The sequence below is a fragment of the Vibrio sp. SCSIO 43137 genome (assembly GCF_028201475.1).
Lineage (GTDB): Bacteria > Pseudomonadota > Gammaproteobacteria > Enterobacterales > Vibrionaceae > Vibrio.
This window is the reverse complement of the sequence record NZ_CP116384.1, coordinates 346,028-403,698: the sequence shown is the minus strand read 5'-3', so window position 1 is coordinate 403,698 and position 57,671 is coordinate 346,028. Positions and strand designations below refer to the sequence as shown.

Sequence of the window (57,671 nt, the reverse complement as noted above, 5' to 3'; positions counted from 1 at the left end):
CCGTTTACATATCCCTTGGTTCTGTCATCCTGCGGATTGCTGAAGATATTGTGGGTAATATCATGTTCAACTAGCTCTCCCATCAGGAAAAATGCCGTTCTGTCTGAGATTCGTCTCGCCTGCTGCATCGAGTGGGTCACGATAACAATGGTGTAGTCTTTCTTAAGCTCTTCCATTAACTCTTCGATTTTATGAGTGGCAATGGGGTCAAGTGCCGAGGTGGGTTCATCCATCAGAATAACATCAGGTTCCATGGCAATAGTTCGTGCAATACACAGACGTTGCTGCTGACCACCAGACAGGCCAAAAGCGTGTGACTTAAGACGATCTTTTACTTCATCCCAGAGTGCTGCCCCTCTCAGTGATTTCTCTACCACTGAATCGATATGTTTTTTATCTTTAATACCCTGCGCTTTCAGGCCATAAGCGACGTTTTCGTAGATGCTCATCGGGAACGGGTTTGGCTTCTGAAACACCATGCCCACCTTGATACGAAGGTCAGCCACATCAATATTTCCGTACACATCGGTACCATCCATCTCAAGGGTGCCGTCAATCTTCACCCCTTCAATCAGGTCATTCATGCGGTTCAGGCAACGTAAAAGGGTTGATTTACCACAACCTGAAGGGCCAATCAGCGCCGTTACCTGACGGGTAGGAATTGGCATGCTAATGGATTTAAGGGCCTGATTTTCACCGTAATATAGGTCTAAATTTTCGATATTAAATTTGTTCATAATTCTTTCTCTCGCATTCTTATTGTTGTTTATCAGTATGTTGCGGTATTAAAACGTTTAGCGATTAACTTGGTCGTCATATTGATCAGCAACACAACAACAATCAGAACCGTGGCTGTTCCGTAAGCCTGATTCCATTCGTCGACAGTAAACAGTTCCGTGGTCAGCTTATACAGGTGAACCGTCAATGTCCGGCCTGAATCTAGCAATGAATCCGGAATACGGGCAACCATACCTGCGGTCAGGAATACAGGTGCAGATTCACCAATGACACGGCCGATACTCAGGATAATAGAGGTAATAATACCCGGCATGGCACTCGGCAGAATCAGACGCCAGATGGTATAAATCTTAGAAGAGCCCAAAGCGTACGAACCTTCACGGTAGGTATGTGGTACCGCCATCAGCGCTTCTTCTGTGGTTCTGATAATAACCGGAAGTATCAGAATACTCAGGGTTAACGCGCCGGAAAGAATGGAGAAACCCAACCCTAAAATAGCGACAAAGAAGGTCATACCAAACAGACCGAAGATAATTGACGGAATACCCGCCAGAGACTCGGTACAGAAGCGGATCACCTTTACAAAACGGCTACCGACCTTGGCATATTCGGTCAGATAGATAGCCGTCATGATCCCCAGCGGTGCAGCAACCGCGATGGAGGCAATCACCATATAGATGGTGGATACGATCATCGGGAAGATACCCTTCTCTTTACCCGTTGCCGTGTAGTTATCAGTGATAAAGTTCCAGTCGACAAATTTCAATCCGTTAGAAAGAATGTACCAGATAATCCAGAACAGAAAACCCACGGTCAGCCCGGCTGCCAGCCAGATAAACCCTCTCAGAACCGAATCTTTAAACTGGCGTGATTGTTTTAGTTTTACGCGATCCATTTATCTTGCCCTCTGACGGTTGAGATACAGCAGAGCTGCGTTCAGCATCATAATAAACACCAGCAGCACAACGCCTGTGGCGTAAAGTGCATTGGCGTGAACCCCACTGGCGTAGGACATTTCGATAGCAATATTGGCTGTTAATGTCCGTGCTGAATCCAGAATGCCTTGCGGCATCGCCGGAGCATTACCCATCACCATAATAATGGCCATGGTCTCACCAAGAGCGCGGCCAATTCCCAGAATCACACCTGTCATAATGCCGGAACGTGCAGCCGGAACCAGTAACTTAAAGATGGTAAAAATATGAGAGGCACCAAGGGCCAGCGAGCCCTCTTTATAAGAGCGTGGCACCGCCCTGATTGAGGTCTCAGATACGGTAATCACGGTTGGAAGAATCATCACCCCAAGCACAATAATACCCGCCAGAATGGTGTTACCCGCAGGAACATCAAACACATTCTGAATAAGGGGAACAATGATGACGAGTCCGAAAAAGCCGTAAACTACGGACGGAATACCCGCCAGAAGCTCTACCGCAGGACGGATAATATTCGCTAGTTGTTTAGGGGCAATTTCAGCAATAAAAATGGCGGTCAGAACGCCGACTGGCACACCGACCAGAACAGCACCGAAAGTAGACACTACAGAAGCCACAATCATGGTGTAAACACCATACAGTGCCGGCGGCAACCAGTCTCTGCCAAGAACAATACCGGATACACCCGCTTCTTCGAATGCCGGAATACTCTCTTTCACTATGTAGTAAGCGATGATGGACAGAGACAAAATGCCGATTACCGCACTACACAGAAACAGTCCATGAAAAATGCGCTCTTTCCAGTCAACGGTTTTTTGAGCGCGCAAACCGTTAGATTTTTCAATCCCGGTATGCTTGTCACTATTTGTTGCGATGGTCATAACAAACTCTCGTTTGGTTACTAAATAACAGCTCATAATTGCACTACAGATTTTGTCATCAGGCAGATATCGAAAAGCAAACCCTCTGCGCCAAGGGTGGCGCGGCGGAGCCCCATGGATGGGTTTACGCGTGTTTGTGTCCGAGGTTTGCCTAAGTGACTCATATTTAGGAACAGTTAATTAGCTATAACAAATACAGAAAAATGCTCAGCCCTAAATAGGCGGGCTGAGCAATAGATTTAACGTTTAGATTAGTTAACTGAGATATAGCCTTTCTTCGCTACGATTGACTGAGCTTTTTCAGACAGCATCCAGTCCAGAAACTTCTGAGTTTCTGCGCTTGGCTTACCTTGCTTATAAAGAACCAGAAATGGACGGGCAACTTTATAGCTACCGTTTTTAACGTTGGCAACGGTCGCTTCGGTTCCGTCAATAGAGAGAGCGCTTACTGTAGAATCAACAGTACCCAGCGAGATATAACCGATAGCATACGGGTTTGAAGCTACGTTAGTTTTCAGGGCACCATTACCACTGGCAACTTGTGCACGTGGAGAGATTGCCGATACTTTTTTACCGGAAATCTTACGCTTAAGTTTCATGATGTCTTCAAATGCACCACGGGTACCTGAAGCCGTATCACGGGTAATAGCAACGATTGGCTTGTCTTCACCACCAACCTGTTTCCAGTTAGTGATTTCACCTTTGTAAATCGCCGTTACCTGCGCTGCTGTCAGAGCTTTAAGAGGGTTTTTCGGGTTAACCACAACGGCGATACCGTCGCGTGCTACCACTTCTTCAATCAGAGTCGTCTCTTTTTCAGAAGACTTAAGATTACGGGAAGACATACCAAGATCTGCAGAACCATTCTTCGCTGCTTTTACACCTGCTGATGACCCCGGACCCTGCACTTCAATAAACACATTACCGTTATTTTCCATATAGGTTTCAGCAAAAACTTCCATCAGTGGCGTAACACTTGAAGAACCTACAGCAGAGATGGTTTCTTTCGCTGAAACTGGCATTACTGATAGTGCACTAATAAGAGTGATAGCACCGATTACTGTCTTTTTCATTTCATTATCCTTTTGGCTTTATTGCCGACTATGTTTACTAGACGGGATAACTTTAGAATTTAAATATGACAGCTTTGTTTCATAAAATTGAATACTATATGACACTAATATTTGTGTGATTCATAGGCATAAAATCACACTTAAGTATTGATTGTTAAAGAAATAAACTCAATTACAGCAAGCAGAAGGTTAATTGCTTACTGTAATAAAAATGCAATAAGTAAGGGTAAATGTTACATGGAAATTAAGCCGGAACAGGTCGTCTCTCAGGGCTTTTCAAAAACTTGTAAAGAAAGAAAACACTCAGCAGAGCGGTTATTGTTTCCGCAAACAAGATACTTGACCAGATGCCGTTCTCGGGAAAAATTCCCGGCAAAAATAACACCCCGATAGCCACAAATACAAAGCCACGACCAAGTGAAATCACCGAAGAGTGCATTGGTTTAGCAATCGCCTGAAACAGATTAGCAATGACGATATTTAACCCCATCAGAGGAACCGCCATAAAGTAGAAAAACAGCGCCTTGGAAGACAACGCGACTAGGTCAAAGGAGTCATTCAGATAAAGCCGTGCGATCTGTTCTGAAGTGAGCCACACCGTCAGCAGAAACAGAACGCCACCACCCAGTGCAACATACAAGCCGAGCCACAAAATCTCATATACCCGCTTTATCTGACCTGCACCGTAGTTAAAGCTGATAATTGGCTGACAAGCCTGAGAGATACCCACCATGGTAAACAGGGCAAACACACCAACATTAGCCGTTAAACCGTAAGCGATAATGTAACTTTCACTAAAGCGGGTAAGCAGTACATAGTTAAACAATAGAACCGTCATAGCCGAGGTGATTTCGATAAAGAAGATTGGTGTACCTATCTTCAGAATCCGGCCTAACTGATCGAATCCCATTCCCTTAAGGTTAAATCTTAGCTGTCCACGCTTGCCGATAAAGTGAGACATCAAAATCGCTGCTATTACCAATTGCGCCAGACCAGTGGCAAATGCCGCTCCTTTCATTCCCCAGCCAAACTCAATCACAAAAAAGTAGTCAAGGATAAGGTTAACGATCGCACCTATAGACATGGCATAGGTCGCCAGCTTAGGGTTGGTGTCATTACGCACAAAACAGGAGAGCACCCACGCCAGAGAATAAAGTACGAAGAACAGCAACAGAGTAGAAAGGTAGTCGTTGGCCAGTTGCGCTATCTCTCCGCTTGCTCCCATCAGCAGTAAGATTTCATCAATCCAGACCAAGGCACTTACCACCAGCACGGTACTGATAATAGCGGTAAATAACATGGCCTGATTAAACAGAACCTGACCTATCTGTTTATTCCCCTTGCCAAACTCAATGGACATCAGAGAGGCACCACCGATACCAATCATCATAGAGACAGCAACAAACACGGAGAAAGCAGGAACAACAAGGGAAATGGCGCCAAGCCCCTGAGCTCCGACACCCTGACCAATAAACCAGGCATCGCCCATAATAAACAGTGATTTAATGATCATTCCTGTCAGGGCGGGTAAAAGGTACTGAAGAAAAGAACGATGAATAGGATCAGATTTAAGGTTAATACTCATAAAACAGGTAACAAAATAGCAGTTCAAAAAATGTATTATCTACACCACTCAATGCCACTTAAAGGGATAAAACCACTATTTTAGTGGTACTATCTGCACATCTTATTCTGAACTCCGCCGGTGACTCACCACTGCATTTACGATAAAAGCGACCGAAGTAAGAGGGGTCATCAAAACCCAGTTCCAGCGCAATGGCTTTTATGGTCTTGTCACTAAAAATCAGTTCGCGGTTAGCTTCCAATATAATTCTTTCATGAATATATTGAGTGACGGTTTTACCCAAGTACTTACGGGTAAGTTCGTTAAGACGCTTCCCCGTCAACGACAGTTTATCCGCATAGAACTGACATATTTTTTCGCTACGGTAGTATTGATCGACAAGTTCAACAAAGCGGGGAATACGACGATCACCAGTAAGGGAAGGCGCTCGTTCTTTAACAGAAAAGCGCAGCAGGTAACGTAGAAAACTGGTCAGCAGTGAAGAGACAATATCCCAGTCCGGCTCATGACGACCACACTCCTCTTCCATAAGCAGAAACAGAGGTTCCAGATAGGCATAACTGGCAGGGTCAAGATCAATATAGGGCTGAACGGACTGATAACGGCCAAACAGAGACTCCATCAATAGGTTATTGCGGTACTGATCCTCAAGAAAGTCCGTAGAAAAAACTATTAGCCTTACATGGTCACACATCTGACTAGAGTTATGTACCTGACCAGGTGAAATAGTAAAGATGCGGCCAAGCTTATTGGTATACTCAACAAAATCAATGCCCTGACTGCCTTTATCATCCAGACACCAGAGCAGCTCCCAGTAATTGTGACGATGGGGCTCGGCAAAAAAATCATCTGAGTCAGCAATAAGATCCAGCACCTTACACGGCTGATTTAAAGAGAGATCGACAGATTTTATCGCCTGAGTCATTTAGCGGTTACCATTTTTAGCGTCATTTATATATCCATCCGGTTGCATGCCAATATTAAGGCCTTTCACTGTCATTTTTCGAATGCGCTCTTAATAATTCCTGATAAAAGTTGGCTGAAGCAACGGATAGTTCACCTTCCTGTTTAGCAATGGTTAAATGGAAATCGGCCAGATAATCCAGCTTACTGGCGTTGATGGCAACCAACCTCTCCTGAACCAACCAGTTTTGCGCATAATGTGTCGGAAGATAGCCGATAAACTGACCCGACAAAATTAACTGAGCCGTAGCTTCCATATTGATACAGCTTGCCATATGCATAATATCGTCTTTCAGGCTTAATGGCGTCACCTTACGGGCTAATCCCCTTTCAACAACGGCAAAAGAGGCCAGATCTTTTCTGCACTTAATCTCTCCCTTACTCAGCACATCATGATCCGGGGTACAGTAAAGCCTCTGTTTTTCTGAAAAAAGATATCTGTAGTTCAGCCCCTGCCTTTGTATCTCCGATGACGTAATACCGATATCGGTTTTGCCGGAGATAAGCTGCTCCTCAATCTGCAGCGAATCCATAATATCAGTATCGAAACTGACATTAGGATACTTGCTACAAAAACACTGAATAGCCTGATAAACATAACACTCGGGGTTAGTGGCAATATTGTCCGTTAAAGCAAGTTTTACATGGCCTTGCTTAACTGAACGGATACTGTCGATAATATTTTCAAACTTTGCAATATCACTAAACAAGGTCGTACATGCTTCATAAACCTTATAACCATCATTGGTCAGCTTAAAGCCTCCCCTGCCTCGATGGCACAACTTCATATTAAGCCTCTGCTCCAGGTCATGCATCTTCTGACTGATGGACGACTGATGCATGTTCAACTTGGATTGTGCCGCTGAAAAACCACCTGATTCTACAATTTGAGCAAAGACTTTCAGCAGCTTGATATCAAAATCCGATGCTTTGTACATAAATAACCTCTAAAGAAAAATCCCTTTCCCCGCAGGGAAAAGGGATCTCATCGTAACTGACAATCAGATTACCACCCGGCGCTTACAGAAAGCATGACAGTATTTAACACAATAAAGAAAAGTACTAAAGGCATAATGAACCTTAACCACGCTCCGTAAGGTACACGCCCGATAGCAAGGCAGCCCATCAAAACTCCGTAAGTCGGTGTTACAAACAGAACGGTACCGATTCCGAACATATAAGCAGAAACAACTAACTCTCTTCCGGTATTGGCAAAGTCACTCAGTGGTGCCAGAATCGGCATAGTCATTACCGCCAGACCAGAAGTAGAGGAGACGATAAAGGCAAGTAACATCTCTATCCAGTAAACGGTATTTACAAAGATAACGGAGCTTTTTCCGGCAACCAGCTCTTCGCAATAGTGAAGAATGGTGTCGGTAATACTGCCGGCTTCCATAACAACAACAATCCCTCTGGCTACACCAATGATTAACGCCACACCAATAAGATCAGCTGCTCCGGCCACGAATGAGTCAATCAGCTCATCCTCTTTTAAGCGCCCGACTAAACCACAAACAATGGCCATAAAGATAAAAAGAGTGCTCATCTCCGCCATCCACCAACCGAGTGTAGACACTCCGTAAACCATGACAATAAAAGTGGCGGCAAAGAGAATGAGCACAAACTTTTGAGATAGAGTGAGTTCAGGAATATCTTCAACAGAAGAGGCATTGCCTAAAAAGTGCTGTTTGTTGGACTCGGCTAAATGAAAGGTTAGTGATTTTTGCGGATTGGCTTTTATTTTTTGGGCATATCTCATTACATAGGCACATCCGGCAACGAACGCAACAGCCAGCACAATAATCCGCACTGTCATCCCTTCAATAAAATCAATATCCGCAGCATTGGAGGCAATAACAGTACCAAACGGGTTAATAGTAGAACCCAGTGTCCCGATTCCGGAGCCTACAAAAATCACGGCGACAGCCACTAGGGGGTCAAATCCGGCCGCGATAAAAACCGGGATAAGCAGCCCGTAGAAGGCTAACGTCTCTTCAGCCATGTCGTAGGAAGTTCCGCCAAGACAAAACAGGAACATCAATATTGGAATCATCCAGATCTCCCGTCCCTTTAATCGTACCATCACACGGGCGATCCCTGTTTCTATCGCTCCCGTCTTAGTTACAACAGCCAGAAAGCCACCCACCATCAATACGAATAAACTGACGTCAATTGCACCCACTTCATAGCTGGAAGGATTGTAAAAACCAGAAATTGGCGCCATTAAAGTGTCAAAAAAGCCTTGTGGTGTTGCTTCCACAACCTGATAAGAACCGGGAACAGGCACTTCTCTGCCAAGTTGCTGGTTTTCAACTCTGTCGTACTGGCCGGCGGGAAGAATAAAAGTTAATATTGAAAATAGTGCTATTAATAATAGTAAAATAGTAAAGGTGTTGGGTATTTTATTTATTTTAATCATAGTAAATCCAAGTTCACGTTAATAAAAATCAATTACTCATACTAGAAATGATTTATTTATATATTCTGAAGTAATACATTGGAGAACACCTGAATAACCAAGCTCAAACTCAAGAATATCTCCAACACGATAATCAAATTCGCAATCATCCACATCGATAATTAAATGATCGCTACTGCCGCCAATAATAATAGCTTTCTGGTCAGTCGGAGATAGCTCATCGAAATTAACATCCTGCTTACCAACAGCACATATCGCACGTTTTCTTTCTCCCCTGTCGGTAAATATGGGGACGTTTCCAAACGCATCTAAAGCAGATGAATGTTCTGGTACCGAAGGCTTAATTTTGACTTCAATAATCTCAGCACTCAGGGTAAAAACATTCTGGCTAGTACCGGGGACAGGCTCGTCGTTTAAACCTATTCCCATCAGGATAGACGCCCCAAGACGCAACTGATTAACTCCATCGGGCAGCCCGCCGCTCATCATTAGCGGCAGCCCGGCAGAACTGGCACCAGAGATAACCGACAACTTGATATCATGTCGCTGCTCAATTTGTTTTGCTATGTTTACAAGTTCTTGCTGATTGGCACTGCTGGGTTCAACTCCGCCATAACAGGCAAGGTTCGCCCCGATACCTATAAGTTCAATATTAACTAAGCGAATGGCCAGTGATGCTAGCTCCAGAGTTGTTTCAACCTTAAATGATCCTTCCCTTAAATCACCAAGGTCATGCATAACAATAACTTTGTGGACTCTATTGTGACGTATAGCGGCTTCAGATAACGCAACAAGACTTTGGAATTCTGAATTTAAAGAGATATTGCTATACAGAATGACATCATCGGCTTCGCTTAATGCAGGTAACCTAAGAAGCATTTTTTCTACATTAATATTTTGTATTTTCTTTAAATTCTTTAATCGGGAATCAGCAACAATAGTTATGCCATTTTTTACTAATTCCTCAACAACTTCTGGTTGAGAGCCAACTAATTTTGTAACTGCAACGGGTTTAACACCATAATAATTGCAGGAGTCGATCAAAGCTGAAGCGTTTTTACCTATCTGATTTATTGACGCTGAGAGTTTAGGGTATTCAGACATAATGTTTATTTAATTGAATTGTTTTTTATATCTTCTTTTAATATCTTCAAATATAAAATAACGATTTCATTATGCTTACTTTATAAAAGCATAATGAAATTATTTATTTACAATTAATAAACAATTTTTCTAAAAGATAAACAGAAAAGTGCCGGTATTCATTACCAGAAATGTTAAGCAGCTTTCTGCAAACTGCTTAACTCCTGTCAAGTTCTTTAATCGCTTTAAAGAATCAATCCTATGCAGCATACAAACACAAGGAAAAGAGTGATCTCAATACTGCCAAGCCAGCTAAGTGAACGATTATACATAACGCCTCCTACAGCTATTCAGAAGCTATACGCTAGTGAGGTGAGCAAGATTGCCACATTACAATTACGCTAATTATTGAAGCAATAAGCCTGCCAGAAACACATGCTTTTCGTGCCGGATTATCGGCGGAACACATATAATTTCTGTTGAAATAGTTGCTATCTACACAATTTCCAATTTTGCCTTGCGATACATTTCATTAAAATTTGATTTACATTTTCCTCACTTTTACAATTCTTCATTCTAATAATTAGATATAGAAGTAAAGTCATGAAACTGGAAACCGTCGATTACCTTGCTGAAGATGCAGCAGAGCAGTTTGTTAAGTCACTAAAAGAGACTGGATTTGGTGTCCTTAAAAACCACCCGATCCCGAAAGAGCTTGTAGAGTCTATCTATAAGAACTGGTATGAGTTTTTCTCTTCAGAAAGAAAAAATGAGTTTCACTTTAACGTTGAAACACAAGACGGTTACTTCCCGCCGAGTGTTTCTGAAGTGGCCAAAGGCGCCAGTGTTAAAGATATTAAAGAGTATTACCACATCTACCCTTGGGGTCAGATCCCGCAAGAGCTAAAAGAAGAGATTCTTGAGTACTATCAGCGTGCCAGCGATTTTGCAGAAGAGCTGCTGAGCTGGGTAGAACAGCATGCACCAGCGGATGTTCAGGAGAAGTTTTCCATTGCACTGTCTGAGATGATCAACGGCAGCGATAAGACTCTGCTTCGTGTACTACATTACCCGCCGATGACAGGTGATGAAGAACCGGGAGCAATCCGTGCCGCCGCTCATGAAGATATCAACCTGCTAACAGTACTGCCTGCCGCTAACGAACCGGGGCTACAGGTAAAAACCAAAGAAGGTGACTGGCTGGATGTACCTTGTGACTTCGGTAACCTGATCATCAATATCGGTGACATGCTGCAGGAAGCATCTGGTGGTTACTACCCGAGCACCACTCACAGGGTAATTAACCCGACAGGTGAGCGTCAGGAACATTCGCGTATCTCACTACCGCTGTTCCTGCATCCAAAACCGGAAGTAGTACTGTCTGAGCGTTATACCGCGGACAGCTATCTGATGGAGCGTCTGCGCGAGCTGGGTGTTATCTAACACCCCTGTTAAATCGCAGCATACCAGAAACCAGCCACTTCAAAATTGGCTGGTTTTTTATTATAACTTCAGTTCAAAGCAGTCCAGAATCAAAGCTTCACCGTTAATCTTGATAGAAGACTTTTCTGTAGAAACCTTCTCAAAGTCTGACTTTTCCAAAACACGTGCTGAAGCAGGGTTACTCTTGGCGGCGGTCGCATTCAGCAAGGTCAGGCCTAACTCTTCCCGGGCAATGGTCTTTATCATCTTAACCGCCTGAGAAGCTACTCCCTTACCGGCCACTGATTCTGCAATCCGGTAACCAAGGCTTGCTTCACCATCTTCTACATCTATCAGGTTGATGCGGCCGACAATCTTCTCATCCTGAATAATCACAAAAAAGAAGCCACAACCCGCTTGCTGCTCCTTCACCAGATCCGAGATCACTGTGCGAAACGAGATCAGGTTCCGGTAGCTCGCCGGGCGCGCCGGCACAAACTTTTCAAACCAGAGTTTGTTTTGTTTCTCAAATTCAAACAACTCAGCAACATGCTTAGTACTAACAGGCTCAACTCTCATAAAACGGGCTCTTATCAGTTAAATTACAGAGGAACAAAACAGCTGTTTTTAATCTCTTTTACTGAGATATTCGAATGCAGCGCGCTCACGCCTTTAATGCGTCTGAGCTGGCTGATGCGCTCATAATACTCATCCAGATCCTTAGCAATAATCTGCACAATATAGTCAGCGCCACCAGCGATACAGTGGCAAATGGGAATCCAGTCCATTGATCCGACAAACTCCTCAAAGTTGTCGGTGTTCTCCATTTCATGACTTCCCAACGACACCAGAGTAAACCCCATCATGCTATAGCCCAGCTTTTTACGATCAAGCACCGCGGAGTACTCGCTGATATAACCGGACTCTTCCAGCCTTTTCCATCGTCTCCAACAGGGTGTCTCACTCAGGTTAACCTTGTCCGACAGCTTACTATTACTTATGCGTCCATCGTCCTGAATGTACCTGAGCATAGTCAAATCTGTCTCGTCCAGCACCTCAGTAGTGTTTTCTTTCCTTTCCATGGCGATTCCTGAAAGTATCTTTCTTTACATGTCGTTAACTTATCATATAAAGCAATTTAATTTCTGGCTATTTATTTAAACTGATCCTGACTCCTAACTGATTTCAACGGACTGTTTTCATGAGTAGCCAAATTATTCTCGCTTTCCTGTTTTTTTCTGTCTCTATGTCGCTGACCCCCGGAGCGGGCAACCTTGCTTTAATGGGTATCTCAAACCGGTATGGATTTCTGGCGGCATTGCCGTTTGTGGCAGGAACAGCATGTGGAGTATTGATCGTATTTAGCGGAACCAGCGCAGGACTTATCACTCTGTTAACGGATAACCCGCAACTGTACATGGCTCTTAAATATCTGGGGGCGGCTTATCTGCTGTATATTGCATGGGGAATCAGTCGTTCAACCATTGAAGATAACCAAAGTAGCGAAAACCGTTCCGGATTTATGTCGGGCACTCTGATTCAGGTACTCAACCCTAAGGCATGGATTGCAGCAATGACGGTATTCTCTCAGTTCACCAGCAACACAGGTGATTATCTGACTCAGGTGGTCACAATTACTACGGCATTTTTGCTGGTTATGACCCTCTGTACATTGGTTTGGGCTTATTTTGGCTCAGTGCTAAAACAGCTGCTGCGATCGCAGAAACAGATGCTTATTGTTAACCGTTGTCTGGGCTCGACATTAGCTGCCACTGTTTGTTTTATGTTAGTTCAGCCTTAATAGGCTTAAATAGCAGAAATAACCTCGTCTCCATCACCTTATAGTGAAAACGAACTGTTATTGCAGGGCAGAAGTTTGAATAAAAGTAGCGCAGCTATCTTAGTTATTAAGTAAACTACTAATATAATAATAACTTTATCACTGAGATGTCTGCAATTTGAAGCCTGAACAACAAAGCGCACCGCACGCTGGTTACAACAGCCGTAAAACCTACTTTTTACTGGTTTTCTACTTTGTAGGCTTTGGTTTCCTTGTCGCCCTGCTGACCTTCCTGATCGATTACCGGGTACAGGTGATGAGTATCGACAATGCACTGCATTCCCGTTATGAGCGCGATATGGAGTCAAAAAAGCAGTATTTCACTGTCTCTATTGCCTCTCTGGACGCCACTCTGGACTCTGTTACTCAAAACCCTATTACTCAAAGGTATCTGGCGAATCCGGATGATAAAAATCAGCAATTGCTGACGGAGCTGATGTTAAGCACCATTACCGCTGAACCAGAATATATGCAGGTGCGCCTGATTGGCTCTGACGGAAAAGAGTTAATCCGTATTGACAGAGATGGCAGCCGTAAACTGGTTACTGTCGCAGACGATAAGCTTCAGAACAAGTCTGAACGCTACTACTTTAAACAGGCTATAAAGAACCCTCTCAATAAGCACTGGTTTTCAAAACTTGATTTAAATGTTGAGAACGGAGTGATTGAACAACCTATCCGGCCGACAATACGGGCAGCAATTCCGGTAGAAATGAGTGACGATAAACGCGGGCTGTTTATTATTAATATTGATGTTACTGATATTCTCGATTTTCTGATCTTATCACCAGATTTTACTGTCTATCTGGCTGACGGTCATGGCGAAATACTCCACCATCCGGACGATCAGGTCGCGTGGAGTCGCTATCTGCAAGACAGAAAAGCGCCACATAACCCAGACCCGGATTTACATCAATACGAACTGTCACTGGAGCAGTGGCTGGGTAACAATGAGCAACTAAAACTGGTGTTCCAGCCAAGAGAATCACTGCTGGCACAGATATCTAAAAATAACGCCTCTACTGCGCTGATTATCGCCGGCATTGTTCTGTTGATCTCATTCCCGCTTTCATGGCTGATCGCCCTGCTTCCTGCCCGCCTGCAAGAGTCTTTGTCAGAAGCAAACAAAGAGCTGAAACGTAAAGGTCATAATCTGGATGAACACGTTATTTCCAGCCGTACCGATCCGAACGGGGTAATCACCCATGTAAGTGAACGCATGTGTGATATTTCTCAGTACAGCCGCAATGAGCTGATCGGCAAAAATCATAATGTACTCAAACATGGCGAAGCCAACTCAAAAGTGCATGCCAAACTCTGGGAAACCATTATCAACGGAGGAACATGGCAGGGAGAGTTTCATAATCAGACTAAGTCAGGCTCAGAGTACTGGCTGAAAAGTATTATCACGCCCGAATACGATCAGGATGGCTCACTAATTGGCTATATGCAGATAGCGCAGGAGATTTCCGCGCAGAAAAAGCTGGAATACTATTCCGTCACCGACGCCCTTACCCAGATATCCAACCGGCACAGAATTGATCGGGTGCTGACAGATGAAGTAAACCGCTTTAACCGCTACGGTCACGGGTTTTCCCTTATCCTTATTGATCTGGATTACTTTAAGTCCATCAATGATACATGGGGGCATCAGGCGGGAGACCAGACCCTGATCGACGTTGCCTCAGCGCTGAGCAACACCATCAGAAAAGTGGATTTTGTCGGCCGCTGGGGCGGCGAAGAGTTTCTGGTGGTCTGCCCGAGCACCGACTTAGCCGGAGCCTGTGAACTTGCAGAAAAACTGCGCAACACCATTCAGCAGTTATCCTTCAGCGAGCCCTATTCAACCTCCGCAAGTATGGGCGTAGTAACCTGCCAGAAAGGTGAATCAGGAAACCAACTGTTAAAACGGGCAGATCTGGCTCTGTATCAGGGCAAAGAGCAAGGGCGGAACCGGGTGATCACGGGGTGATTTCCTTAGCCATTACAGCTATAAAAATCCCCTAGTTCAGCTTATCCAGCACCTTTTCACACAGGGTTTTAAGGGTGATCAGCTCATCCAGCTCTAGGGTGATTTTGCAGGCCATAGCACCGGGTACGGATTTAGCTCGATCTTTAAGGGCTCTTCCCTGCTCTGTCAGGTTAAGAACCCGGACACGCTCATCTGTTTCGCTGCGTCCTCTGGTTACAAACCCTTTTGCTTCAAGCCTTTTCAGCAGCGGGGTAAGGGTGCCGGAATCCAGATGCAGACGTAAGCCAACTTCTTTTACGCTGGCACCATCCTGCTGCCACAACACCATCATCACCAGATACTGAGAATAAGTGAGATCCAGTTCGTCCAGCAGCGGACGGTAGGCACGGATCACCGCATTGGCGGCACTATAAAGGGGAAAACAGACCTGATTTTCCAGCAGTAACTGCTCATCCTGACTCAGTTTTTTACCGCTATCATCTTTTTCGTTATAACACGCGCTCATTGCCATGATCTCATAAAAATAAATAAATTGTGCACAATATAGTTGCAAACTAGTTTAACTTCGATATATGATTGCAAGCAATTCAATTGCACGCAATTTATTTTACAAAAGGAAAACGACTATGGCAGCTCTATACACAACTCAGGCAACAGCATTGGCAGGACGTAACGGTCAGGTAAAAACAGACGATGGTCTGCTGGATCTAGAACTTTCTTACCCGAAAGAGATGGGTGGAAGCGGTGCTGCAACTAACCCTGAACAACTATTTGCGGCTGGTTACTCCGCTTGTTTTTCTAACGCCCTGCTTCACGTTGCCCGTGAAGGCAAAGTAAAACTGACCAGTGCACCAGTGACTGCTGAAGTGGGTATCGGCCCGAACGAACAAGGTGGTTTTGCTCTTACTGTCAGCCTTGCAGTTGAGCTGGAACTGCCACAGGAACAAGCGCTGGAACTTACCCGTGTTGCTCATCAGGTTTGCCCTTACTCAAACGCAGTACGCGGCAATATCGATGTTCAGGTTACGGTAAACGGCGAAGCTATCTAATCTGCCCTAACCTGCCTTAAGCGGCACCCTACAAGGTGCCGTTTCTTTTGTCTGTTTATCTATTCCCCGTCCTTTTCACATTCACCGCACCACTTCTCTTCGTTATTTAACTTTCTTCACTTTTTTCAGAAAACTTTCGTCTTTTTCCATCGGCCTTCGTCTTACTGGTGTAAATAGCAAAATGAGCTTAAAAGCTAAAACGAGCGTAAAAGTTAAACCGAGGAGAAAACATATGTTAAAAATAGTCAGCTTTACTATCTGTCCTTTTGTTCAGCGGGTGACTGCGGCACTGGAAGCAAAGCAGGTTCCCTACCAAATCGAATACATCAGCCTGAAAGAAATGCCTCAGTGGTTCCTCGACATATCACCACACGGACAGGTGCCTCTGCTGATTACAGAAAACGGAACCACGCTGTTTGAATCCGATGCCATCATTGAGTACATACAAGATGAGTACGGTGCACTGGAAGAGGTGAGCAATGAACAACGTGCCATAGACAGGGCATGGAGCTATATGGCTTCTAAAAACTACTTAGCGCAATGCGGTACCATGGGCAGCAAAGACAAAGCTACCTTTGAACAGCGCGAAGCCAAGCTAAGAAACGTGTTTGAGAAAGCAGAAAAGCAGTTATCGTCATCATCGCGATTCTTTAATTCAGATAACCTGAGCAATGTGGATATTGCCTGGCTGCCTCTGCTGCATCGTGCTGCTATAGTAAAAGAGCACTCAGGTTTCGATATGCTGTGCGGCCTTCCAAAAGCTCAGGCTTGGCAGAAAGCATTGCTAGATACTGGATTGGCGGAAAAATCTGTTGCTGCAGATTTTCATCAGAAGTTTAAAGACTTCTACCTGACCAATACTTTTCTTGCAGATGGTAAGGATATTGAAACCTCTGCCTGTAAATCAGGTAGCTGTTGCTAACTAACGGTTTATCAGTATATACAAACGTGGCAGATATCGAACACAAACACGCATAACCCCATCCGTGGGGCTCCGCCTCGTCATCCCTGCAGGGGAGGGTTTGCTCATCAATATCTGCCTGTATTACTCAGGTGCCTGAACGGGCACCTTTTATCCGTCAAAATAAGGTGATTCGACAAAGGTGAATGTAGAAAATATCTGGCACGAGTATCAGGGCAGCCTGAAACGGTTTTTGCAGAAGAACATCTCCGATCCGGACGATGTGGACGACCTATTGCAGGAAGTATTAATCAAAAGCTACAACAACCTGCCCAAGCTACGCGACAGTAAAAAACTTAAATCATGGCTGTTTCAGATTGCTAGTAACACCATTCGAGACTTCTACCGCAGGAAGAAGCCTAACCTAGATTTAGAGCCAGAGAATTTATGGTATGAAGAGGCAGAATTGCAGGCATCACAGCAGTTATCGGATTGCATAGTTCCCTTTATCAGCGCCCTGCCAAAAGCTGATGCCGACCTGCTTACCGCTATAGAAATCAACGGGGTTTCACAGAAAGAGTACGCTGAAACAAGCGGGATAAACTACTCAACCCTTAAATCGCGGGTTCAAAAAAGCCGTCAGGCACTCTACGCTCTGTTTGACCAGTGCTGCACCTTCTCTATCGACAGCCGGGGAAATGTTTATCAGTTTCAAAGCAAAAAGCAGGGCTGCGGGCGTTGTTAACTAGCAAGGGTAATAGCTTTAGCTACGATCTGACGGGTGATTAATACCGTCACTTGTGACAATGTCACCTAAATCAAACGGGTTAACCCCTTCTAAGCATCCTAAGTTAAAACCGTATTCATCGGGATTGGAGCGGCGCTGGTGATGGGTGTAAATACCGCAATTGGAGCAGAAGTAATGTCTGGCGGTGTGAGTATTGAACTGATAAAGCTTTAGGAAGTCATGCCCCTTCACTATCTTAATGCCATCCAGATTTACCGAACCGACAATCGCACCTTTGCGTCGGCAGATTGAACAGTCACAACGGCGCGGGTTCTCAATTCCTTTAGGCAAGTGAAGCTCCAGTTCCACCTCACCACAATGACAGCTTGATTTGTGATATTCCCTGATTTGTGTATTACCAACTTGTTTGATCATATCCTTAATCCTCTGTTGATTATCTATCACTAGCCGGAGCGCATAATAAGCTCGTTCCCCTGTTGTTCCTGCACAGTAAAACCGGCAAGTTTGTAGCTTTTGATTGCTGAAGTATTGTCCCTGTAGACGGTTAACTCAAGTGGCTTGCTACTGGTTTCTAACGCCAGTTCCAGTAACTTGCCAGCAATACCTTTTCCTCTGGCTGAAGCTGAGACATACATCTGAATTACCTTGTTATGCCCATCGTCCGCAGACACGATTCCACAAAGGCCGGCTAAGCCATCCTGAGTAAATGCGCCAAGCATTATGTTCTCAGCACTGCCCTGCTCTATCTGCTGCTGAAAAAACAGCTTCTCCAGCTTTGACTGAGCCTGATAATCAGCGCCAAAACACTCAGGATAAAGCCGCAAGCTTTCAAGCCTGATTTGGCGGTACTGCAAGCTCTCTTCCGGCTTAATTCTGCGGCAGATAAACTCCATTTAGCCCTACTTATTAACTGGTTATTTTGCTTAATTTTCAAAAGGTTCGAATAGTTAACGTTAGTCGGTTGTAGGGGATTGTGCAAGGTGGGGGTTATATCCCTATTGTTCCTCACGCTCCAGCGTGGGAATGGGTACTGGAGTTTGTCGCTCCTTTGGGGCTATGTATTGTGCCCCCAAAATTCCAAGCGTCAAAAATCACTCTTAAGTACTTAATGTGTGCCCCCAGGATCTCAAATCAGATCCCACACAAAACTTCTTAGAGTTTCAAATTGTAATCTATATCATCTCCATCCGTTGATTAAATGAAGACCGTTATTTTTGTAAACATACTTGCAACATATTCTGAGATTAGGCTAAGGTGTTTATATAAAGATATGAAAGCACCTCAAACATACAGCCTTTGGCGACTCCTCCCACAATACGGGAAGTGACGACCCAAGGGCTTTTTCATTTATGAGGTCTAACATGTCCCGTAGAACAGTCGCTATTTTTGTCGACGCAGGTTTTTTCAACCGCATATTTACTTCTCATATTGATCCAGATATGAATATGAATCCAGAGAAACTTGCCAAAGAAATGTGGCACTACTGGATCAAGCACGTAGATAGAAATAACGGTGAAGAGTTGTACCGTATATACTTCTATGACTGCCCTCCTTTAGATCAAAAAGCACATCACCCGATTACGAACAAGCTAATTGACTTCACAAAAAGTGATATCAAAAAATACAAGAACGCACTACATGAAGCTTTAACACACCAACCATATGTTGCATGTAGAATGGGACACTTGAGCACTATCGACAAAGAGTGGGGCTTTATCCGCAAGGATATAATTCATAACTTCAATAAATTAATTCGTGGTGAAGTAGACCCTAAAGATATCGACCCAAATAATGTCTCGTTACGTCCACGCCAAAAAGGCGTTGATATGAAACTTGGAGTAGATATAACTAGCGTAGTATTAAAAAAACTAGCTAACAAAATTGTTTTGATTTCTGGCGATAGCGACTTTGTGCCTGCTGCAAAGTTAGCTCGCATTGAAGGCGCTCATTTCATATTAGATGCTATGGGGAGGAGCGTAAAAGGGGATTTAGCTGAGCATATTGACGGCTTAAAAACCTTTGTAAACCATTTAAAGCCAAAGAAATAAACTATTTAAAGAACTATCCTGTTCCTCATTTTTATACGCAGCATAACGCTTCAAGTGTTAAGGATAAAGTCTTCGACTTGCTGATAGAAATCAGGCAGAGGTTGTTTAGATCGGGTTTCGCAGTCTATTGGCAAGTTGTATAGAGGTATGTATCTGTTGGTTTTGGGTTGAGTTTAGGCTTTAAAACCAGCTCCGATATACACTCCCACGCATAGCATGGGAGCGAGGGTATATCAGTCCTTCATTGTGTTTACAAGCATTGCGCCATCGCATTCACTCTATTTATATCCATAACTCCATGCTTGCTAATAGCAGACATTGCACTCTGGAACTGCTGGAAGTTATTGATTAGTCCGTGCGCCTGCATCATCTGAACAGCATAACAATCTGCATTTCGTTCCTGCATCGGGCTATTTAATCCAACGCCCATAGGAAGAGCCACATGAGCGCACTCATGATATACGGTAAATAAAGCCCCTAACGGAGACAATGAGTTCATAAACTGGGGGGACAGAGAAATGCGATATCCCATACCAGGAACAAAATCTGCCCGTGCACCACCAAGTTGAATGGCTGCTTGGGCTGATTGAGGGTCATCAAAAAATGGAACTTGCTGTCCATTTGATGCCGTACAACTTATAGGTACACCATGGACAAAAATCTGATAATAAGGGTTAGACAGTGAGCTAAAGCTCATTAGGTACAAAACAGCACCAAGTATTAGTTTAATTTTCATTCTAATGTCTCCTAGCTAAGTGACCTTAGAAGTTTAGTAGACTATCTAATTTCTCGTATACATATACCGAGTTAAGGAGAGATCGCGTCAGTTCGTCGATGATTGGAAGCCTGCCCGTTATATTACTAAACCAGAATGTAACGGGTCAGCTTATATATGGAAATGTACCGTTTAAGCTTAATGGCACAGCACTCGCTAGCCTCTGGGATAAAGCAGTTGCTACCGACGTAACACTGCTATCCATCGGCCTAAGTTTAACAAGCTGGTCAGCGATGCAGCGACATAGGTCAGCGCCGCTGCCTTGAGAATTTTCTCTGCATGCTTCAGGTCACCATCGTGCAGATAGCCACCTTCCTTCAGCATCGGTAACGCCTTACCATAACTGGCATCGAACTCAACCGGAAGGGTTACTAGGTGCACCAAGGTACCTAGTGCGATTGAAACAACACCAATCACTATCATTAGAGCTCCCGCCTGTGGCAGACGAGTTAGCATCAGGACAATGGGGGCAGCCACCAGCATCATGCCGGCAATACGTTCGCCGACCACGGCAGCTTTCACCAGTTTCTGCCGCGTCAGGAACAATGCGTCGCTACGTGAGTCCTGAATGGCATGCCCTACTTCATGTGCGGCCACGGTCACCGCAGTCAGGGAGTAGCCTGAATAATTGTCTGGCGTCAGACGTACTGCCTTGGCGACTGGATCATAGTGATCACCGACAGAAGTCTCCTCTACCCCGACATCGTCCAGACCGAAGCGATCCAGCAGGTGACGCGCAAGTTCAGCGCCACTTCCCTGCTCGCGATAACGATCAGCCGGTTGTCTGTACTTTTCCATCACATGTTTGACCCACAGGCTGGGCAGGAACACGCATAGCGCGATTATGAGTAATAGGACTATCCAGAACATTTAAATCAATATGTATTGAGCAATTGTGTGACTAGTAAACACTGTACGCATAGAAATGAAAAGCAAATGCTTGCCAAAATTTTAATCAACCAATCATAAGCGACTAAAAAATACAGCGCGTATAACTCGTTTAAACTGCGGTATACACTGCCATATCAAGAAGCACCGGAGCGAGTGCGGAGGAAGATCCCAAGCTTAATCAGTCTTGTTCTGTCTATGCCTTTCGCCCGAAAGGCGAGTTACAAAATAGTGGAGAGGAAGCCAGCGACTCCCATCACTGGCTTGTTACTGGCAGTACTTAGTTTGTTACTTTTTGCTCAGCCTGAGGTTTTAAGAATGGGGCAACGTCATCAGCAGAAGAATTGCCTCCACTCGAAGCCCTTCCCCATGTAATCACATCACCGTCAAGTGTAACCGCAGCAAAAGCGTAACGATTCGGGTAGACATTTTGAATATTCTTCAACTTCTCTTTTGTCTCGTCGTCGATATACGCACCATAGTCACCGGACACTTCCCCAGTCGCATCGTTACGTTCATCTAACCCCCAAACCGCCAGCGTTCCATCAGATTTAAGAGCGACATAGGCGGCTTCATTAGTGAAAATGCTATCAACATTCTGTAGTTCTGCCGGCATAGGTATGCTGTTATCTATATGATGATAACCCCAGTCGACATAAGAGCCGTCTTCTTTCAAAGCCACATAGCCTAGTCCCCAGGCGCTATAGATCTCCTTAATATTAGTGAGCTCACCGGCACCTGAGCTATCTCCGCCAGTATCCGGGGCTCCCCATGCAACAGCATTTCCATCAATATCTAACGCAACAAAAGTATTGTCAGTTGTATAGATTTGCTTAATTTCCTTTAACCTCTCCAGTTCAGCCGTTGGTTCAGAGCCGCCGTAATTCACATCCCCCCAGGCAACCACCTTTCCGTTACTCACAGCGGCATAGGCCCGACTAAATATTGGTGAGGCGACAATATCAGTCACATTGATTACGGGAACATTGGCGTTGTTATGATTAATATCACCACCTTTATCCTCATCTCCCCATGCAACAGCATTGCCATTTATATCTACAGCCGCCATAGCATTGTGCGACGGATAAAGCTGCTTAATTTTTGGCAGCGATTTATCTTCTTCTAGGGTTTGGGAAAAACGGCTGTCTCCCCAGGTCACCACACTACCATCGTCTTTTAAAGCGGCGTAACCACCTTGTCTCACTGCTGCGATATCGACAACTCCACTTTTTAGTAACTCGGCTTTATCTGCAGGAATTTCGCCACCCAGCCCCCTATGAGTACCTTGCTCAGTCGGGTCCCCCCATGCAATAACACCACCTTTATCATTAATCACAGCCATAGAGAAACTGTTACTGGTAACCGATTTGATGTTGTTTAACTGGTCTCTGACATTGCTGGCATCACCACCGTGAGTTTGCCTGCCAAATACAGTCACTGAGTCGTCACTCTTAGTGATTGCAATAGCAAGTGAGGCCATATGTACCGATTTGATATTACTCAGGATCTCTTGGCCGTTCAGGCTGGTATCACCACCTCTTCGTTCATCGCCCCATACCACACCACTGCCATCGCTCCTCAAGGCAAAAAACGTCTCACCATCTCCGGCTCCAGCAGCCAGAATTTCTTTCACCATGGCTGAAGGCCGGTACTCAACCATTGCAGGCTGACTAGCTTCCTTATGATTAGCAATTAAACGTACTGGTTTAGCGTATTCATGGCGATTAGGAGCATACCGCTCACCACTGTATGATGCATCGGCTTCTCCGTCGAAAGTGCCATCCTCATCCATATCGATTTGCCATGTATAGGTGAAGTTTTGATTGCTACATTCACTGCATTTTGCCTCTGCGTAAGGTTTTTCCTCATCTAGTTTTAGGTAAGATTCTTCTCCATACCAGAAACCAATTTTTTGAACTTCCTCAATGCTTACAGAAGCACCAGAGCCCGAGCCACAACCTGTCAGGCTTAAGCCTAAAGCGGCAGCAATAGAAATGCTTAATATGTGTTTTTTATTGGGTTTTACGAAATGATTCATCTGTTAGGTACCTAATAGTAAAGTGAACTGAATTAGGCCAGATAGGCCAGATAGGCCAGATAGGCCAGTATTCAAATTCAGTAGATTGATTAGGTAAACCTTTAATTAATAAGGTATTACTGGTGATTCCTCAGGGGTAATTTTCGTTAACGTATTAATAAATTAATGGGGTAGATTTGGATAACAATGTCCGCAGAAGTTCTAAGTTTTGCTATGCAAAAGAAGCTCTGGTATACACTCCCACGTAAAACATGGGAGCGAGTACAGAGGGAGCTCCCAAGCTTAATCAGTTTTGTCGTGTCTGAGTCTTTTCTCAGAAAAGCAGATTCAAAAAAGTAGCCCTATGATTAGATAATTACCCCTATTCAAATCATCATGTGATGCGAATAGACCATTTATTCAAATCACAATTTGATTCGAATAAGAACAGTATTCATGTCATTAAAAAACAGCCTTTCAGATATCAGGGTTGAGTTTAAAACTTATTATTGTTAGCCTGAATGAATGAAACCTATCTCAACACCTTCATCATTTTTCTTTTGGTGGCGCTCTAACTAGAGCGGCACGGAATTCTCACATTCTTAAGCTGCTGGAAGGTAGCTAAGACTGTGTTCTCATTATCTCCAGTAGCGATCTATTTATCAGGAGATAAAACCATGAACACTAATCAAACCATTGATAAAAAAGAAACTATTTTAACTGGTGACAGAGCCACAGGTCCGTTGCATCTCGGCCATTATGTTGGTTCGCTAAAGCAGCGTGTCGCTTTGCAGCATGTTCACGACCAGACTATTCTTGTTGCTGACATGCAGGGCCTGACAGACAACGCTCACAATCCATCCAAGGTCTCTTCCAATATCCTTAATGTCGTTGCAGATTATCTAGCAGCAGGCATCGACCCGGCTAAAACAACGATTTGTCTCCAGTCCCAGTTGCCAGCATTGGCTGAACTAACCATGTATTACAGCAACCTTGTGACAATAGCGCGCCTAGAGCGAAACCCAACGGTGAAAAGTGAGATTCAGAATAAAGGCTTTGAACGCTCGATCCCTGCTGGTTTTTTGACATATCCCATTTCTCAGGCCGCCGACATCACAGGTTTTAATGCGACTCTGGTTCCTGTCGGGGATGATCAATTGCCGATGCTTGAGCAGACCAATGAGATTGTCAGGAAGATAAATTCCCTTGCAGGAAAAACCGTTCTTAATGAATGCCGCCCGTTACTCAGTAATGCTTCACGTCTGCCTAGCACGGACGGAAAGAACAAGATGTCAAAATCAATGGGCAATGCGATCAACCTTGGTTCATCCCCAAAGGAGATCAGTGCTGCGGTAAAATCCATGTATACCGACCCAAATCACCTGAAAATTGAAGATCCGGGTTGTATCGAAGGCAATGTTGTTTTCACCTATCTTGATGCCTTTCATCCGGATTCAGACTATATCACTCAGTTAAAGGAGCACTACCAACGCGGCGGTCTTGGTGACGGAACGACCAAGAAAGTCCTTGAAGAGTGCCTGCAAGAACTGCTTCGCCCTATCCGGACAAAAAGAGCTGAATTATTAGATGATAAAGCCCATTTAATCGACGTTTTGGCAAAGGGAAGCCAGATATCGAGAGAGAAAACTGAAAAGGTACTTTTCGATGTCAAAGATATCTTCGGACTAAACATCCTCTGAACAGACCAAGCTTCGGGAGACTCAACTCAAACTGACAAGTTGTGCTCCCGAAGTAAACCGTGTTGATATGTAATATCCATCGGTAAATTTATACTCCGGTATACCCTCCCACGTAAAACATGGGAGCGATCGCTTCCAAGCTCAATCAGTTTTGTCGTGTCTGAGCCTTTCACCAGAAAGGCGAGTTACAAAACGTTCACAAAGAAGCCCGAAGCAACAGAGAAAACCAACGGCTCTTTTGGTTACTTTTGCAGCTGTTGGCAAAAGTCACTCGCCCTGTTTTTTTGCAAAAAGATGGGCGAAACCCAAAGGCGGGTCAGAATGACAAATTCAAACCAATGTCCGACAACAAAACTAAGCTCTGCTATCCCGCCTTCTGCTGCTTTAACAGCGCCTTAATCTCTGCCATTTCCTTCTGCAAAGACTCAACCTGTTTATAGGTGGCAATACTCTGTATCGACTCATACTCACCTGACACTATCGGTGAGTCAGACTCTTGATCCTGCTCGGCTAATGCATGCTCAGCCGTCATGGTCTCTATCACCACACCGATCATCATATTCAGAAATACAAAGGCCGTCAGGAAGATAAAGGTCAGATAATAAATCCAGCTCATGGGGTAAACCGCCATGGTCTCGTACATTACGTCTGTCCAGTCTTCAAAGGTCGCCACTCGGAACAGAGTCAGCATAGAGATGGAAACATCGCCCCACAGCACATCGTTAATTCCTGAGAAAACCAGACTGCCAACCACCGCGTACATATAGAAAATAATAAACATCAATACCGCGATATAGCCCATCTTGGGAATCGCTTTAAACAGGGCATTGATCAGTAATTTAAGCTGAGGCACCGCCGAGACCAGACGCAGCACACGGAACACCCGAAGCAATCGCGCAATAAGTATGCCCTGCCCGCCCGCAGGCACTAAGCTGCCAATAACGATAATGGAATCAAACCAATTCCAGCCGCTTTTAAAGAAGTCCAGCTTATGCCGGTAAGAGAAAAACTTAATAACAATCTCAACCAGAAAAAACAGCAAGATAAACTGATCCAGCCAATGAATAGCTGCCTGTACACCACTGGGTAGTTCGAAAGTATTGGCGCCAATAGAAAGAGCCGCCAGCACAATAACCACAACCGTGAAGGCCTGAAAATACTTGTTGTTATTTATGGCAGTTAAGCGAACGTGCAATGAAGAAATCATTGATATAAATCCTTTTATTACTAATTCAAATCCAGAATGATTAGCTTGTCCGGTTAAATAGTATAACGGGTGGACAGAAATTGTTGAGAGGTTTTATCAGGTAACCAGAGCTGTACCATAAGGAATGAAACCTATGCACCACAATGAGTGTAAAGATGCCAAGCGTTGGGAGCCGCTCTTAACTGCTTGGCCAGATACCAGAATGATCAAATCTATTTTAGTAATGATAACGGCACGAAATAATGGTTATTGCTTGCTCATCAACCACATAAACAAGCCTATTCGTATCATCAATGCGACGAGACCAGAATCCCGAAAGGTTCTCTTTTAACGGTTCGGGTTTACCTATTCCCTCAAAAGGAGAACGTTTCACGTCATTAATTAGCTTGTTTATACGTTTTAGTGTTTTCTTGTCTTGAGTTTGCCAATACAAGTAGTCATCCCAGGCGTCGTCAGTCCACGATAACAAACGTTGACGACTACTCATCAATTAACTCTCGGGCTGTTGTTTTTCCAGCACGGTACTGCTCTATCGAACGATTCAGATGTTCTGCATTTTGAGGAGAACGGAGTAAGTGAACCGTCTCCATAAGACTGTTGTAGTAGTCTAACGACATAACTACGGCATCTTCAGAATCACGACGAGTAATGACTGTTGTATCAGCATCATTCACTACACCGTCCAAAACAGCTTTAAGCCCATTTCTTGCTTCAGTAAAAGATACTATTCTCATAACAAACTCCACATGTACATTTTATTGGACAAGTATAATTTCAAAGCTACAACTTGTACAGTAAGTTGGACATACCATTCTAACGTGGCAATCAAGCTTTAACACCAATAGTGACAAAGTCCTGCCCTAAAATCGGCTCATCTTCAGCCAACTTTGAGGCTTTCAGTATTTTTTGTCGTACTTCTTCATTGGAAAGCTTCTTTTCGATATCTGACAACATCCAGATAGGGCTAACCACACCTTTGGTTTCAACAGTACTAAATCCTGCTTCAGAGACTTCTGTTTCCAGTTCAGAGGGAAGGTGAAAATACCATGAAGGTTCACGACTTCTGACACCTGTTTTTACCTCCTCAGACACCATTTTAAAGTAGGAGTCATCTAAAATAAGTTCGCTATGAACACCATAAAACAACCCTGCATAACGATTAATAGCGAAGGCAAACACTTGTCCGTCAGGTTTAAGTATTCTGAATGCCTCTGCGAGCACTTTTCTTCTGATAGCAATATCGGTGATATGGTACAAAGGCCCATGTAAAATAACGGCATCAAATGATTCATCCGGAAAACTTAACTCCTGAGCATCTCCTACGTGATAACCTCCTAGTTCAACTCCGTTTTCCTCACTTAATTGCTTTGCTTTTTCAATGTGTAACGGAACGATATCCAGCAACTGAACCTCATGTCCCCGTTTTGCCAAATCAAAGGAATAAACTCCGGTAGCTCCGCCGATGTCGATAATTCTCTGTTTAGTTGGCAGATATTGTTGAAATAGCTGAAGTGTTCTGAGTTGTTGAATCTGACCAAACCCATCTATATGACGCTTATGCTCATTAAAAGAATTTGTATAATATTCAACAACATTACTGCTCATAGATTTGCTTCCTTTTTCACAGTTTCAGTTCAGTTAGCTCATAGCAATTGTTATACAGTCAAACTCATATAATGTCACATAGGTGCAGGTGTGTTTGTTGAAATATCAGACCAGTTTAGTTATGTCTGATCCTTTCACCATCTGCTTTCGCCAGAAAGACGAGTTACAAAACGGAGGTTTGACCGCGGTTCATAACTACTAACTTACGCCCCTCCAATAAGCTGAAACCTTGATTATCTTAGTAAGTAAAATAAACACAAGTGCGGTTAAGAAATCATTGCCATATATCTTTTTACTGATTGTACAGATTAGATAGCAATGCCTCAGGCAGAGAATACCTGAGGCAAAAATTAACAAACTACTTTTATTGCTAATCCGCCTTGAGACGTTTCACGATATTTGGCATTCATATCTTTACCAGTTTCTAGCATTGTTTCTATAACTTTATCTAGAGATACTGTCGGTTCAAAAGAGCGGCGAAGTGCCATACGAGTTGAATTGATCGCTTTTACAGCTGCAATACCGTTGCGTTCGATACATGGAACTTGTACCTGACCAGCCACTGGATCACAAGTCAGGCCTAAGTTATGTTCCATGCCTATTTCTGCCGCCATACATACTTGCTCTGGGCTAGCTCCCATAAGCTCAGCAAGACCAGCTGCCGCCATTGAACATGCCACACCAACTTCTCCCTGACAGCCAACCTCAGCCCCAGAGATGGATGCATTACGCTTATAAAGACCACCAATCGCACCAGATGCCGCAAAGTAACGGATGTAATCTTTTTCAGTCACGGTTTGGATAAATTTGTCGTAATAAGCCAACACCGCAGGGATGATTCCACAAGCACCGTTCGTTGGGGCTGTAACAACACGTCCACCAGCTGCATTTTCTTCGTTTACTGCGAAAGCGAACATGTTTACCCAGTCAACAACTGCCATTGGATCGTTAGTTGTCTTTTCAGAAGTAAGCAATTGCTGACGAAGTGCTGCTGCGCGACGAGGCACACGTAGAGGACCAGGTAAAATACCTTCTTCGTTCATACCACGCTCCATACATTCGCGCATTGTGCGCCAAATATTAGCGAAATACGTACGAGCCTCTTCATCCGAATGCAGGGAGTGTTCATTCTTCATCACAAGCGCACTAATTGAAAGACCACTTTCTTTACATTGGTTAATAAGCTCTTCGGCAGTAGTGTATTCGTAAGGTACCTTAATTGGATTCTCTATTTCTTTTCCGAAGTTTTCTTCATCAACAATGAATCCACCACCGATCGAGTAATAAGTCTTTGAGTAAACTTTTTCATCTTCAATCCACGCGTGGATCTGCATACCATTTTCGTGTAACGCCAGATTAGTAGTATGAAAATTCATACCACCATCCTTCGGGAACGATACTGTGTGGCAGTGCATTCCAACGGGCAGGCGTTCAGTTTCTTCTACTCGAGCGATAAAACCCGAAATTGAGTCAATATCTACTTTCTCAGGGGAGTTGCCTGCAAGACCCATAATAATCGCAATATCCGTGTGGTGGCCTCTCCCTGTCAATGACAGTGAACCGTAAACATCAACGGTAATTTTAGTGATGTCGCGCAACTTCCCCATTGAGCGTAAATCATCAATAAATTCTTTACCGGCTTTCATTGGACCTACAGTGTGTGAGCTTGAAGGACCAACACCGATCTTATATATGTCAAAAACGCTAATCATATCGATTACCTTATAACAAAGCCTCCCATAGGAGTTGGGAGGCTTTTTACTATTTATATTCTTGAATTAATCACGCGTTACCATAGAACGATGATTAAAGAGCGCCGTAGATTACAGAACTAATTGCTGCTACCCCACAGATAACAGTGAAAATCTGCACTGGTATTGAGGTTTTATATTTGGCCATTGCCGGAACTTTCTGCATCGCGAATACAGGCATCAGGAATAAAATTGCAGCGATCATCGGTGCACCCATAGTTTCAATCATGCCCAGAATACTTGGGTTAACAATAGCAACGATCCATGTGGTCACAACAATGAAGATAAGCGATGCTTTTTCTATCTTGCTTACAGAAGTATTAGAGCGAGACTTGATTAGACCAACCAAACCTTCATGTGCACCAAGAAAGTGGCCAAAGTAGCTAGAAGTGATAGCTGCGAATGCTACTAGAGGTCCCATGTAAGAAATAAGTGGAGACTCGTGGACATTAGCCAGGTAAGACAATATCGAGATGTTTTGCTCTTGTGCAGTTGTTAATTGCTCTGGAGAGAGAGAAAGCACTACAGAAAATACGAAGAACATTACAAAACCCATTAGCATCATTGCAGCGCCACCAGTGATAGCATCCGTTTTCTGAACTGCATCATCACCATATACGCGACGTTGTTCTTTAGAGAACTGAGAGATTATAGGGCTATGGTTAAAAGAGAACACGATGATTGGTATTGCCAGCCAAATAATCGAAGGCATTGAACCCCAGTCAGGTGCGACTTCCATCATTGACGTATTCCAATCAGGAATCAGGTAAAAAGATAGCGCTAGCAAGATAAATACCAGAGGGTAAACCATTGCTGATGTTGCTTTCAGCATTAGCTCTTTACCGAATACTACACCCGCAGTCATAGCAGCGATTAGCGCGCCAGAAAGTAACCAGCGAGGGAAAGATTCCATACCAACTTGGTTAACTAGGAAAGAGTCAACAGTGTTTGTGATACCAACACCATAGATTAGTACAATTGGGTAAATAGCAAAGAAGTATGCAAAAGTAATAAGGTTGGCACCAGCTTTACCAAAATGCTCTTCTACAGTATCTGTAATATCTGCTTCAGGATTTTTAGCTGAAAGTACAAAACGCGCCAAAGACTTATGCGCTAGCCAAGTCATTGGAGCAGCTAGTAGAGCGAGAATAACCAGTGGCCAAAAGCCACCCGCACCCGCTTTAATTGGAAGAAATAGTACTCCTGCACCTACAGCCGTGCCGAACAGTGATAAGCACCATGTAAAATCTTTATAATTCCATTTAGAAAACTTTTGTCCATTAACGTTTAACGTCGCCGTTGTATTCATCTGATAATTTGCCTTTTATTGGTGTATAAGTTTTCAGGTCGGCGATATTGCAGTGTATTAATTTTCTTTTACAGTAAAAATTGAAGATAAATTTGGGAGAGTTACAAAATTATGAGCAGCCCTACTTTATTACAAACTCTTACACTATTTATATTTATATATACATTACTTTTTCTAATGCAAATTTCAGTTTTGTTATTTGTTATGTTACGTTTATGTATTTTTTATGTACTATAGAGCAAAGTAAAACAATGCCTCTTTCATAATAAACTGTTCACTCCAAGCCTACCATTGCATTAGAAAACTTATGGCAAATCTTGACAGCGTATATTGATTAGAATTCAAACCACTCCAGTTCAAAGTATATCCAATTTACATAACACCAGCTGTAAATTGTTTTTCACAACAAGATCACCCAAGAGTATTCTCTGACACTCATGCGCTTAAACACATACAGCAGTTGACTAAGCTTTTTCGTATCTTAGCCTTTCACCAGAAAGACGAGTTACAAAACAGTGGTGAGTAGGCTCAAAGCAACAGAGAAAACCGGCTTTGCAAGACACAATTGCAATTTTGGGATAATAACCGCTGCACTTTTGGCTTAGAATTAACAGCAGAACAACTGCTGGTTAAATAAAAGAGCATGCGATGAAAAGAGTACTGGATGATTTAAGTGTATTTTGTGCCGTAGTGGAAAAGGGCAGCCTTAAGCAGGCGTCTGAACTGCTTGGTATCCCTCATAGCACGGTCAGCCGCAGAATAGATGCCCTTGAAGATGCCCTCGGTCTGCACCTGCTACACCGCACAACCAGAGAAGTAACGGTAACAAACCGCGGCCAGCAGCTCTACCGCGACTGCTCTCCCTTGCTTGGTTCACTAACCAGCTCTATCAAACTTGCCATTGAAGATGAGGTTCAGTTTAAAGGGGAACTGTCCGTCTCTATGCCGGTTCGGGCTGGTCTGGACTTTCTTGGTCACTGGCTAATCGATTTTGCTTCTGAGCACAAAGAGCTCAACCTTGAGCTTTCCCTCTCTAACGTTAATCTCAATCTTGTTCAGGACAATGTCGACCTCGCTTTCCGGGTAGGTCCCCTGCCCGATTCTTCCGCTATAGCATTGCGTTTATGGGATATTCCCTACTCTGTTTATGCCAGTAATAAGTTTATGCAAGCTCACAACCTGCCGACGGAGGGGATTACTTTTGAGCAGTTATCCCAGCTTCCGGCAGTTATCTCTATGCCGGCCAAGGCGTGGGTATTTACCGATAACCGCCATCAGGAAGCGGTATTCCAGCCAAATGCCAAACTGACAGTGGATGATCTGGAACTTGCCCGCCACGCAGTAGTAAGCGGGCAGTTTATCGGCTTGCTACCCGATGACATCATTCAGGACGACACTCTCAGCAAAATTCATATCGCTAACTATAAACCCAGAACCAGAACCATGTATGCCTACTATATCGGTAAACGCCATACCATCAGTCAGATCAGACATATTGTTGACTATATCCGTCAGAGGCATCAGCAGACACTGTCTGCTGAATAATATCTCTCGCTCTATGCTTCTGGCGTCAGCAGCATCTTGCCCATAATTTTTCCGCTCTCCAGCAGGTCGTGCGCCTGAGAGGCTTCTGCCAGTGGCATAGTGGAGTAAACCGGATTGATTTTGCCTTCATCCAGTAGTTGATAAATGGCATTCATCGATTTTTTCACCAACGGGAAGTCGCTGAAGAAAGTCGCGTAGATTTCAGAGTAGGTAATGGTTGGTGCCTTACCAAAATGCTGAACTGCTTCTGCCTGCAGGTTAGTTTCACCCACACCGGCAAGGAAACCGAAGATAACGATATGGCCAAGAGTGGCAAGCACGTCCAGATCCTGCTTAATGGTGTCACCAGCTACCGGATTAAAGATGTAGTTAACCCCTTTGCCTTCCGTGACCTTTTTCACCTCTTCCACCCAGTTTTCGGTGGAGTTAAAGGCATAGTCAGCACCCAGCTTCAGCGCCTGTTCTACTTTCTCGTCCTGACGGTCAAGGGCAATCACTTTCAGGCCGGCCACTTTAGCAAGCTGAATCAATGCTGTACCAACACCACCTGTCGATGCGTAAATCAGGGCAAACTTATCCTGCTCTGCACGCGCTACATTGTGCAGCATATGGTAAGCAGTGAAGTAAGTGACCGGCATGGCGCCTGCTTGAAGAACATCGGCTGTCTCTGGAAGCAATATCAGTTTATCAGCGTCAACAGCTGTGTATTCTGCGTAAGTAGATGCGCCAATAGGGCCCAAAAATGCAACTTTCTGTCCCTGTTTAAGCTCTGTACCGTTGGCGTCAGCAACAATACCACTGCCTTCAACACCAGAAATAAATGGCAGTTCAGGCATCATACCCGGAGGCATATTGCCTTCACGGATAACCGTATCGATAAAGTTGATCGGTGCGGCTTTCATTTCAACCAGTACCTGACCCTCTTTAAGCTGAGGCTTATCGATCTCTTTATAAATCAGTTTATCGCTTCCGCCTGTCTGTTCTAAAACAACCGCTTTCATAATTTTTCTCCTGTTTTGGCTTCTTTGCCGTTAATGCTTATCAAGCTACGGGAGAGATAATAATCAGCAGGCAGAAAGGTGAACATTAGCAATCAGGGACAAGTGAATTGCAGAAATGGTATTGTCTAAAACAGAACTGTCAGCAATCCCAGTAACCGGAGCCTGTTCCCAGCTTATTTTTCATAAACTCGATAAACACTTTAACCTTCTCCGGCAGGTGTTTTCGCTCAGGGTATACGGCGTAAATGGCATGATCCGGAAGGCTATACTCTTCAAGCAGAGGAACAAGACGGCCATCGGAAAGGTAGTCAGAAACAATAAAGGTCGGCATCTGGCAGATACCTAACCCCTGAAGCAGAACCTCCGCAATAGCGTCACTGTTATTGACGATAAAGTTGCCCTTAGGCTCAACCTTTATCTTCTTATCATCATAATAAAAGCTCCACTCAACTCCGGCCTGAAACAAGCTGTAATAGATACAGTTGTGATCGGTAAGATCCTGAGGTGTTTGTGGTGTACCGTATTGCTTAAGGTAGTCAGGTGAAGCACAAACCACACTTTTACAATCCACCAGTTTGCGCGCAATCAGCGAAGAGTCCTTTAGCTCACCAATGCGGATACCGACATCGAAAGCACCTTCGGTCATATCCACCACCTTATCATCCATACTGAGTATCACTTCCATATCCGGGTAAGTGTCTAAAAACTCTTTAATAAAAGGAACAAGGTGGAGTCTGGAAAAAGTCATTGGGGCATTGATCTTCAACACACCTTTAGGTTTGCCCTGATAGCTGGACAAAGCTGCAAAACCGTCCTGGGCCAGTGAATAGGCATTTCTGGCATAGTCGGAAAACCTTTCTCCCGCTTCCGTCAGGGTCAGTTTTCTGGTGGTGCGGTGAAACAGCCTGACACCAAGGCTGTCTTCCAGAACCGATATACGCTTGCTGACCGCCGATTTAGTCATTCCAAGCCGCTCTGCCGCCGATGAGAAACTGCCGCACTCAACCACAGCAACAAATACAGGAATAGCGGAAAACCCTTCTTTCATTGTCAACTTTTTCTCTTCAATGATTTTCTTAACCAGAGATTATCATTGTTTTCGAATACAATTAAAGTAGCGCCAACAAAAAAGGAGTATTTATGCAAAGCCTTAACCTTAATCGCTATTCCCTGCTGGCATTGTGCGGCGGCGGATTACTGGCTCTGATGATCTATCTGAACAGCCAACTGGCGGCCTCAACCTCTGCTGTTAATGCCTCGTGGCTGGCGCACGGAATCGGAGCCTTGGTCGCCTATAGCCTGCTGGCAATAACCAGAAAAACAGACACCACAGGGGGTGAAAGATCAAAAGCGCCACGAATTTTCTTTCTGGGCGGAGTTCCCGGTGCACTAACGGTTGTGCTGGCGTCGGTCACCGTCAATAGCGCAATTGGCCTGTCAGGTACATTGGCTCTGGGGCTTATTGGCCAGTTAAGTTTTTCTCTTCTGTGTGAGCACTTTGGCTGGCTGAATCTGCCAAAAAGGGCTTTTACAGCAATGGAGTTACTGCCTGTTCTGCTCGTTACCGCCGGCTCAACACTGATTATTTTTGCCCGGAGCTAAACATGATTTTCTATATATTTCTCGCCCTGATTAACGGTATCTGTATCGCACTGAGCAGGATACTAAACGGACAGCTGAGCCAGTATCGCGGGGCATTTCACGCCTCTTATATCAACCACCTTATCGGTTTTGCTTTTCTGACTCTGCTGGTTCTGAGTTGGTTTGGACTGCCTGAGCAACTGCCTACGGACTTTACTCTGTATACCGGCGGGGTCATCGGCGCCCTTTATGTGGCGGTCAACAGTCTGGTGATGACAAAACTCGGCTCCACCAACGCCATTATTCTGGTGATCAGCGGTCAGATGCTGCTTAGCCTGCTAATCGATATGCTCATTGGATTGCCTCAGAATATGCTGCTGAGCCTGACCGGTGTCGTTCTGATTGTGGCCGGTATCGCGACGAAAGAGTTTATCCGGCTCTCTTCACGTACTTCGCCGTAATCATCATCTCGCCGGTACCATCTACCTTACAATCAAGCTGGTGATCTTTGCCGTCAACAATACGCCTGATCACCGCTTTAGTCCCAATCTTTAGCACCTGTGAGCTACCTTTTACCTTCAGGTCTTTGGCGATGGTGACCTTATCCCCTTCACTAAGCTGTGTGCCGTTGGCGTCCTTTACATTGGGAATATCATCAGCGGCTTCCGACGGGTTCCATTCGTAAGCACATTCAGGGCAAACCAGTTGCTCCTGATCTTGATATACATATTCAGACTGACATTGAGGGCATGGAGGGTAAGACATAATAGGTTACTTTTTTGGTTAACATGGGTGCTTATGGTAAGAGTTCTGCTGTCACTTTACGAGTCCAATTTGTTCCATTTTAATGTAGTATTGATCTCCCTATGCTGGCAGCTAACCATCTGATAAAGAGATTAATTATGATCAACGAGTATGAGCAGAAGATGCTCTCCTTTGTGGAAAAAGAGATGACTCAGGATGCCGCTCACGATATTAATCATGTGTTACGGGTGGTTAAAAGCGCAAAACAACTTTGCCAACCGGAGCAGGCTATTGCTGAGATTGTTGTACCTGCCGCCTATCTGCATGACTGTGTCTCGCTGGCAAAAAACCATCCGCAACGGACTCAGAGCTCGGTAATGGCGGCGGAAAAAGCGATCGCTTTTCTGAGGGAAATTAACTACCCGGAGAAGTGGTTCGACGGCATCTATCACGCTATCGCAGCGCACAGTTTTAGTGCCGGAATTAAGCCGGAAACGACTGAAGCCAGTATTGTTCAGGATGCCGACAGGCTGGATGCATTAGGCGCTATTGGTGTCACCCGCTGGATGCAGGTAACTACCCAGTTGGGCACACCACTTTATCATCCACAGGATGCTTTTTGCGATACTCGTCGGCCCGATGATAAGCAGTATGCGGTTGACCACTTTTACGTAAAACTGCTCAGGCTGGCTGACACCTTCAATACCCAATCAGCAAAAACCGAGGCGGAAAAACGCACCCGGTTTATGCTCTCTTTTCTGGATCAGTTAAGAGCTGAAGTCTGAGCGTAACCGCCAGCGTTCAGTTATCAGCTAATTTTGAACTTCTGCACGATATTAAGCAGGTTTGCCGCCTGATGGCCTAAATCAGAACAAGCCTGCACCGTCTGTGATGCGCCAAGGGTAACGCCTTCAGAGAAGTCATTAATCTGCTCGACATTTCGGTGCAAATCTTCCGTTACGGAACTCTGTTCACTACAGGTACTTGCCACCTGAATGCTCATCTCAGCAATAGAATCTACGCCGTTACCTATCTGCTGAATCACCTCTCCGGCGAGAAGGGTTTGTTCTACACAGCTCTGAATTAGCTCACCGCTTTTCTGGGTTGCCAGTACTGTCTCTTTTGAACGTGACTGCAGAGAGTTGATAATGGAAACCACTTCCTCCGTTGAGTCGTGTGTCCTTCCTGCCAGCACCCGCACTTCATCAGCTACCACGGCGAAGCCACGCCCTTGCTCACCTGCCCTTGCGGCTTCTATTGCTGCATTTAATGCCAGAAGGTTAGTCTGCTCTGCAATACTTTGTATCACGTCGACAACCACACTGATATTGGAGGCATCTTTTTCCAGATCTTCGATCATTTCGCCGGTTTCACGGATAGATGACTCAGCCTGCTCAATCTTACTGACGCAAAGCTGCACCACATCGGAGCCATTTTTCGCTTCCAAAGTAGCCTCTCCTGCTGACCGAGAAGCGGCTTCTGTATTCCCCGCCACATCATTCACCGTAGCCTGAATCTGATTCATGGCAGTGGCAACCAGACTAAGCTGGTCTTTCTGCTCGTTCATTCCTGTGAGAGCCTGTTCAGAGATAGAGTTCACCTCTTCGATTGATGCACCAAGCTGATTTGACGTACTGGAGATTTGGTCAACCAGACTCAACAGGTTGGCCTGCATTTCACTACAGGTATCCGCCAGTTCGCCCAGTTCATCATTGCCTATCTTGTCCCGTTGCAATTGGTGAGTCAGGTCGCCGGCAGCGATTTTTCCCGCCATATCAATAACCAGTGTCAGAGGGTTGCATATCTGTCTTATCAGCATAATGGCGGAAATAATCATAAAGCCGATAACACCGGCAACACCAATAGCACTATACAGAATGGCTGACTCAACTCTCTCCTTTGTACCCTGCTCATCTTCGTCAGCGTAGACAGTGTTTAAAAGCTCCAGATCAGCAATGGCCTGCTTAAGGTTATCAAACTGTACTGCACCACTGTTGGTTATACTCACCGCCTGTTTAAACCGGCCGCTATCAATGGCCGCCATAAACTGTGAATGGACATCGCGGTACTGTTTCCAGCTTTTGTCCACGGCAGCAAACGCTCTCTCATCCCGCTCGTCCCACAGTCCCTGCCGGTACTCTTCCACAGAGCCTTCAATTTTGCTCTGCATATGAGATATCTCTGCCACAATGCTGTTTTTCTGATCGCTTTCTAAGTTCGCCAACAGCATAAACTGCTCTTCCCTCAGGGTAAGCACCTCGTTTTGCAGGTTTTTCACCAGCACAATACTTGGCACTGTGGTATCAGCAAACACTTCAACCATTTCCTGAATGTATTTGACCTGAGAAACGAAGAAGTAAAGGAACATACTGAGCAGAACCGACACCAGTAAAAATACGGCACTGATCTTTTTCTTTATAGATACATTGGAGAACAACACTAGCCTGCCACTATCAATAAGTTGGATATTGTGACGGAATATAGAGATTTCTGTCAGCGATTCCTCAATCAGAATCAGTTATCGGTAATAAACCCGATAGATCAGCCAATTAACTTATTTATGGCACTTATGGATAATTTCATCTGCCTGCCAGCCGATATCTGTTTCTAATCATAAAGTTAAACACTGTTTGCCTCTCAGTTATGTAAACCTGACTTTATTAACCATAAGAAAAGGATATGATTATGGATGACTATCACGCTTAATCTGCTGGCAGCAGATCATTAAGGAAAATAACTGTGTGGAATCCGATTAAAACAACTCTTATTTCAATTGTGGCTATGCTCTTGTCTGCTCATGCCGTGGCCTATACTAATGGTGATTATCCCCGTCTGGCAGAGACCATTGTAGACGGTAAAATGCTATCCGCCGGCAACAGCAAACTGACCAACGCCATTGAGAAAGGGAACGCCATTCCCCTTATCTTTGACTCTCAGTTTAACAGTTTGACTAGTACCCTGTTTCCTGCCCCTTATTTTGATAGCTATATGGCACAAAAACTTAACGGCGAAGGTTTTGTTGCCGGGCTCAGACATCTGGTTGAGCAGTTCGCCTGTAGTGAGTACCGCTTTCGTCATGGTCTGAAGCAGTCTGACAGGTGTAACGGCTATACTACTGAATCAGCAGACCGCGAGCCAATGCCTTTCGTCGGCGGTATCTATGTGGATCGAAGAATGGAATATCATCTGGACGATAAACAGAGTGGTATAAGCTACTATTTTTATCTGGAAAACAGCGCCGCAGTTGGACTGGATAAATTGCTCGGCTCGGTACACCAGCTTGGTAGCTTTTTCGGCAGGCAGTTTGATCGCCGCCAGTTGCAATTGGCAATCCGGGTTATGGCCTATCAGCTGGACAACAATGGGAACCGCAGCTCTGCTCCTGTTTATAACAAGCCTCTCAGCTATCTTGTTATTCTGCCGACATCGCAGCAAATCTATAAGCAGGCGAATCAGACTCAAGCAGCTCGGTTTGCAGCCGGGCAGGCCAGACTGTTGATCCTAAAAAGCTGATTTTTGGAAAGCTGATTTTATATAGCTGACAGTCACCCGGCAAAAACCAGCTCAACTCAAAATCAGTTACAGCTCAAAAAGAGAAGGTGGTAAAAAGAAAAAAAGCCAGTCGCAAATATCGCGGCTGGCTTAAATAATGTGTGAACAATAATTATTCACTAACAACGTCAGTTGGCTAGGTGACCCTCGGCTTTAAGAAGGGTCATTTAATATGTATCAATTAGCGTGCCAACTTTTTTGCATCATTTTTGTACGAAAACAGGCACTATGAGCCTTGTTTATGGTCATGCGTTGCATATTAACAATCGCATTATGCAATTCAATTTGCAATTTGCAAATTGGCCTACTCAAAAAGAGGTAAAGCAAGGTTCTATTGCTGACGATTAAACAGGTTTACAAAACCGTCAGTTGCTTTACTTCAAACTTGTCTTCAGACCAAAACTCCGTTTCATACTCCCCTTTTATTCTGACTCTGTCTTTATCAGAAAATGTCAGGTCAGAACGTCGTCTTAACTCAATCACCAGTTCACCCGCTCCGTCAGTAAACAGGAAGGTTCTGTCACTAATCTGTTTAATAATATGCCCTTCCAGAATGTGATTGCTATCGCTGAACCAGCTTGTATCTGCCAGAACATCAGCCACGCTGCTTGTCTCTACCGGTCCGGTATAAACAACGGAAGAACGGTGCTTATCGTCCTTTCTGTCATGGTCATCATGGTCGGCATAGGCTACGCCTGTTCCGCCGACAATAAGAGTAGAAGCTACCGCTGAAACCAACAGTGCACGTCGCTTGTTGCTTCTGATTTGGTTAATTTTCTGGCCGGCTTGTTTAATCTTTTCGCTGATTGTCATTCTCTTTTCCTCTGTCGCAGCTTAACTTACCCTGACCATTCTAATGACCGGCACTTAACCGCAACTGAGGCTACTGTTCATATTCCGTTAATCCCGATCCAGGTTGGGTTATGAGTCACTGCTGACAGAAGCAGCCATAACCGCCCCTAACAGAAGCAGGCCACCGCACATCTGAATCCAGGTTAACGCTTCTCCCAGCCAGAGCATGGAAAACAGTGCCCCGAACAGAGGTTCGCTGCCCATCAACAGAGATGCTTTGGTGGGAGAGATTTTTCTTACCGCGTAGTTTTGAGCATAAAAAGCAAACAGAGTACAAAACAACACCAGAAAGGCGGTGATCATCCAGAACTCTGAATAAGCAGGCAGTTGCACTGAAGCTATCCCATCCATAGCAAGGGTGAGAGATAGAGTGCAAACTGCAACCACCAAGGCCTGCAGTGCTGTGAGCGTGCTATTGGTAATCCGCCTGTTCTCTGTCAGCTTTCTGGTGGACACGACCATTACAGCTCTGAGCATGGCGGCAATGATGATGCACATATCCCCCTGATTAAATGAGATTTCCAGCCCCGGGTGGTAGGTAAGCAGTAAAACGCCAAAAGTACTGATTAGCGACAGGATTAAAAGCTTAGTTTGCGGCACTTTTCTACTTACCGCGGCTTCCAGTAAAGCGGTGAAAATAACGTTCAGGCTGATAAGAAAGGCAGCATTGGATGCCGTCGTCTGACTGACACCATAAACCTCGAAAAAGAAAATCAGGGTCAGAATAGCACCAGTGGGCAAAGCGACCAGCCAGTCTTTGTTTCTTCCTTTGGCAAAATCGGCAATCACTACCGGCACCAGCAACAGAAAAGTCGCGCCGAAACGAATGGCGATAAACAGCAGCACACTGGTATACATCAGCGCGCTTTTTGTCAGCCCGTAACTGGTGCCCCAGACTATCGCCACCAGAAGCAGTACTATTTCCGGTGCTGATATAAGCCCTGTCGTCCTACGCAAAACCAAACTAACCATAATAATTTCCTGACTATTACATTGACTCTCTCACTATCCATTAGTACGTTAAATGGAACAATAGGGTTTTATGCAAAGGATAATTGCGCCGTGGATACAAATAGAATTATTGCTCTGCTACCTGAAATGGCAGTGCTGGTAGTAGTGATTGAAGAGGGCAGCTTTTCAAAAGCCGCTGATAAACTGGGTGTTGCCCCCTCCTCCGTCAGTCGTTCTATTGCCAGACTGGAGGAGGCCTTACAGCAAAAGCTGATAGAACGAACCACCCGTAAGCTTAGGCTAAGCAGCAACGGCGAACCCGTCTATAACCTCTGTGTGGATATGCTTAATTCGGCAAAACTGGCCAGTGATGCCGCGTTCTCAGATCAAGATGAATTGGCAGGCGAGATAAGGGTGGCAGCGCCGCGGGCATTCTCCAGTCAGGTATTGTCCCCGTTGATTCTCGATTTTCTGCAATTACACCCAAAGGTCTCTGTGCATATGGTGGTTGAAGATCACTATATCGACCCTGTCGGCCATGAAGTCGATCTGGTTATCCATATCAGTGACCGGCCGGTGGAAGGGTTAGTGGCACGTGTTCTGGGGCGTAACCAACTGGTACTGTGTGCCAGCCCGGACTACTTAGCGACAAACGGCACACCAGACACACCAGCAGCACTTGCCGGTCATAACTGTATCCGGCTGGGAGAGAGCTCTTCCGATCGCAAATGGTCATTTCATCAGGGAGAGTCAGTTGAAACCGTCAGTGTGCATGGCTCACTGGCGGTTAACCACACTAAGATTCGCAAAGAGGCGGTGCTGAGGGGAATGGGGATTTCCATCTTTCCTTACTTCAGTATCTGCAACGAGGTAGAAGCAGGTAAGGTGATTCCATTGCTGGAAGAGTGGCAGTTACAGGGAAATTATCAGGGGCAAATTCTGGCTCAGTACCCTCAATCACGCTTTATTCCGGCGCAACTTAAAGCGTTAGTCGGTCACCTTCAGAGTCATCTTAGTTAGCCTGAGTCCGGGTTAGTTAAAACATATAAACCAGAGACTAAAAAGCAGGGCACTGCCCTGCTTCAGACATTACCGTTAAACCGCGCTAAAACGATAAGCAGGCTCAAGTTCACTTACCCCGAGACCAGCCTTCTTCTTCACTTTTAACTGCACCGGTATTCTGTCCTTCATGGCTTCGATATGGCTTATCACACCAATCATTTTGCCGGACGCGTTCAGGCTATCAAGGGCATCAAGGGCCAGATCCAGAGTTTCACTGTCCAACGTGCCAAAACCTTCATCGAGAAACAGGGAGTCGATACTGGTCTTGTGGCTGACCAGATCAGACAATCCCAGCGCCAGTGCGAGACTCACCAGAAAGCTCTCACCGCCAGACAAGGTTTTGGTATCCCTCACTACGTCTGCCTGCCATGTATCGAGAACCGACAGCTCCAGCCCCTCACTCTCGCTGCGCTTCAATTGATAGCGGCCATGCAGTCGTTCAAGCTGCTGATTAGCTAAGTAGACCAAGTTATCCAGCGTCAGCCCCTGAGCAAACTTGCGGAACTTATCACCGCTACCTGAGCCAATTAACGAGTGCAAGTAGTGGATATCCTCAAACTGCTCTCTCTCCTGTTGGATCTGACTAAACAGAGCACTCTGCTCTTCGCGGCGCTTTTTATCGGAGCTGATTTCGTTTTCCAGCTCACCCTGACGCTTCGCGTTACTCTCAATGGTCTGTTTAAGCACCGTAGTATCTTCTGTCAGTTGCTCTTTGCTACTCTGACGATAGGCATCTGCCTGTGGATCCGACAGTAACGTCTGCTGTAGTTGTTCTGCTGACGCAAACAGAGTTTTTGCGTTGGAAAGTGCATGCTCAAGAGTCTGTTTCAGATCCGTTAACTGATGCTTCTCTTGTGGCTCAAGCAGCGCCAGTTTAAACGACTCTCCATCACTAAACGGGCTGTCTGCCAGCTTCTGCTGCCACTCCTGTTGACTCTGCTGCTGTTTTTTACCGGCTGAATCAAGGCTGGATTGCAATGCAATGCACTCACCTTCAAGGCCCTTTTTCTGCTGATTAACCTGCTGCATCTGCTGCTGATTATCGAGCTGAGCCTTTTCTGCTGTTCTGGTCTCTCTCTCTGCCTGTGCCCGCTCAGTTTCAACAACCCGCTCGCCAAACAGTTCCTGACGGCGCTCATAGAGTTCTGCCAATTTACTCTGCTGCTCTGAACGTTTTTTACCGCTCTCAGCAACAAAATGATGCAGTTCATTAATCCGGCCTGCCTGAACTGACAAGTTGGAGTTCAGTGCCGTCAGCTCCGTTTTCAAGCCATTGAGTTGCTGCTCTTTCTCATTCCACAGCGCCATATCCTGTCGCTTGGCATAAAGCCAGTGTGACAGGTTCTGCTGCGGCTCAAGCTGATATCCGCAAGCGGTAATGCCGGCAATAAGCTCCTGCTGACGGGACTGTTTTTCCTGCTCTGTCTGCTGGCTCTGTCCTTTATGTGCTGACAGGCTTTTCTGCTCATGTTCCAGTTGCTGTATAGCCAGTTTAAGCGCAGATTCTGATTCATGAGCACTTCTCTGAAGTTCGGTCAGTTCATTGTGAATCTTACCGAGCATCTCTTCTGCCTGACGATACTTCACAGCAAATTCAGACAGTTTGTTACGCTCCGACTCTTGTTGCAGGGCGAACTGCCTAAGAGCTTCTACTTCACTAATTGCCTGAGGGTACTCTAGCTGTGCAGCACTCTCCTGCCAGCTATTAACCAGATCGCCTTGCTGCTGCTCAAGCCAGTTAACCCGGTTCTGCTCGTCAGTAACGGTACGCAACAAGGTATCCAGTTGCTGCTTGACCTCTTTGCCCTGCTGCTCAATGGCCGCAAGCTCCTGTTCTGCCTGCTGCTTCTGTTGCTCTGTCTGAGAAGCCGTTACCGGTTGTGCACCAGCAGCCAACGGATGATCTAACCCACCACAGAGAGGGCACGGCACATCATCCTGCAGCTGGCTTCTGTACACCGCCAACACTTGTTCCTGCTCAAGCAGTTGCTGCTCTTTTTTCAGCAGCTCATCCAGGGTTTTCACCAGACTACTCTGCTGCCGGTAACGATCCACCAGATGCTGTCTCTGCTGCTCAAGAGTCTGCTTTTCAGTCACACTGGATTGCAAATAACTCTGCTTCTGCTTTCTCTCTTGCTCATAGCCCAGCCAGTTGGTTTGCAAGGTATGTAAACTCTGCACAGTGGCGATAGTCTGGTTAAGATGAGTCAGCCGGTTTTCCAGTTGTGGCAGGCTTTCATCAATACCATAACCGGTTTTTAATCCGGCCAGACTTTTCTCACTCTCAGCCAGCAGAGCCTGTTTATCTGACAGCACTTTTTTCTGCTGCTGTTCAGCCTTCTCCAGCTCTGCAATTCTATTGCTCTGCTGCTGAAGTTCTGCTTCTGCCTTAACCGTTTTCTCTGCCAGTTGGCTCAGTGACTCATCTAACTGGTTCAACTGATTCAGTTGTTCCGCCCATTTTTCGATATTTCGGCTTAGTCCGGCGTCTTGTTTGTGCTGACTCTGATAAGCAACAACATCGCTAATTTGCTTCTCAACATCCTGCTTATTCTTTTCCGTGCGGACGTTGAGATCACTGATACCGGTCAGTTCTTCGTTATACTCAGCCGCCCTTTTCTGCAGAGTTTGTAGCTGGCTGTTTTCCAGCTTAATCTCGCCATCCAGCGGAATAACCTGCTGATTAATCAGTTGCTCAAGCTGGCTTTGCTGCTGTTTAGCCTGCTTTAATTCTTCATCTGACTGCTGTGCCTGCTTCTCTTTAATATCAAGCTGTTCAGCTGCTTGCTGAAGAAGGGATTGCTTATCTGCCAGTTGGCTTTGCAGCAGTTTGTATTCTGCCTCTGCCTGCTGTAATAGCTGGTATGGGGTACGGATCTGTTCAGCCGGCTCATTGGCCGCCAGTCTCTTCAATTCCGGTTCTGCCTTTTGTATAGCCTGTTCGGCCTGAGAAAGATCCTGTCTGGCGCCCTCTACCGCACTGTTCTGCTTTTCCAGTTCCGTATGCCAGTTCAGGTTAGCAGTTAGTTGCTCCAGCTGCTGCTTATGCTGGGTCTGATCTTTCTCCACCTGCACCATTTGCTGATTAAGCTCTGCAACTTGCTCCTCACTAAGTAACTGCACCCCTTTCGCCTGAGCTTCTAGCTCCGCTAAGGCAGATTTGCTCTGGCTAAATTCTTCATGAACTCTCTGGGAAATCTGGCTATAGATCTCGGTGCCCGTCAGCTCCTCCAGCAGCTCCGCCCGTTCTGCCTCTCTGGCATTAAGAAATGCGGCAAACTGCCCTTGTGACAGCAACATAGACTTAGTAAAGCGGCCAAAATCCAGACCTGTGATGGCTTTTATCAGTTCGTTCTTCTTTTTCACCTGATTAGCCAGCACTTTACCTGACTCAACTTCTGCCAACTCAACCGTTGCCGGTTGCAGTTTTCCGTCTACCTTGCCGCGGGCTCTTTTCATCGACCAGAAGGCTCGATAAGCTTTACCCTTCACCTCGAACTCAACTTCAGACAGACATTCGGCGGTACCACGGGTCATCAACTCATTATTGGTGGCAGATATCACATCCAGACGCGGGGTTTCCTGATAAAGGGCAACGCAGATAGCGTCCAGAATAGTAGTTTTACCTGCTCCGGTCGGGCCGGTAATGGCAAACAAGCCATTGTCGGAAAAAGGAGACTGAGTAAAGTCGATTTTCCACTCCCCTTTCAGGGAGTTAAGGTTTAAAAATCTCAGGCTAAGAATTTTCATTACACCTGCTCCTTGTCATCCAGCCCCGACACAAGCTGATTAAAGCGGGTTCTGATCCTGCTTAAGCGCTGCTTTTCGTCGTCGGTTTCAAAGCTCTCCTGCGATAGGCGTTTCTCAAACACTTCATAAGGAGTCAGTTCAGAAAGGGTCTCCTGCTGTTCCCGTTTCAGGCTCTTTTGTGCCTGACCTCTCGCCCTGCGAAGCTGCAAAACTTCGACGTTTAGCGGCTCAGTCAGCGTCTGAATTTTCTGTTGTAGATCAGAGAGGAAGTCCTGAATTTCTACTTCAATGGCCAGCCAGACACTTTTATCTTGTTCAAGGTGCTGATATGCGGAGAGCTGTTGTTCAATTTGCTCGAGACTTCCCTTTAAAGACTCCATTTTCTGAAACATAGGCACATCAATCGGGGTAATTTCCGGCTGATTTTGCGGCTTGAAATCCACCATCACCACCTGCTTAGTTGACTTCAGTTCATCAAAGCTAAGAGGGATAGGTGAGCCGCAATAACGAATATTGGGCTGCTTAGCCACGATTTGTGGCCTGTGTATATGGCCTAAAGCAATGTAATCTGCCGGCGGGAAACCATCGGCAGCAAAGCCGTCCAGTGTCCCTATATAAATATCTCTTTCTGAATCGGCTTTGGTTACTCCCATCGCCGTCAGGTGGCCGGTAGCAATAATTGGCAGCTCTTTATCCAGCTGCTGACGCAGCTCTTCAGCACGGCTATACAGGCTGTGGTAGTGGCTCTTTATTGCATCACCTAATTGCTTCTGTTTCTCGGTTCCCGAACTGCCAGCGCTGCTTTTCATTACATCTCTTGCCCGGACAAAAGGCACGGCGCATAAGAGTGCACCGACGTCACCATTGCGCTTTTTCAGACAGATAATCTGTTCATCGAGCTCATCGCTGGTGTTGGCAATCACATGGGCATTCAGACAAGATACCAAAGGTTTGGACTCATTTAGTGTAGCAACAGAGTCGTGGTTTCCGCCCAGAATCACCAGCTCACAACCCCGCTGGCTGATATCAACCACAAACTGGTTATACATCTCTCTGGCATAACTTGGCGGTGTGCCGGAATCAAAGATATCACCAGCAATAATCACCGCATCGATCTGTTGCTTTTCAACCTGCAACAGCAGCCAGTCAATAAATTGCTGGTGCTCTTTTCTGCGGCTTTTATTAAAAAAGTTCTGACCCAGATGCCAGTCTGACGTATGAAGAATTCGCATAATGATTTTACAAACAGAAGTATTAGATGAGATTGTGCCAACTAAACCCCTGCCAGACAATCATTCTGTTTGATTTAGCAGAGTTAAGCTTTTGATGAACATATAAATCGTAAACCTGCTCGGGTAATAATGTAAGCACTCCACTAATAACAAATAAATCTTGGAAGAAGGCAATTGAGCTGAAACGTTTTTTAACAGATACTTAACAGAAAGTTAGCCCATACAAAGGAAGTAAAAATGTCAGAACAACAAAGAGATATAACCCTGAGATTTCTGGCTGAACCGGCCGATGTCAACTTTGGCGGTAAAGTACATGGCGGAGCGGTAATGAAATGGATCGACCTTGCGGCCTATGCCTGCGCTGCGGGCTGGAGTGGCAAGTACTGTATTACTGCTTATGCCGGCGGAATCCGTTTTGTCGCCCCTATCCATGTGGGTAATCTGGTGGAGGTAAGCGCCAAAGTTATTTATACCGGCAACTCTTCTATGCATATTGCGTTGGATGTTCAGGCCAGTGATCCTAAAGAGCTTAATAAGGTTCTGACCACCCACTGTATCGTCATTATGGTGGCGGTGGATGCCAACGGTAAGCCGACTAAAGTCCCTCAGTGGCAGCCACAAACAGAGGAAGACATTAAGCTGCGTGACTCAGCCATTAAGCTGATGAATATGCGTAAAGAGATCGGTGAAGAGATGGAGATGCATGTGAAGATGCTGAAGTAGGCATGTAATCACATATAATTTGTCCGACATCGATATTTCATTTTTCTGTCATTAATTCGTCATGCTGTTATTTTAGTTTTGTATGCTCAATGTATATACATACTAAATAGCATTAGAAACGAAGTCTGGCAGGAAGAGTTTTGATTAAGGAACGTCCGCGTATCACACTAAGTGATGCAACAATTGGTAACCCCGATTCTGTTGAGTATCAGTGGGTGCGGGAGCTTTCAACTGAAGGCTATGCGCCAAGTGAAATCAACCATTACATCCACACCTGCTTTGGTGGTGATATGGTGTTTGCTGACCTATTTCGCAAAGTTGCCATGCAGGAAGAGAGCATTTACCTGATTATGCAGTATGTAGGATGTGCCCCTTCCAGCCGGGAATTCTGATTTGTCTCATGTAAAAAAACAGCGACCATCTGGTCGCTGTTTTTCGTTTAACCTTTCACGCCACCCGCGGTAAGTCCGCCCACCAGCCAGCGCTGAGCCAACAGGAACACTATAGTGATAGGAACAGCGGATAACACAGCCGCGGCGGCAAAATCACCCCACAAGTAGTTCTGCGGGTAGAGATATTGTTGCATACCTACTGCCAGTGTGTACTTGTCCACATCAGACAGCAACAGCGATGCCACAGGTACCTCACCAACCGCAGTGATAAAGGCCAGAATAAACACTACCGCCAGAATCGGCACAGACAACGGCAACAGTACTAACCTGAATGCCTGCCATGGCGTTGCACCGTCCAGCGCAGCCGCTTCTTCCAGTGAAGAGTCAATGGTTTCAAAGTAGCCTTTGATGGTCCAGACATGCAGGGCGATTCCCCCTAAATAAGAGAAAATCAGGCCGCCATGGGTGTTCAGGCCGAGGAACGGCACATACTGACCCAACTTGTCGAACAGGGCATACATAGCCACCAGCGCCAGTACCGCAGGGAACATCTGGAAGATCATCATGGCTTTCAGAATGGTGTTCTTACCGCCAAAACGCATACGGGCAAACGCGTATGCCGATGTGGTCGATAGTACGACAATAAATACTGAAGAGATAGCGGCAATTTTTACCGTGTTCCACAACCATGTCAGCACAGGAAACGGCGGAGGAGTCACACTGCCGTCTGCATTGGTGACAGAGAAGCCCAGTGCTAGTTTCCAGTGCTCAAGGGAAGGGTTCTCCGGAATAATACTACCGGTAGCAAAGTTACCTTCCCTGAAAGAGATAGCGACCACCATCAGCAGCGGGAAGATAATCAGCGACAAAAAGATCCACAGAGCAATATGCGTTGCCCACACACGGTATTTAAGGTTTTTACCTTGTACCATAGCCATAGTATTGCTCCTTAGTCCTGAGAAAGTTTAGTAAAGCGCAGGTTCAGCAGTGCTAATGCACCAACCAGCAGGAAGATCATGGTTGCCACGGCACTTGCCAGACCAAAGTCCTGACCGCCGGTACCTTCAAAGGCGATGCGGTAGGTATAGCTCACCAATAGATCCGTATAACCGGCCGGCTCGCTGGTGCCAATCATATTCGGGCCACCACTGGTCAACAGATAAATCATGACAAAGTTATTGAAGTTAAAGGCAAAGCAGGCAATCAATAATGGTGTCAGCGGCTTAATCATTAGCGGAAGGGTAATTTTGGTGAAGTTTTTCAGAGGCCCGGCACCGTCAATGGCTGAAGCTTCATAAAGATCTTCCGGTATCGCCTTAAGCAGACCCATACAAAGAATCATCATATACGGGAAGCCAAGCCATGTGTTTACCGTTACCACCATGGTTCTTGCCAGAACAGGGTCAGAAAACCAGTTCGGACTGATACCAAAAATAGCTTCAAGTACCATGTTGATCTCACCGAAGCTCTGGTTAAACAGACCTTTAAAGATCAGAATGGAGATAAAGGCCGGCACTGCGTAGGGCAAAATCAACAACACACGATAGACTGAACGCCCTTTAAGCTCTTCCCACTGAACCACGCTGGCCAGCACCAGACCAATCATCAGAGTCAGGCCAACCGTCAGGGCAGAAAACACCACTGTCCAGATAAAAATGGAGATAAACGGTTCTTTAATGCCTTCATCTTTCCAGACACGTTCAAAGTTAGCCGTCGAGATATTTACAATGAAACCGGGAGAAACCGTCTTACCAGTAAACTTGCCCGTTTCATCTACTGGCTGATAAAAACCGACATCCATATTCGGCTTCAGAGTTTCGCCTGTGTTGTTATTAATCAGTGTCGTGCCGTCATCCTGTAAGCTGTACAGGGCAACAACAGAAGCAAACTTACGCAACCCGCTCATGCGGATATCATTTCCGCCCGGCATATGCAGATCAACATTACCCAGCGAGCTACGGTTTTTAATAATGGTTTTTATCTTCTCTTTTTCACCCTGAACTTCTGGCACAGGAGAAAGATCCAAATCGTTTTCAGCAAAGCCATTCAGGCTGAATTCTCTGGTCGCAAGCAGCTGATCTCCGTCAGAAATGACAATACGGTGACCATTGGCGGTTTTATACAGGGAGAAAGGATAGCTCTCACCACTCTGGTAGGTTCTGTCCAGTAATACCGACTGCGCCCGTTCAAGAGAAAGCTGATTTTTGGCACTGTAGTTGGTAAAGGCCAGACCAACGGTATAGGCGAGAGGGAAGATAATAAACAGAATCATTCCGGCAATACCCGGATAGATATAACGGTGTGCGTAGGTTTTCTTACTACCAAAAATAAACAGAGCCAGAGCCGTTAATACAATGGTAAGGATCGCAAAGGCGAGCTCACCACGAGAATACATTAAGATAGCGGCATAACCATTTACGATACCAATGGTCGCCAGTAGTGCCCACTTAATAAACACTTTCTGACTGGCCGGTAATGTGCCCGGTGCTGCGGCACTGTCCCCTTGAACTGACTGCATAAACTAACCTGCTAGCGGTAATTATTTTTAAATAAGGAGGGGTTACCCCCTCCTCAAAAGGTGTTACTAACTTACTAAAGCGACCTGTTACTTGGTCATCTGCTTCTCAGCATCGGCCAGTGCTGAATCAACACTCTGACGGCCATCAACGATATTGATAATGGCGGTTTTCGCCGAGCCCCAGAAGGCCCCCATTTGCGGAATGTTCGGCATGATTTCACCGTTCATAGCGTTATCCATGGTTGCTGCAATACGTTGATCTTTATCCAGCTCTTGCTGGAACGAGTTCAGAGCAACAGCACCCAGTGGTTTGTCATCGTTAACCTTGCGCAGACCATCGTTAGTCAGCAGATAGTTTTCAATAAACTCAACCGCCAGATCCTGATTTGGTGATGCAGTGCTGATACCGGCAGTAAGCACACCAACAAATGGCTTAGACACCTGACCGTTGAACTTAGGCAGAGTAGTCACGCCATAGTTGATACCCGACTTTTCTACGTTACCCCACGCCCAGGGACCATTGATGGTCATGGCTGTGTTACCTTTGTTGAACTCTGATTCTGAAACGGAGTAGTCCATATCTGAAGAGATAACGCCCTTATCAACCAGGCTTTTAACAAAGTTCATCGACGCCTTAACACCGCTGTTTGCGATACCGGCATCCTTAACGTCATAACCGTTTGCACCATGTTTGAACGCATAACCACCATCAGCCGCCATCAACGGCCATGTGAAGTATGGTTCTTTCAGGTTCCACATAATGGCGGTTTTACCTTGCTTCTTCAGCTTGGCGTTCAGTGCTTCAACCTCTTCCCAGTTCTTCGGCGGGTTTGCAACTAAATCTTTGTTATAGATAAGAGAAAGTGCTTCAATGGCAACAGGGTAACCGACATATTTTCCGTCGTAAGTCACCGCGTCCCAGGCAAAGTCCACAATGCCGTCTTTAACTTCTTTGGAAGGTTTAACTTCTGTCAACAGGCCGGCTTCTGCATAAGCACCAAAACGGTCGTGCGCCCAGATCATGATATCCGGACCATCACCCGTTGCGGCTGTCTGAGGGAACTTATCCTGTAGTGAATCCGGGTGAGCGACAGTCACTTTAATGCCTGTCTCTTCTTCAAACTGTTTACCCACTTCCGCTAAGCCGTTGTAGCCTTTGTCACCATTGATCCAGATAGTCAGTTGACCTTCTTCAATAGCAGCGTTTGCACTTAATGAGCCGATTGCAGCCAGTGTGCAAACCGCAACCGTTGTCAGGGCTTTGTTCATGTTTATATCCTTTTGTCCGAGATGTAGGGCCATTGGGTTAATAAGCCAATTTTCGTTGTATATAGTCTTAAATAACCCGTGTTCCGCCATCATCCCGATTTCTACGCCCCATACGCTGGTGAGAAATTTCGTGATCTACATCGAACACACCTCGTGACCCAACTCACACAAAACAGCTTATAGAGAGCTAAATCACACTAATCAGCCGATAAAGTTTGAACTGGATCAGGCAACCGCTTTAACTACGCTCTCCGCCTCCTCCCCCCCTGCTCCCCCTTTAATTTCTCTCTTTCAGGATGATGTATAGCGTAGTCAGATAAATGAAACTGTCACCATTCAGAAGTAAGTGATAAGAACCCTTTACCAGTAGCGTAATCATTGCTGGTTTACCGTGCCGTATCACTGACGATCACAGCCTGAAAGCAAAATGTTTCTATATACGGGGGAGTTTTCAGTTCTGTGAGGGGGAAAGTCAGTGACTCTATTGGCATAAATGGGTGATTGCCGGTGGTTTTCACACCGGTGTCACCCATGCTTTTCTTTCCGCTTCTATACCGCTTTCATAATCTGTTGCCGGTAAACCGTGCAGCAGAGTTAAAAATTGCATCGAGGACAAGCTAAATGGCAAGCGTCACGTTAAAAAATGTTAGTAAGGCTTATGGCGACGTACTTATCTCCAAGAACGTTGATCTTGAGATAAATGAGGGTGAGTTTGTTGTCTTCGTTGGCCCGTCTGGTTGTGGTAAATCAACCCTGTTGCGTTGTATTGCCGGACTGGAAGACATCACCTCTGGTGACCTTTACATTGGCGAAGAGCGAATGAACGATGTCGAACCGTCTAAGCGCGGAGTCGGTATGGTGTTCCAGTCCTACGCCCTTTACCCTCACCTTAATCTGTATGACAACATGTCCTTCGGCCTTAAACTTGCCAAAGCCGAAAAGTCAGAAGTGGATAAGCGCGTTAATCATGCAGCAGAGATCCTGCAGCTTGGACACCTGCTTGACCGTCAACCAAAAGCCCTTTCCGGCGGGCAGCGCCAGCGCGTAGCCATCGGCCGTACTCTGGTGTCTCAGCCTAAGGTTTTCCTGCTGGATGAGCCTCTGTCGAATCTGGATGCTGCCCTGCGCGTTAATATGCGTAGCGAGATCACTAAGCTTCAGCGTCAGTTGGGCTGCACCATGATCTATGTAACCCATGATCAGGTTGAAGCGATGACCATGGCGGACAAAATTGTGGTTCTGGATGCAGGTTATGTTGCTCAGGTAGGTAAACCGCTTGAGTTATACCACTATCCGGACAACCGCTTTGTGGCCGGATTTATCGGTTCACCGAAGATGAACTTTATGAGTGTTCAGATTGAAGACGTTGAAGCAGAAAGGGTGATGGTTCAGCTCTCTAATGGAGAGACCTTCTGGATTCCCGTTGACGGTACTACGGTGAACAAAGGCGAGCGCATGTCACTGGGTATCCGTCCTGAGCACTTACTCAACGCCGGACAGGCTGACGCCACCATTGAAGGTGAAATTCAGATTGTAGAAAAGCTGGGCAACGAAACGCAGATCTATCTGCATCTGGACAGCGCCGATGCGGATGTTATCTACCGCGCTCCGGATACTCTGTCAGTAGAAGCCGGTGAAAAGTTCTCTATCGGTCTGGCCGCCCATCGCTGTCACCTGTTCCATAGTGACGGTAAAGCCTGTCGTAGGCTGCATAAAGAGAATGGTGTCGACTTCGATTAGAACGATAGATTAGAGCGATAAAGATGCAAAAAAACCTTGCTTACTAGAGCAAGGTTTTTTCGTTATTAAACCTAAAAACTCAGCTCAACTCTTCAATGCCTATGTTTTCTTTCGCCCATATCAAAGCCTGAAGACGGTTTTTGGCTTTGATTTTCTTAAACACATTATGCAGATGAGTTTTAACTGTATTCTCACTGATAAACAGCTTCTCGGCAATCTCAACATTTGAATCACCGTTACCCAGCAGCTTAATGATTTGCTGCTCCCGCTTGGTAAGCTGATTGTAGGCGAACGATGTTTTAGCACTGTTTTTCTTGCGATAGTTCTGTATATACTCTTGCGCCAGCTTACGGCTGAACCACATCTCTCCGGTAAGTACTTTACCAATACCGGTGGAGAGCAATTTAATATCATCACTAGAATAGAAAACCCCCACCAGATTAGACCAGCTTTTCAGGTCAGCATAGTGACACTCTTTGTCGCAATTAATCAGTAGCTCAGGTTTACCGGCAAAATAGTGCTGCTGACAGAGAAAGTACTCCTGCTGAAGCTCCCCGGTAAGAACACTCATATCGGCAATAACAATATCGCCGATAACCCTCTTCTCAGGGAACTCTAATAGCGACAGATGCTTAACCGGTATGATATCTATCGAGATATCTAACGCCTGCTCTAACGCATCTTTTAGTAAAGAGGACTGAAGACTACTTTCTGTAAAAATAGTCACGGTTTGATAGATTCTGTTTTCACCAGCCATAGATGTTTTTCTTATGTGTTCAGAGCAGTTAACCTTTCAGCTATAATCTTGTCTTTTTATTGATGTTTTATAGATTGCACGAGATTTGTACCTGAAAGATCAGTGGCCCAACGAATAGACAATTTACCTTTCTAACGTTAGATAGCCCTGAATATTGTGTCAACGGGATAATTTTTGCTGTTGCTGCCGGCGGATCTCCAAGTGATTGAATTAATATTATAGATCAATATGTTGCCACTAGTATCTCATTTATAAGATTAGTTTTTATTAACAACTCTATCAGAAAAACATACTTTTATGCCTGCAATCTGCCCAGGTTTAAAGCGTTTAGTACAGGATCAGAACAGATAAGGAAACAGCTTTCTTTTTTGTTGCTCTGTCAGGGAGGAGACCCGTTCAATATTGGTATCCGGGATCAACTCCGGATTAGGATGATGTTTTAATACCCTTTCCATACTCTCTTCCCGGATAAGGTGGATTACAGGATAAGGAGAGCGGTTAGTCAGGTTTTCCGCGTCATCAGGATCCGCCCCGGCAAAACAGTAATCGGGGTGAAAACTGGCAATCTGATAGATACCTTCCCACTCCTGCTGCTTTATCAAAGCATCAACCCAGTCAAGAAAAGCATTATAGTGATAGAAATCTTCCAGCATATCTGGCGCTACCAATAGCGTGGTTTCCAGCTCACTGGCCTGACAATTATCCAGAGTCAGCAGCTCTTTTAATACATCTTCCAGTAGCTCTTCTTCAGTGGTTGCATGGGATACAGCAATTTTTATCTGTTTGTTGCGGTTTGGTTTGGCTGCAAACGGGCATAGGTTCAGGCCAATTACCACCTGCTCCAGCCACTGCTGAACAGATTCGCTAACCTTTTTATCATCCATTTTATTTTCCTTGTTGCGGTGAAACTACATCTGCCTGTTGCCGTTTGCCTAACATAAAACAGAGCGCAAAAATGGCTGAACAAAGCAGTGAACCACCAGCGATAACCATTATCCAGCCACCGTGTTGCCAGCAGTAAATCAGGAAGAAACCACCCAAGCTTCCTCCTACATAATAGTGAACCAGATAGAGTGCCGTCGCTGTGGCTTTAGCGGTAACGGCTTTCTGGCTCACCCAGCCATAAGCGAGCGCATGGGTAAAAAACGCGCCGGTACTGATCAAAAGCAGGCCCGCCAGCATCATAGCCACACTTTCGAAATACGCCAGATACATGCCCGCCATCGTCACTATGTTACCTAACACCATACCAGAGATGGGATGACGGTTTGTTGCCCACTGGCCACTGTAGCGGGAACTCAGGGTTCCGGACAGATAGCAGAGGAATGTAAGGGATGTCAGGCTGGAGGGTAAGTTATACGGCTCGGCAGACAAGCGAAAACCGATAACAGAAAACAGGTTCACAAACAGGGCAAAGTTAAAGCCGCCGATTAACATGGCGTACCAGACCTGCGGATTACGGATATGCTGAATCAACTGACGATTATGGTGAAAAAACATACCACGCTGCGGTTTAAAGTGTCTTTGCTGAGGTAACCCTTTTAACACCATAAATGCCCCGGCCAGCGTCAGCACCGCAATAATAATGGCAGCCACCTGCCAGCTAAAAAAGTCTGTCAGCACCCCGCCGGCAATCCGGCCGGAGATACCGCCCAGTGAGTTTGCTGCTATATATCCGCCGACAGCACGATTAAGTGCTGACGAAGACATCTCTTCTGCCATATAGGCGACAGCAACAGAGGCAAAGGCCGCCAGCGCAATCCCCATCAGGGCACGGCCAATAACCAGACTGTAAAAGCCGGAGTTCAGCATCATTCCGAGATGAATCAGCGGAGGCACAAATAACCCCACCAGCAACACTTTTTTACGGCCGATCGCTTCTGAAAGCAGCGCCCACGGTACCAGCGACACAGATAAAGTTAACGTTGTTGCGGCAAATATCCAGTTTACCTGTGTCGCAGAGATAGCAAACTCTGATGCCAGTTGAGGAAGTATCGGCTGGAAAAGATATAAGTTACAGAAAATCAGAAACGAGCCCAGCGCCATAATAAAGCTGACTCGTTTATACTCTGGTGTTCCGAACTCGATCATAAAGTTTTTACCGTCCCTGGCTGTTTAAATCTCTAGCGAATATGGCCTGTCAGTTGGTCAAAGCTTTCCATCACCTGACGACACTTCATTACTCTGCCGTGGCCTTCGCCTTCGGTGGCAATCAAAGTCACTTTTTCACCTTCCCCTGCCGCCTTCTCTGAAACAGAAAACTTAGTAAATTTGTCCGCTTTATCGTGAACAATATAGGTCTGGCTTTCTCTGCTCATCAGGTGAGCATACGGGTCGATAACATGAATCGGGTAGTGATACTGCTCCTGAACATCCTCGACGACGGCCTGAAACAACTTCATCGAGTAACCAGAGCGGCTTACGCTGCCAAACAGGTTATCCAGATAATCCAGAACAGGGGCTATCAATAACATAGGGCAGTCGGCAATTTTGGCATGACGGCACTCAAGGGCAGAGGCTGTCCCCATACTATGGCCAACAATGCCTGCAACCTCGCCTGTGCTATCCAGAACCTTCTCCAGACAACCGACAAAGGCCGGAATATGGCCGTAAGCACCTTCACTTTTTCCATGCCCCGGCTGATCATAAGCAAGTGCGGTAAAACCGCGGCTGGCAATGTGTTCCATCAGGGGATAAAACTGGCTTGCAGTGCCGGACCAGCCATGAGTAAGTACCCATACCGGGCCAGTACCTAGTTGGTAGGTTTTGATTAAACCTTCCCCTGTCTCCACTTCACCTTTAAGCAGGCCCTGCGGCTCCTGATTAATCGGCTTGCTGCGTACCGGAGTCAGCAGTAACTGTCTGGCGGTTTTTTTTGCATGGTTTGGAGCAAGAGTATGGTGTAACCTTGTGGTGATATTCACCAGTTTGCGTTTGACGCTGAACTTTCCTGACGTATTAAAGTAGATTTTCTCACTCACTTTAAGTGCCCTTTGTTGTAATTTAATTATTCTGGGCAGAACTATATCAAATATTTAACATCTGTACGGAAAAATAAACGAGGAAAAGATGTCCGATTTTCTTAGCCAGTTA

At 45.4% G+C, this 57,671-nt stretch carries 56 protein-coding genes (2 of these 56 running past the window's edge); 18 read left to right on the top strand and 38 right to left on the bottom strand.

All coding sequences use genetic code 11. The features are described from left to right. The 9 genes from pstB to PK654_RS17570 form a co-directional block, all read right to left on the bottom strand. Positions 1 to 737 carry the 5' portion of a phosphate ABC transporter ATP-binding protein PstB gene (gene pstB, locus PK654_RS17610; RefSeq protein WP_271700357.1) on the bottom strand. 13 nt of this gene lie to the left of the window's left edge, so the window shows 737 of its 750 coding nt (coding positions 1–737); it begins with the start codon at positions 735 to 737; its stop codon lies beyond the left edge, outside the window. A gap of 32 nt (positions 738 to 769) precedes the next feature. Further along, a complete protein-coding gene (gene pstA, locus PK654_RS17605) occupies positions 770 to 1,633 on the bottom strand; it encodes a phosphate ABC transporter permease PstA (protein WP_271700355.1) in 864 nt (287 codons plus the stop codon). After that, positions 1,634 to 2,554: a phosphate ABC transporter permease subunit PstC gene (pstC, locus tag PK654_RS17600; protein WP_271700354.1), complete on the bottom strand. Its 921-nt coding sequence runs from the start codon at positions 2,552 to 2,554 to the stop codon at positions 1,634 to 1,636. 251 nt (positions 2,555 to 2,805) lie between these two features. Then, a complete protein-coding gene (locus PK654_RS17595; protein WP_271700353.1) occupies positions 2,806 to 3,627 on the bottom strand; it encodes a phosphate ABC transporter substrate-binding protein in 822 nt (273 codons plus the stop codon). 244 nt (positions 3,628 to 3,871) lie between these two features. Then, positions 3,872 to 5,212 (bottom strand): MATE family efflux transporter, encoded by a 1,341-nt coding sequence (locus tag PK654_RS17590; protein ID WP_271700351.1) that lies wholly within the window; start codon positions 5,210 to 5,212, stop codon positions 3,872 to 3,874. A 58-nt stretch (positions 5,213 to 5,270) separates the two neighbouring features. Then, positions 5,271 to 6,137 carry an AraC family transcriptional regulator gene (locus tag PK654_RS17585; RefSeq protein ID WP_271700350.1) on the bottom strand — a complete coding sequence of 289 codons (867 nt, stop codon included), beginning with the start codon at positions 6,135 to 6,137 and terminating at the stop codon, positions 5,271 to 5,273. 55 nt (positions 6,138 to 6,192) lie between these two features. Next, the gene (locus PK654_RS17580) at positions 6,193 to 7,113 is read right to left on the bottom strand and encodes a LysR family transcriptional regulator (protein ID WP_271700349.1); all 921 of its coding nucleotides are present in this window, start codon (positions 7,111 to 7,113) and stop codon (positions 6,193 to 6,195) included. A 68-nt stretch (positions 7,114 to 7,181) separates the two neighbouring features. Continuing rightward, the gene (locus PK654_RS17575; protein WP_271700347.1) at positions 7,182 to 8,594 is read right to left on the bottom strand and encodes a YfcC family protein; all 1,413 of its coding nucleotides are present in this window, start codon (positions 8,592 to 8,594) and stop codon (positions 7,182 to 7,184) included. A 36-nt stretch (positions 8,595 to 8,630) separates the two neighbouring features. Further along, a complete protein-coding gene (locus tag PK654_RS17570; RefSeq protein ID WP_271700346.1) occupies positions 8,631 to 9,698 on the bottom strand; it encodes an alanine/ornithine racemase family PLP-dependent enzyme in 1,068 nt (355 codons plus the stop codon). A gap of 582 nt (positions 9,699 to 10,280) precedes the next feature. Here PK654_RS17570 and PK654_RS17565 point away from each other — a divergent pair. Continuing rightward, positions 10,281 to 11,120, top strand: a complete 840-nt coding sequence (locus PK654_RS17565; protein WP_271700345.1) for an isopenicillin N synthase family dioxygenase — start codon at positions 10,281 to 10,283, stop codon at positions 11,118 to 11,120. Positions 11,121 to 11,180: 60 nt separating this feature from the next. On the opposite strand, the gene PK654_RS17560 is transcribed toward PK654_RS17565, so the two are convergent. Together PK654_RS17560 and PK654_RS17555 are read right to left on the bottom strand one after the other, a co-directional pair. Further along, positions 11,181 to 11,678: a GNAT family N-acetyltransferase gene (locus tag PK654_RS17560; RefSeq protein ID WP_271700343.1), complete on the bottom strand. Its 498-nt coding sequence runs from the start codon at positions 11,676 to 11,678 to the stop codon at positions 11,181 to 11,183. 23 nt (positions 11,679 to 11,701) lie between these two features. After that, positions 11,702 to 12,181 (bottom strand): Lrp/AsnC family transcriptional regulator, encoded by a 480-nt coding sequence (locus PK654_RS17555; RefSeq protein ID WP_271700341.1) that lies wholly within the window; start codon positions 12,179 to 12,181, stop codon positions 11,702 to 11,704. 119 nt (positions 12,182 to 12,300) lie between these two features. Between PK654_RS17555 and PK654_RS17550 the strand changes: the two genes are divergently transcribed. Then, complete coding sequence (locus tag PK654_RS17550; RefSeq protein ID WP_271700339.1) at positions 12,301 to 12,900, top strand: LysE family translocator; 600 nt, start codon at positions 12,301 to 12,303, stop codon at positions 12,898 to 12,900. A 157-nt stretch (positions 12,901 to 13,057) separates the two neighbouring features. After that, a complete protein-coding gene (locus PK654_RS17545) occupies positions 13,058 to 14,911 on the top strand; it encodes a sensor domain-containing diguanylate cyclase (RefSeq protein WP_271700338.1) in 1,854 nt (617 codons plus the stop codon). Between the two features lie 31 nt (positions 14,912 to 14,942). Here PK654_RS17545 and PK654_RS17540 read toward each other — a convergent pair whose 3' ends face one another. Next, complete coding sequence (locus tag PK654_RS17540; RefSeq protein WP_271700337.1) at positions 14,943 to 15,416, bottom strand: MarR family winged helix-turn-helix transcriptional regulator; 474 nt, start codon at positions 15,414 to 15,416, stop codon at positions 14,943 to 14,945. Between the two features lie 121 nt (positions 15,417 to 15,537). Between PK654_RS17540 and PK654_RS17535 the strand changes: the two genes are divergently transcribed. The 3 genes from PK654_RS17535 (at position 15,538) to sigZ (ending at position 17,606) form a co-directional block, all read left to right on the top strand. Beyond that, positions 15,538 to 15,960, top strand: a complete 423-nt coding sequence (locus PK654_RS17535; protein WP_271700336.1) for an organic hydroperoxide resistance protein — start codon at positions 15,538 to 15,540, stop codon at positions 15,958 to 15,960. A gap of 232 nt (positions 15,961 to 16,192) precedes the next feature. Further along, the gene (locus PK654_RS17530) at positions 16,193 to 16,882 is read left to right on the top strand and encodes a glutathione S-transferase family protein (protein ID WP_271700335.1); all 690 of its coding nucleotides are present in this window, start codon (positions 16,193 to 16,195) and stop codon (positions 16,880 to 16,882) included. A 181-nt stretch (positions 16,883 to 17,063) separates the two neighbouring features. Continuing rightward, positions 17,064 to 17,606 (top strand): RNA polymerase sigma factor SigZ, encoded by a 543-nt coding sequence (gene sigZ, locus PK654_RS17525; RefSeq protein WP_271700334.1) that lies wholly within the window; start codon positions 17,064 to 17,066, stop codon positions 17,604 to 17,606. 18 nt (positions 17,607 to 17,624) lie between these two features. Here sigZ and PK654_RS17520 read toward each other — a convergent pair whose 3' ends face one another. Both PK654_RS17520 and PK654_RS17515 read right to left on the bottom strand, forming a co-directional pair. Beyond that, a complete protein-coding gene (locus PK654_RS17520; protein ID WP_271700332.1) occupies positions 17,625 to 18,023 on the bottom strand; it encodes a GFA family protein in 399 nt (132 codons plus the stop codon). A 29-nt stretch (positions 18,024 to 18,052) separates the two neighbouring features. Then, entirely contained in the window at positions 18,053 to 18,502 is a 450-nt protein-coding gene (locus tag PK654_RS17515) for a GNAT family N-acetyltransferase (RefSeq protein ID WP_271700331.1), read from the bottom strand. 468 nt (positions 18,503 to 18,970) lie between these two features. On the opposite strand from PK654_RS17515, the gene PK654_RS17510 reads away from it, so the two are divergent. Continuing rightward, a complete protein-coding gene (locus PK654_RS17510) occupies positions 18,971 to 19,657 on the top strand; it encodes an NYN domain-containing protein (protein WP_271700330.1) in 687 nt (228 codons plus the stop codon). A 250-nt stretch (positions 19,658 to 19,907) separates the two neighbouring features. On the opposite strand, the gene PK654_RS17505 is transcribed toward PK654_RS17510, so the two are convergent. The 3 genes from PK654_RS17505 to PK654_RS17495 form a co-directional block, all read right to left on the bottom strand. Then, on the bottom strand, positions 19,908 to 20,393 hold the full coding sequence (locus tag PK654_RS17505; protein WP_271700329.1) for a hypothetical protein: 486 nt from the start codon (positions 20,391 to 20,393) through the stop codon (positions 19,908 to 19,910). A 219-nt stretch (positions 20,394 to 20,612) separates the two neighbouring features. Further along, positions 20,613 to 21,302: a zinc metallopeptidase gene (locus PK654_RS17500; RefSeq protein ID WP_271700327.1), complete on the bottom strand. Its 690-nt coding sequence runs from the start codon at positions 21,300 to 21,302 to the stop codon at positions 20,613 to 20,615. A gap of 298 nt (positions 21,303 to 21,600) precedes the next feature. Beyond that, positions 21,601 to 23,358, bottom strand: coding sequence for a hypothetical protein (locus PK654_RS17495; RefSeq protein WP_271700325.1), 1,758 nt, complete (start codon positions 23,356 to 23,358; stop codon positions 21,601 to 21,603). A 656-nt stretch (positions 23,359 to 24,014) separates the two neighbouring features. Here PK654_RS17495 and trpS point away from each other — a divergent pair. Beyond that, positions 24,015 to 25,037 (top strand): tryptophan--tRNA ligase, encoded by a 1,023-nt coding sequence (trpS, locus tag PK654_RS17490; protein ID WP_271700324.1) that lies wholly within the window; start codon positions 24,015 to 24,017, stop codon positions 25,035 to 25,037. Positions 25,038 to 25,401: 364 nt separating this feature from the next. Here the strand turns inward: trpS and PK654_RS17485 are convergent, their stop codons facing one another. From PK654_RS17485 to PK654_RS17460, 6 genes are all read right to left on the bottom strand, one after another. Beyond that, positions 25,402 to 26,244: an ion transporter gene (locus PK654_RS17485; protein WP_271700322.1), complete on the bottom strand. Its 843-nt coding sequence runs from the start codon at positions 26,242 to 26,244 to the stop codon at positions 25,402 to 25,404. Between the two features lie 217 nt (positions 26,245 to 26,461). Continuing rightward, the gene (locus PK654_RS17480; RefSeq protein WP_271700320.1) at positions 26,462 to 26,731 is read right to left on the bottom strand and encodes a Txe/YoeB family addiction module toxin; all 270 of its coding nucleotides are present in this window, start codon (positions 26,729 to 26,731) and stop codon (positions 26,462 to 26,464) included. Beyond that, a complete protein-coding gene (locus tag PK654_RS17475; RefSeq protein ID WP_271700319.1) occupies positions 26,724 to 26,978 on the bottom strand; it encodes a type II toxin-antitoxin system Phd/YefM family antitoxin in 255 nt (84 codons plus the stop codon). The genes PK654_RS17480 and PK654_RS17475 overlap by 8 nt, the downstream gene beginning before the upstream one ends. Positions 26,979 to 27,069: 91 nt before the next feature. Then, positions 27,070 to 27,849, bottom strand: coding sequence for a class I SAM-dependent methyltransferase (locus PK654_RS17470; protein WP_271700318.1), 780 nt, complete (start codon positions 27,847 to 27,849; stop codon positions 27,070 to 27,072). Between the two features lie 350 nt (positions 27,850 to 28,199). Continuing rightward, entirely contained in the window at positions 28,200 to 29,561 is a 1,362-nt protein-coding gene (locus tag PK654_RS17465) for an L-serine ammonia-lyase (RefSeq protein ID WP_271700317.1), read from the bottom strand. 94 nt (positions 29,562 to 29,655) lie between these two features. Beyond that, complete coding sequence (locus tag PK654_RS17460) at positions 29,656 to 30,909, bottom strand: aromatic amino acid transport family protein (protein ID WP_271700316.1); 1,254 nt, start codon at positions 30,907 to 30,909, stop codon at positions 29,656 to 29,658. 648 nt (positions 30,910 to 31,557) lie between these two features. On the opposite strand from PK654_RS17460, the gene PK654_RS17455 reads away from it, so the two are divergent. Continuing rightward, positions 31,558 to 32,454, top strand: coding sequence for a LysR family transcriptional regulator (locus tag PK654_RS17455; protein ID WP_271700315.1), 897 nt, complete (start codon positions 31,558 to 31,560; stop codon positions 32,452 to 32,454). 11 nt (positions 32,455 to 32,465) lie between these two features. Here PK654_RS17455 and PK654_RS17450 read toward each other — a convergent pair whose 3' ends face one another. Further along, positions 32,466 to 33,455 carry a quinone oxidoreductase family protein gene (locus PK654_RS17450; protein ID WP_271700314.1) on the bottom strand — a complete coding sequence of 330 codons (990 nt, stop codon included), beginning with the start codon at positions 33,453 to 33,455 and terminating at the stop codon, positions 32,466 to 32,468. A 139-nt stretch (positions 33,456 to 33,594) separates the two neighbouring features. Then, entirely contained in the window at positions 33,595 to 34,503 is a 909-nt protein-coding gene (locus tag PK654_RS17445; protein WP_271700313.1) for a LysR family transcriptional regulator, read from the bottom strand. 92 nt (positions 34,504 to 34,595) lie between these two features. On the opposite strand from PK654_RS17445, the gene PK654_RS17440 reads away from it, so the two are divergent. Continuing rightward, positions 34,596 to 35,057, top strand: a complete 462-nt coding sequence (locus PK654_RS17440) for a DMT family transporter (RefSeq protein ID WP_271700311.1) — start codon at positions 34,596 to 34,598, stop codon at positions 35,055 to 35,057. Between the two features lie 2 nt (positions 35,058 to 35,059). Continuing rightward, entirely contained in the window at positions 35,060 to 35,497 is a 438-nt protein-coding gene (locus tag PK654_RS17435; protein WP_271700309.1) for a DMT family transporter, read from the top strand. Here PK654_RS17435 and PK654_RS17430 read toward each other — a convergent pair. Continuing rightward, entirely contained in the window at positions 35,466 to 35,801 is a 336-nt protein-coding gene (locus tag PK654_RS17430; protein ID WP_271700308.1) for a zinc ribbon domain-containing protein YjdM, read from the bottom strand. The genes PK654_RS17435 and PK654_RS17430 overlap by 32 nt on opposite strands. Positions 35,802 to 35,938: 137 nt before the next feature. On the opposite strand from PK654_RS17430, the gene PK654_RS17425 reads away from it, so the two are divergent. Then, entirely contained in the window at positions 35,939 to 36,565 is a 627-nt protein-coding gene (locus PK654_RS17425; RefSeq protein ID WP_271700306.1) for an HD domain-containing protein, read from the top strand. 23 nt (positions 36,566 to 36,588) lie between these two features. Here PK654_RS17425 and PK654_RS17420 read toward each other — a convergent pair whose 3' ends face one another. Then, the gene (locus PK654_RS17420) at positions 36,589 to 38,220 is read right to left on the bottom strand and encodes a methyl-accepting chemotaxis protein (protein ID WP_271700305.1); all 1,632 of its coding nucleotides are present in this window, start codon (positions 38,218 to 38,220) and stop codon (positions 36,589 to 36,591) included. Between the two features lie 299 nt (positions 38,221 to 38,519). Here PK654_RS17420 and PK654_RS17415 point away from each other — a divergent pair, with 299 nt between their 5' ends. After that, positions 38,520 to 39,293 carry a hypothetical protein gene (locus tag PK654_RS17415; protein WP_271700304.1) on the top strand — a complete coding sequence of 258 codons (774 nt, stop codon included), beginning with the start codon at positions 38,520 to 38,522 and terminating at the stop codon, positions 39,291 to 39,293. Positions 39,294 to 39,686: 393 nt separating this feature from the next. On the opposite strand, the gene PK654_RS17410 is transcribed toward PK654_RS17415, so the two are convergent. Further along, a complete protein-coding gene (locus tag PK654_RS17410) occupies positions 39,687 to 40,145 on the bottom strand; it encodes a YgiW/YdeI family stress tolerance OB fold protein (RefSeq protein WP_271700302.1) in 459 nt (152 codons plus the stop codon). 108 nt (positions 40,146 to 40,253) lie between these two features. Then, on the bottom strand, positions 40,254 to 41,156 hold the full coding sequence (locus PK654_RS17405) for a DMT family transporter (protein ID WP_271700300.1): 903 nt from the start codon (positions 41,154 to 41,156) through the stop codon (positions 40,254 to 40,256). A 90-nt stretch (positions 41,157 to 41,246) separates the two neighbouring features. Here PK654_RS17405 and PK654_RS17400 point away from each other — a divergent pair, with 90 nt between their 5' ends. Further along, entirely contained in the window at positions 41,247 to 42,155 is a 909-nt protein-coding gene (locus PK654_RS17400) for a LysR family transcriptional regulator (RefSeq protein ID WP_271700298.1), read from the top strand. A 75-nt stretch (positions 42,156 to 42,230) separates the two neighbouring features. Here the strand turns inward: PK654_RS17400 and PK654_RS17395 are convergent, their stop codons facing one another. Together PK654_RS17395 and sbcD are read right to left on the bottom strand one after the other, a co-directional pair. Further along, positions 42,231 to 45,947, bottom strand: coding sequence for an SbcC/MukB-like Walker B domain-containing protein (locus PK654_RS17395; RefSeq protein ID WP_271700297.1), 3,717 nt, complete (start codon positions 45,945 to 45,947; stop codon positions 42,231 to 42,233). Beyond that, entirely contained in the window at positions 45,947 to 47,179 is a 1,233-nt protein-coding gene (gene sbcD, locus PK654_RS17390) for an exonuclease subunit SbcD (protein WP_271700295.1), read from the bottom strand. The genes PK654_RS17395 and sbcD overlap by 1 nt, the downstream gene beginning before the upstream one ends. Before the next feature lie 237 nt (positions 47,180 to 47,416). Here sbcD and PK654_RS17385 point away from each other — a divergent pair, with 237 nt between their 5' ends. Both PK654_RS17385 and PK654_RS17380 read left to right on the top strand, forming a co-directional pair. Beyond that, entirely contained in the window at positions 47,417 to 47,902 is a 486-nt protein-coding gene (locus tag PK654_RS17385; protein ID WP_271700293.1) for an acyl-CoA thioesterase, read from the top strand. Between the two features lie 140 nt (positions 47,903 to 48,042). Next, the gene (locus PK654_RS17380; RefSeq protein ID WP_271700291.1) at positions 48,043 to 48,294 is read left to right on the top strand and encodes a hypothetical protein; all 252 of its coding nucleotides are present in this window, start codon (positions 48,043 to 48,045) and stop codon (positions 48,292 to 48,294) included. A 47-nt stretch (positions 48,295 to 48,341) separates the two neighbouring features. Here PK654_RS17380 and malG read toward each other — a convergent pair whose 3' ends face one another. The 3 genes from malG to malE form a co-directional block, all read right to left on the bottom strand. After that, positions 48,342 to 49,232: a maltose ABC transporter permease MalG gene (malG, locus tag PK654_RS17375; RefSeq protein ID WP_271700290.1), complete on the bottom strand. Its 891-nt coding sequence runs from the start codon at positions 49,230 to 49,232 to the stop codon at positions 48,342 to 48,344. An 11-nt stretch (positions 49,233 to 49,243) separates the two neighbouring features. Next, positions 49,244 to 50,812, bottom strand: coding sequence for a maltose ABC transporter permease MalF (gene malF / locus PK654_RS17370; RefSeq protein ID WP_271700288.1), 1,569 nt, complete (start codon positions 50,810 to 50,812; stop codon positions 49,244 to 49,246). A gap of 87 nt (positions 50,813 to 50,899) precedes the next feature. After that, positions 50,900 to 52,081, bottom strand: a complete 1,182-nt coding sequence (malE, locus tag PK654_RS17365; protein ID WP_271700287.1) for a maltose/maltodextrin ABC transporter substrate-binding protein MalE — start codon at positions 52,079 to 52,081, stop codon at positions 50,900 to 50,902. A 621-nt stretch (positions 52,082 to 52,702) separates the two neighbouring features. Here malE and malK point away from each other — a divergent pair. Next, complete coding sequence (gene malK / locus PK654_RS17360; protein ID WP_271700286.1) at positions 52,703 to 53,821, top strand: maltose/maltodextrin ABC transporter ATP-binding protein MalK; 1,119 nt, start codon at positions 52,703 to 52,705, stop codon at positions 53,819 to 53,821. A gap of 79 nt (positions 53,822 to 53,900) precedes the next feature. On the opposite strand, the gene PK654_RS17355 is transcribed toward malK, so the two are convergent. From PK654_RS17355 to PK654_RS17340, 4 genes are all read right to left on the bottom strand, one after another. Continuing rightward, entirely contained in the window at positions 53,901 to 54,578 is a 678-nt protein-coding gene (locus PK654_RS17355) for a LuxR C-terminal-related transcriptional regulator (protein WP_271700284.1), read from the bottom strand. A 338-nt stretch (positions 54,579 to 54,916) separates the two neighbouring features. Continuing rightward, positions 54,917 to 55,462, bottom strand: a complete 546-nt coding sequence (locus tag PK654_RS17350; RefSeq protein WP_271700282.1) for a DUF1415 domain-containing protein — start codon at positions 55,460 to 55,462, stop codon at positions 54,917 to 54,919. A gap of 1 nt (position 55,463) precedes the next feature. Next, a complete protein-coding gene (locus tag PK654_RS17345; RefSeq protein WP_271700281.1) occupies positions 55,464 to 56,669 on the bottom strand; it encodes an MFS transporter in 1,206 nt (401 codons plus the stop codon). Positions 56,670 to 56,701: 32 nt separating this feature from the next. Further along, on the bottom strand, positions 56,702 to 57,559 hold the full coding sequence (locus PK654_RS17340) for an alpha/beta hydrolase (RefSeq protein WP_271700280.1): 858 nt from the start codon (positions 57,557 to 57,559) through the stop codon (positions 56,702 to 56,704). Between the two features lie 88 nt (positions 57,560 to 57,647). Here PK654_RS17340 and PK654_RS17335 point away from each other — a divergent pair, with 88 nt between their 5' ends. After that, a protein-coding gene (locus PK654_RS17335; RefSeq protein WP_271700279.1) for an AEC family transporter crosses the window boundary here: on the top strand, positions 57,648 to 57,671 show its start. 942 nt of this gene lie beyond the right edge of the window; the window shows 24 of its 966 coding nt (coding positions 1–24); the start codon lies at positions 57,648 to 57,650; its stop codon lies off the right edge, out of view.

Bases quoted from the DNA above. Each gene is read 5' to 3' on its own strand.
- pstA (WP_271700355.1), bottom strand. From the start codon at position 1,633: ATGGATCGCGTAAAACTAAAACAATCACGCCAGTTTAAAGATTCGGTT.
- pstC (WP_271700354.1), bottom strand. From the start codon at position 2,554: ATGACCATCGCAACAAATAGTGACAAGCATACCGGGATTGAAAAATCT.
- PK654_RS17595 (WP_271700353.1), bottom strand. From the start codon at position 3,627: ATGAAAAAGACAGTAATCGGTGCTATCACTCTTATTAGTGCACTATCA.
- PK654_RS17590 (WP_271700351.1), bottom strand. From the start codon at position 5,212: ATGAGTATTAACCTTAAATCTGATCCTATTCATCGTTCTTTTCTTCAG.
- PK654_RS17585 (WP_271700350.1), bottom strand. From the start codon at position 6,137: ATGACTCAGGCGATAAAATCTGTCGATCTCTCTTTAAATCAGCCGTGT.
- PK654_RS17580 (WP_271700349.1), bottom strand. From the start codon at position 7,113: ATGTACAAAGCATCGGATTTTGATATCAAGCTGCTGAAAGTCTTTGCT.
- PK654_RS17575 (WP_271700347.1), bottom strand. From the start codon at position 8,594: ATGATTAAAATAAATAAAATACCCAACACCTTTACTATTTTACTATTA.
- PK654_RS17570 (WP_271700346.1), bottom strand. From the start codon at position 9,698: ATGTCTGAATACCCTAAACTCTCAGCGTCAATAAATCAGATAGGTAAA.
- PK654_RS17565 (WP_271700345.1), top strand. From the start codon at position 10,281: ATGAAACTGGAAACCGTCGATTACCTTGCTGAAGATGCAGCAGAGCAG.
- PK654_RS17560 (WP_271700343.1), bottom strand. From the start codon at position 11,678: ATGAGAGTTGAGCCTGTTAGTACTAAGCATGTTGCTGAGTTGTTTGAA.
- PK654_RS17555 (WP_271700341.1), bottom strand. From the start codon at position 12,181: ATGGAAAGGAAAGAAAACACTACTGAGGTGCTGGACGAGACAGATTTG.
- PK654_RS17550 (WP_271700339.1), top strand. From the start codon at position 12,301: ATGAGTAGCCAAATTATTCTCGCTTTCCTGTTTTTTTCTGTCTCTATG.
- PK654_RS17540 (WP_271700337.1), bottom strand. From the start codon at position 15,416: ATGAGCGCGTGTTATAACGAAAAAGATGATAGCGGTAAAAAACTGAGT.
- PK654_RS17535 (WP_271700336.1), top strand. From the start codon at position 15,538: ATGGCAGCTCTATACACAACTCAGGCAACAGCATTGGCAGGACGTAAC.
- PK654_RS17530 (WP_271700335.1), top strand. From the start codon at position 16,193: ATGTTAAAAATAGTCAGCTTTACTATCTGTCCTTTTGTTCAGCGGGTG.
- PK654_RS17520 (WP_271700332.1), bottom strand. From the start codon at position 18,023: ATGATCAAACAAGTTGGTAATACACAAATCAGGGAATATCACAAATCA.
- PK654_RS17515 (WP_271700331.1), bottom strand. From the start codon at position 18,502: ATGGAGTTTATCTGCCGCAGAATTAAGCCGGAAGAGAGCTTGCAGTAC.
- PK654_RS17510 (WP_271700330.1), top strand. From the start codon at position 18,971: ATGTCCCGTAGAACAGTCGCTATTTTTGTCGACGCAGGTTTTTTCAAC.
- PK654_RS17505 (WP_271700329.1), bottom strand. From the start codon at position 20,393: ATGAAAATTAAACTAATACTTGGTGCTGTTTTGTACCTAATGAGCTTT.
- PK654_RS17500 (WP_271700327.1), bottom strand. From the start codon at position 21,302: ATGTTCTGGATAGTCCTATTACTCATAATCGCGCTATGCGTGTTCCTG.
- PK654_RS17495 (WP_271700325.1), bottom strand. From the start codon at position 23,358: ATGAATCATTTCGTAAAACCCAATAAAAAACACATATTAAGCATTTCT.
- trpS (WP_271700324.1), top strand. From the start codon at position 24,015: ATGAACACTAATCAAACCATTGATAAAAAAGAAACTATTTTAACTGGT.
- PK654_RS17485 (WP_271700322.1), bottom strand. From the start codon at position 26,244: ATGATTTCTTCATTGCACGTTCGCTTAACTGCCATAAATAACAACAAG.
- PK654_RS17480 (WP_271700320.1), bottom strand. From the start codon at position 26,731: ATGAGTAGTCGTCAACGTTTGTTATCGTGGACTGACGACGCCTGGGAT.
- PK654_RS17475 (WP_271700319.1), bottom strand. From the start codon at position 26,978: ATGAGAATAGTATCTTTTACTGAAGCAAGAAATGGGCTTAAAGCTGTT.
- PK654_RS17470 (WP_271700318.1), bottom strand. From the start codon at position 27,849: ATGAGCAGTAATGTTGTTGAATATTATACAAATTCTTTTAATGAGCAT.
- PK654_RS17465 (WP_271700317.1), bottom strand. From the start codon at position 29,561: ATGATTAGCGTTTTTGACATATATAAGATCGGTGTTGGTCCTTCAAGC.
- PK654_RS17460 (WP_271700316.1), bottom strand. From the start codon at position 30,909: ATGAATACAACGGCGACGTTAAACGTTAATGGACAAAAGTTTTCTAAA.
- PK654_RS17455 (WP_271700315.1), top strand. From the start codon at position 31,558: ATGAAAAGAGTACTGGATGATTTAAGTGTATTTTGTGCCGTAGTGGAA.
- PK654_RS17450 (WP_271700314.1), bottom strand. From the start codon at position 33,455: ATGAAAGCGGTTGTTTTAGAACAGACAGGCGGAAGCGATAAACTGATT.
- PK654_RS17445 (WP_271700313.1), bottom strand. From the start codon at position 34,503: ATGAAAGAAGGGTTTTCCGCTATTCCTGTATTTGTTGCTGTGGTTGAG.
- PK654_RS17440 (WP_271700311.1), top strand. From the start codon at position 34,596: ATGCAAAGCCTTAACCTTAATCGCTATTCCCTGCTGGCATTGTGCGGC.
- PK654_RS17435 (WP_271700309.1), top strand. From the start codon at position 35,060: ATGATTTTCTATATATTTCTCGCCCTGATTAACGGTATCTGTATCGCA.
- PK654_RS17430 (WP_271700308.1), bottom strand. From the start codon at position 35,801: ATGTCTTACCCTCCATGCCCTCAATGTCAGTCTGAATATGTATATCAA.
- PK654_RS17425 (WP_271700306.1), top strand. From the start codon at position 35,939: ATGATCAACGAGTATGAGCAGAAGATGCTCTCCTTTGTGGAAAAAGAG.
- PK654_RS17410 (WP_271700302.1), bottom strand. From the start codon at position 40,145: ATGACAATCAGCGAAAAGATTAAACAAGCCGGCCAGAAAATTAACCAA.
- PK654_RS17405 (WP_271700300.1), bottom strand. From the start codon at position 41,156: ATGGTTAGTTTGGTTTTGCGTAGGACGACAGGGCTTATATCAGCACCG.
- PK654_RS17395 (WP_271700297.1), bottom strand. From the start codon at position 45,947: ATGAAAATTCTTAGCCTGAGATTTTTAAACCTTAACTCCCTGAAAGGG.
- sbcD (WP_271700295.1), bottom strand. From the start codon at position 47,179: ATGCGAATTCTTCATACGTCAGACTGGCATCTGGGTCAGAACTTTTTT.
- PK654_RS17385 (WP_271700293.1), top strand. From the start codon at position 47,417: ATGTCAGAACAACAAAGAGATATAACCCTGAGATTTCTGGCTGAACCG.
- malG (WP_271700290.1), bottom strand. From the start codon at position 49,232: ATGGCTATGGTACAAGGTAAAAACCTTAAATACCGTGTGTGGGCAACG.
- malF (WP_271700288.1), bottom strand. From the start codon at position 50,812: ATGCAGTCAGTTCAAGGGGACAGTGCCGCAGCACCGGGCACATTACCG.
- malE (WP_271700287.1), bottom strand. From the start codon at position 52,081: ATGAACAAAGCCCTGACAACGGTTGCGGTTTGCACACTGGCTGCAATC.
- malK (WP_271700286.1), top strand. From the start codon at position 52,703: ATGGCAAGCGTCACGTTAAAAAATGTTAGTAAGGCTTATGGCGACGTA.
- PK654_RS17355 (WP_271700284.1), bottom strand. From the start codon at position 54,578: ATGGCTGGTGAAAACAGAATCTATCAAACCGTGACTATTTTTACAGAA.
- PK654_RS17350 (WP_271700282.1), bottom strand. From the start codon at position 55,462: ATGGATGATAAAAAGGTTAGCGAATCTGTTCAGCAGTGGCTGGAGCAG.
- PK654_RS17345 (WP_271700281.1), bottom strand. From the start codon at position 56,669: ATGATCGAGTTCGGAACACCAGAGTATAAACGAGTCAGCTTTATTATG.